This window comes from Desulfomicrobium escambiense DSM 10707 (assembly GCF_000428825.1).
GTDB classification, from domain to species: Bacteria; Desulfobacterota; Desulfovibrionia; order Desulfovibrionales; family Desulfomicrobiaceae; genus Desulfomicrobium; species Desulfomicrobium escambiense.
In genome coordinates, this window is the sequence record NZ_AUAR01000003.1 from 1 (window position 1) to 57671 (window position 57671).

The window sequence follows — 57671 nt, forward strand, 5'->3', positions numbered from 1 at the left end:
AGAAGTGGCCCCGGAAATTTGCACAAGCCTTTAGGTGGAAACTTTGCTAGCCCGGACACCTTCAAACGGAATTGATCAGGGAGCAGAGAATGACCAAGCGAACGAGACGGAAGCACTCAGCAGAATTCAAGGCCAAGGTAGCGTTAGCGGCGATGGCCGGGGACAAGACACTTGCCGAGTTGGCGCAACGTTTTGAGGTGCATCCGAATCAGATTACCGAATGGAAGCGGCAACTCAGCGAGCGGGCCGCCGCCGTCTTCGGCAAATCGGCTGAGAGTGAACCGGCGGTAGACTTGAAGATCCTGCATGCCAAGATCGGTCAACTGACACTGGAGAACGATTTTTTAGAAAGCGCACTCAGCAAGGTGGGATTGCTGAGCGCAAAGCGATGATCGACCGCGAGCACGAGGTTTCAATCAAGCGGCAGGCCGAACTGGTCGGGATAAGTCGCGGTACCGTGTATTATCAGCCTCGGCCGGTGAGCGCCGCCGACTTGGCGCTTATGCGCCGCATTGACGAGCTGCATCTTGAGCATCCGTTTATGGGTGCCCGGATGCTTCGGGATCAACTTAATCGCTCAGGCGCCGCTGTTGGGCGTAAGCATGTCGGCTCGTTGATGGCACGCATGGGGATTGCTGCGCTGTACCGGAAGCCCGGCACCAGCAAGAAGCATCCTGGGCACAAGATATATCCCTATTTGCTACGAGGGTTGCTCATTGAAAGAAGCAATCAGGTGTGGGCTCTGGATACGACCTACATCCCGATGGCCAAGGGTTTCGTGTATCTGACCTCGGTCGTGGATTGGGTCAGCCGAAAGGTCTTGGCGTCAAAGATAGCGATCACCCTGGAGGCTTGCCATGCGGTCGATGTGCTTCAGGAAGCCTTTCGCCGCTATGGCGCTCCGGAAATCGTGAACACGGATCAAGGCAGTCAGTTTACGGCGATCGAGTTTGTAACGGCTGTCAAGGACATGGGCTGCAAGCTGAGTATGGATGGCCGAGGAGCCTGGCGTGACAACGTTTTCGTTGAGCGCCTTTGGAAGTCGGTGAAGTACGAACGGGCATATCTGCACGCCTACGACACGGTGAGCGATGCCCGGAAGTCGATCATGGAATACATGGATTGGTACAATCAAAAGCGGCCGCATTCACGGTTGGGCAAGAAAACGCCTGACGAGACTTACGCCGAACGAATGTCGCCAGTGAGAATGGCAGTGTAAGAAGAGCGGAGATTCCACTTAAGAAACGGGCAAACGTGTTCAAACGAACTGAGCCACTTCTTCATGTTGTTTCTTATCGGGGCTCAGTTCGACGTGAGAATAGAGAAAAGCTTCTCGGGCAGACCAGCATGGTGCTGTGGTTCACAGGCCTATCTGGTTCGGGCAAATCCACCATAGCCCATGCTGTGGAAGAGAGATTGCACGCCATGAGCAAACTGACCTACGTTTTTGATGGAGACAACGTGCGACAAGGATTGTGCAGAGACTTAAACTTTTCTCCAAAGGACCGAACCGAAAATTTACGACGAATTTCTGAGATGATCAGACTTTTCCTGGATGCAGGCATTATCTGTCTGGCTGCATTCATTTCCCCCTTAAAAGCGGATCGGAAAAAGGCAAGAGACATGATAAACTGCGGGCGATTCTTTGAAATTTACGTCGATTGTCCGTTAGAAGTATGTGAACAACGTGATGTTAAAGGCCTATACAAGCTTGCTCGCTCTGGAAAAATCAAAAATTATACGGGTATATCATCGCCGTATGAAGTACCCGATCATCCAGACTTAATTCTTAACACGAATATCTATTCGCTTAATGAATGCGTGACCAAAGTTATGGATAGTTTTTTTACCCAGGAAATATTCGAAAAAAAATTGCGACAGATAATCGCATAATCACATAACACACTGTTTTTGCGATAGAATAGGAATAACTTGCAATGCGAATCTTGGTCACAGGCGGAGCCGGGTACATCGGGAGCCATACCTGCAAGGCACTGACTCATCAGGGGCATACCGTGATCGTCTATGACAACCTGTCCACTGGGCACAGGGAATTGGTCCGCTGGGGAGATTTTGTATTCGGCGACATCCTTGACACGCAACGTCTCCGCGCCTGCATCAGACAGTATCGAATCGAAGGCATCATCCACTTTGCTGCCAGCGCGTACGTTGGAGAGTCGGTGGTTGAGCCGGGCAAGTACTTTCGCAACAATGTTTGCGGAACACTCAGCATCCTTGATGCAATGCGGGACGAAGGCGTGCCATACATTGTGGTTTCGGGAACCTGTGCGGTCTACGGTTCACCGGACAATATGCCCATCATTGAAGACACTCCTGCCAATCCTATCAACCCTTACGGGGCAAGCAAACTGTTCATGGAAAGAATGCTTGCTGATTTCGAAAATGCACATGGCATCAGATGGATATCGCTGCGCTACTTCAACGCTGCAGGTTGTGATCCGGACGGGGAAACCGGGGAATGGCACGAACCGGAAACCCACCTGATTCCACGAGCGCTGATGGCGGCAATCGGTAAAATACCTGCACTGGAAATTTTTGGCGGTGACTATCCGACTCCTGATGGAACTTGTGTTCGGGACTATGTTCATGTGTCGGATTTGGCGGATGCACACTTACGGAGTATTGATTTCCTAAGCAAGGGTAAAAAGAGTCACATAATCAACCTCGGTGCCGAAAAAGGAACCTCTATCTACGAAGTAATATCTACCGTAAAAGAAGTGACTGGCGTATCAGTCCCTTACATCATATCTCCCAAAAGAACAGGAGATCCGCCTATACTTCAAGCAGACTCGACAAAAGCGAAAATAATTCTCGAGTGGAAACCGAAATACTCAAATTTAAACTTTAATATTAATTCATCTTTCTTGTGGATTAATAAATACAATAAATAATTACAAGAATTATTATGAATAATAATGAATTTGTACACACGATAATGGATAGATTTTATGAACATATACATAATTATGAGAAGAATAATTATGATGAATATCGCTATTCTTTTGACAAAATAGACAGATCTATTTTTTTTGATATGAATAAACATAGAAAATATTTTGACTACTTTATTAATAATCATTCTTTTTTTTACAAAACATACAATTTACTTTCTGACTTAGAATCGAAAAATCTATTTATACAATTAATTTTATTTCGATTACTTGGACATTTACATGTCCGAATAAAAAATGAGTACAATTCGATAGTTGAATCTGCCAACAGAAATGCACTCACTAAAATATCAAAACCATCGCAATTTACAAACATTGACAAATACGGCAATCTTTTTCATTTCCCAAACATTCAATACAACGGACACAATATTAGTCTAGACTGCAGACACGTAAATATTATATCTTCTTTTTTAAAAAAACAATATAGACTACATAGAAGCAGCATTACCGTGACACCTAATGCCGGAGACATAGTTTTAGATTGCGGCGGATGCTTCGGCGATACAGCAATAAGCTTCGCATGCGATGTCAAAAATAATGGAAAAATTTTAGTATTCGAACCATTGCCATCATATATAAATATTATAAAACATAATATATTACAAAATAATTTTTCGAATCGAATTAAAATATGTCCTTATGCAGTCGGCAGAAAAACACTCAATATCAACAGCACTTTTATTGAAGAAAACATTGAAATTTCACCAGGATTTTCAACTGTTGAAATGACGGATAAAGTGCCAATTATAAGCATTGATGATTTTGTAGAAAATGAACAAATCAAAAAAATCAATTTTATAAAAATGGATATTGAAGGATCTGAACTCGATGCACTTAAAGGAGCCCAGAAAACGATAACTCGGCACAAACCCAAACTTGCCATATCACTTTATCACAAAATCGAAGATTTTATAAAAATTCCAATTTATATATCACAGCAACACCCAAAATACAATTTCTACATCGATCACTATACAATACATGACGAAGAAACTGTACTTTATTGCATATAAACAATAATATTTTTCCATAAAGAAACACGAACTAATACACAAAAGAGCAGCACATGAGTGACGCCAAATTCATATCTGAAGAAAAAATTTATCTCACTAAGCCATTTTTACCTCCATTATCAGAATTCAACCAATATCTTAATGAAGTATGGCGCAGTAGATGCCTGACAAATCAGGGAAAATATCACAATGAATTCGAAGAAGCCCTGGCAAAATTTTTAAAAGTGCCCTATGTATGTTTATTCACAAATGGTACGCTAGCTTTAATTACAGCCCTACAGGTCTTACGCATTACAGGCGAAGTAATCACAACGCCATACAGTTTTGTCGCCACAACGCACTCATTATGGTGGAACAACATTAAACCAGTTTTTGTAGATATCGATCCTGTCTATTGCAACCTAAATCCTGACAAAGTTGAGTCTGCCATAACCCCTCAAACAACAGCTATTCTGCCAGTACACGTCTACGGAAACCCTTGCCAAGTAGACAAACTACAAGAAATTGCAGACACTTATGGATTACGCCTCATATATGACGCAGCACATGCTTTTGGCGTAACGATTAATGGGCATTCACTTCTGTCCTACGGGGACTTATCAATACTCAGTTTCCACGCAACCAAAGTGTTCAACACATTTGAAGGTGGAGCCATTATATGCCACGATGCACGGACGAAAAAACGCATTGACTACCTAAAAAATTTTGGTTTTGCGGGGGAAACGTCCGTTGTCGCCCCTGGCATTAACGCCAAGATGAATGAATTCCAAGCAGCACTCGGACTTTTGCAACTCAAATATTTCGAAAATAACAAGAATCTTCGTCTCATTATCGCCGAATCGTATCGTGAAAATCTCAAAGCAATTCCAGGAATTTCTTTTCTAGAGCCTGCAAAAAATGTAACCTGGAACAATGCTTACTTCCCGATATTTGTTGATGCAGAACAATTTGGCCACACCCGGGACGAGCTCTATAACCATCTCAAAATGTACAATTACATTTGTAGGCGATATTTTTATCCATTAATTTCAAACTTTAATTGCTACAAAGATCTTCAGAGCACGCAAAATTTACAAATTGCAAACATTAAATCGAGCCAAGTAATCTGCCTACCCATTTATCCAGATTTAAATCTTATACATGTAAATAATATTTGCAAAATTATAAAATCTTACAAAGAAGACTGATAAATGAATCTTAATTTTCAAAAAATTACTTTTTTTTTCCTCCTTGGCAATCCAAGATCTGGAACAAGCCTTTTGAGACTAATGCTTAACGCTAATAGCAACATCGTTGTACCTCCAGAATGCGGATTTTACCACTGGTTGAGCAAAAAATACCAAACTCTGGACTTTAGCAATAATTCATCATTTCTCAAAAGCTACCTAGAAGATTTGAAACAATCTAAAAAAATGGAAACATGGGATATCGACTTCAGTTATTTAATATACCTTATAAAAAAAACAAAACCCACCACATACGAACAAGTTAGCCTACTAGTATATTTAACATATGCAGCAAAATTTAATAAATTACCCAGAGTAATAGGAGATAAAAATAATTATTACACAAATCATATATGCGACCTAAATAAACTAAATAGCAATCCAAAATATATATACATAGTACGAGACTGTAGAGATGTTGTATGCTCATATAGAGCGCTTAATAAAATAGAAACAAAATCTATATATAAACCTGATTTACCTTATGACATTGAAACTGCTTGTATTTCATGGAATAAGAACAACACAAATATAATCAATTTTTTAAAAACAATACCAAAAAATCAATATCACGTTATTCGTTTCGAGGATCTTATACAACATACGGAAGAAATACTGAAAAAGGCATGCAATTTTCTTGAAACTGATTATGAAAACAAAATGATCGAATACTATATAGAAAATGCACAAAAAAACATAGAACCTGTCGAAACTCTAGACTGGAAAAAAGAAACACTGAGCAAACCAAATATTAACAAAATAGGCACATATAAGCATGAATTAACCGCGGAACAAATTAAAGCCATTGAGAAAGCGTCTGAAAAATTAATGCAAGAATTCGATTACTTGTAATCTCATTCCATTTGCCTGAAGCAATAACCCTTGATCGCCATTTACAGCGAATGAAAATGCCAGCAAAACAAACACCATTAGTTTCCGTAATAGTTCAAACGTTTCAGCATGAACTATATATCAAAGAATGCCTTGACAGCATATTAGCCCAAATCACGAATTTTACGTTCGAGATTATCATAGGAGAAGATGAATCATCTGATGGAACAAGAAAAATTTGTATAGAATATGCCACTCAATATCCGAGTATTATAAGACTATTTTTGCGATCACGAGAAAATGTCATATATATAGATGACGTACCTACAGGAAGACATAACTTAATTGAAAATATAAAAGCTACAAAAGGAAAATATATTGCCATATGCGAAGGAGATGACTACTGGACCGACAAAAATAAACTTCAAAAGCAAGTCAATTTTTTAGAAAAAAACTCTAACTTTAGCAGCTGTTGCCACGAAACAATAACTTTATTTGAAAACGGGAATACAGGAAAAATATACGGACAAGATATTCACAACATTATTACAGCCGAAAATACAATCAACACATCATCCCCATTTCACACATCATCTTTTATATTTAAAAAAGAATGTCTTCCTGATGCGATACCATCATGGATATACAAAGTATTTAGTGGAGACATGGCATTATTTTCTATCATTTCAAAACGCGGCCCTATTGGCAAAATTTCAGAAATAATGAGTGTTTATAGAAAACACAGCGCAGGACTAACAGAGTTAAAAAATCTAAAAGACAATTTTCATCAAAACAGAATTTTACTAATAAATTATTTAAACGAATATCACGATTTCAAGTATCAGCAAAAAGCATCTGATGTGATCGCATACCACAACAGACAAATAAATCATACCAACAACGATTTTTGTTTAGACAAAACTGATCAAAAAAAATCTATATTAAATATTTTTCATAACAATGCACATTTCGAGTTTAATAAAATTTCAACGCCACCAACAATGCTCAATCACTCTGAAATACAACTATTGTATTGGCTATCAAAAAATACGTATAGCTCCCGTGGCGCATTGGTTGAACTTGGGTCCTGGCTTGGAGGGTCAACAATAGCATTCGCCAAGGGACTTTGTGAAAATTCAAATGTAAATTTTAAAAAATTATATAGCTATGATAATTTTATTTGGACATCATGGTACGATAGATACAATCTTGATATAAAAAAATCTGTCGGAGAGAGTTTTCTCGATGTTTTTTTAGAGAATATTAAGCAATACCGCGAAATCATTGACGTCAAACATGGCGATGTATGCAAAATTGGCTGGAACGGCACTCCCATAGAATTAATTTTCATCGATATCATGAAAAGCCAAGACACAGCACGATGCGTAGCATACAATTTTTTCCCTAGCTTAATACCTGAAATTTCTATTATAGTTCATCAAGATTTCAAACATTTCCATGAATTCTGGATTCACCTTATGATGTACAGGCTACGAAGCCATTTCACACCAATTATAAATTTACAAAATGCACCCACTGTAGTTTTTAAATACATTAAATTACTAACAAATGCAGATATTGAGAATGCATGCGCGTTCAACACTTTTACTACCAAAGAAATTGATTTAGCATTTCAATATTCATTGAATATTTCCCATGGGAGCAATCAAATTTTTATTGATGAAATTAAGCAAGCTCATAATAATGCTTTAAAATTTTGCAAATGCATCACTAAAGAAAATTTACCTAAACATGCATCAAAACCAAATGAAATAATTCATATGAATGACAAATTTCTCGACATAAGTTTTTCAGCAGATTTTTGTGACCTTCATGTCATTCGCAAAGCGATTAAAGACAATCTTAACAAATCCATACCGTTATTTCACGGCACGCTACTCGACATCGGCTGCGGCCAAATGCCTTACAAAAACCATATCCTGAAGGCGAGCCCTAACATTAAGAGATACATCGGATTGGACTTTGCCCATGGCAAGTATGCAGACATCAAGCTACCCGACATAACCTGGGACGGCAAAACAATTCCTCTGGACAGCGCCAGTGTTGACTGCTGCCTTGCTACAGAAGTACTTGAGCACTGTCATCAACCAATGACTGTCCTCAAGGAAATCCGCCGCGTCCTTAAGCCAGACGGTGTATTCTTTTTCACCTCCCCTTTCATATGGCCACTACATGACACACCGCACGATCATTACCGATACACCCCATTCTCCTTGAAACTTCTTTTGAATGAAGCTGGTTTTGAAGATGTGCAAATCAATGCCATGGGAGGATGGGATGCTTCATTAGCGCAGATGATAGGACTGTGGCTAAAACGAGCCCCTATGACAGACGACATCCGGCAACAGATGAGCCAAAAACTTTTCCCTTTTTTTAAGCAACTTGTCGAACTCGACAACCACGCTTCGCAGCAACAACATGCTGACAATACCATTTCTCCAGGTTGGTCCGGAATAGCATACACCCCCCTCAAAACCGTCACTAATTCAACAGATATTATATCCGAACCGAGTCATCAAAAAATTTGCATCGTCAGGCATGAACATTTTGCATACTCCCAAACCTTCATCGAAGATCATATAGCATACATTTCTCAAAACACATCTGTGATTCATGGCGAATCATTTCCAATGTTCGACCAGAACAAAAAATGCATTCTCAGTCAAAAATACATTAAACCGACAACTGACTATCAATATAATGTCTCGAAGAAAATATACACAGATGCATTCCAATATTATTTAAATGACAATAAATTTGACGTTATTCTTTCCGAATTTGGCACAGTCGCAGCTAAAATTTACAAAGCCTGTGAAAAATCAGGAATTCCTTATGTTGTACATTTTCATGGGTATGACGCCACCGCTACACCAACGTTACAAGCTTATAAACATGAATATAGCGACATCTTTAAAAGTGCTGCCGCACTTATTGTCGTCTCCAAGGCTATGCGCGACAAACTAATATCGATAGGAGCGCCAATAAACAAAGTATTTCTCAATCCTTACGGGGTAGACGTTCAGAGAGATGATTTGGCGTCACCAGAAAGTTCAAAACCGATCTTTCTTGCCGTAGGAAGATTTGTAGAGAAAAAAGCCCCCCACATCACCATTCAAGCCTTTGAGAAAACAGCAAAATCAATCCCTAATTCCCGACTTGTCATGGTTGGCGACGGCCCACTTCTCAAGGCATGTCAAGAACTGGCCAAAAAACTAAACATACAAAATCAAGTTCAATTTGCTGGCGTCCAAACGCGGCGATCAGTCGCTAAATTACTACGTCTCAGCAGAGCTTTTTTACAGCACTCCGTAACTGCGGCCAACGGAGATACCGAAGGCCTGCCCTTGGCAATTCTCGAAGCCGGGGCGGCAGGATTACCTGTCATCAGTACGCGACACGCAGGCATACCCGATGCAGTCATTGAAGGCGAGAACGGCCTCCTCGTTGACGAGGGGGACGTGCAAAAAATGTCTGAAGCCATATTCCGACTGGCAATTAACCCCAATCTGGCCGGGTGGATGGGAAAAAACTACCACCGACGAGTTGTCGAGCACTTTTCAAGAGAAACATCCATTCAAGGCTTACGAACCATTCTGCGAAGCGCAGCAGACAGCAGGCACAACCCAACCTCAACACCGAACCACATCAGAAGCGACGTATCTGAACCTCCAACTACAAGACATTTTGCAGAATCATCGAACAATCTTCGTTACTGTCCAATATGCCAACAAACTTCTCAAGCATTTGTCGACTTCGGCAGACCTGTACGAAAAAACGCCATGTGCCCACAATGCGGATCACTGGAACGGCACCGTTTTATCTGGAAATACTTACAAGAAAAGACAAATTTATTTCAACAACCAGACACACAAACCCTTCATTTTGCACCAGAACCATGTCTTGAAATTAACTTTAGACGTCTGTTTGCAAATCAATATATAACTGCCGATCTTTATGACAAAAAAGCAGATATCCAAGCAGACATAACAGACATAAATTTTTCAAGTGAAAGTTTTTCTTTTATTTATTGCAGCCATGTACTTGAACATGTGCCAAATGACCGCAAAGCAATGCAGGAAATATATCGCATTTTAAAATTAAACGGACTAGCTGTTATTATGGTTCCAATTAAAGGAGAAATAACAGATGAAGATTTTTCAATTACCAATCCATCTGAGCGCCAAAAAAGATACGGACAAGAAGATCATGTCAGATATTACGGAATGGACATAGTCGACAGATTACGAGAAGCCGGTTTCAAGGTGGAGCATATTGAACCTCAGGACGTTTTCGCACACAAGGACATAGCGCATATGAGCCTCGGTGGAGAAAAACTTCTCTTATGTCGCAAATAATCAGCTCCGAATCCGGAACCACTTGCAAAACACTACAAATCAAACAAGCTTACTAAAATTTTCTTTGAAATTTACTTACAACAATTTTTTCCATTTGCATTTGTGCAAAAATGGCCAAATCATACTAAAAAACATATCAATAAATATTTTTATATAGGAAAAAAATAATGACTTCCTCAGACAACAAAGCTGACTCATATATTAATTTGGCCAAATATTATAAATCCATAGGCAATATAAAAAAATACGAACAGTATTCCGAACCAGCGCTCAAATCTGGCAAACAATTACCAGAAACTCATTCATTCACTCAAGACAGATCGGACCACAACTCAAACAACAACCTTCCTCATATTGAAGAAATTATTAAATTATATAACAATAAACAATATAAAATCCTCCTTAAACTCGCTTCAAGCAACCCAGCACACGAACTCCTCTCCTACATTGCGCCAAGCATCTATTTTGCCACCGAAAATCCCGAACAAGCAGAGCATTCCGCCACTCATATCAACGAAGAGGAAGAACGACTGATCAGGACAAAAACTGCACGCATCTGGCACAAGCTAAACAAACCATTGGATGGCGAACCACGGGTTCACCTCCTCATCCTTACTTACAACCGGGAAAAGTTTGTCAGCCAAGCTCTAACGCAACTCGCTCAAACAGAATACAAAAACTTCGCCGTATACATTGCTGACAATGGATCATCAGACGCAACGTGGGATGTGGCGACACAGGCAGTCGCTCACTTTCCTGACCATGTGCACGTCAGCATGGAACGCCTTCCCACAAACATCGGGAGACCCGCTGGACATAACTGGCTTCTTACAAAATATGACCACTCCTTAGCGGACTATATCGCAATTGGAGATGACGACTTGACCGAGGTGCCATCTGACTGGCTGACCAAGATGGTCCAAACCGCCAAAGCCTTCCCGAACTCTGCCGCAGTGGGAGGCAAGGCTCTTTATAGCCACAGACCAAACACTATACACGGATGCGCGCATAATATCATTGAGTTCTCATCTCGCCTCTCTGTAAGCAATGCATCAGATTTGATTGACTTTGGCCAATTCGATTACGTTGACAAGGTCGATCACGTAACCGGATGTTTACACATCTATGACCGCAAAATCTTATTTGATGAAGTTGGCTTATTCGACATTAGCCTTTCACCATGCCAATATGTAGATGTTGAACATCATTTGCGCGCCAGACTGAAAGGTTATGACATCATTTACAACGGGCTAATTTCATTTCGTCACATGAAAGCTATGGGTAAAGAATCTCAAATAAATAGAACTATGGCCGGAAATGCGATTGGCAACACAATCAAGGTACTATATAAACACGACAAATCACTCGTTCTCGACACGCTTACGCGTCTATCAGAACAACGGATTGCATGGCTCCACTCATAAAAACAGTCGAATTCACATATCAAACAACTCATGAACAGCAAAATTAGCATAGTAATTCCGACCTGGAACAACTCTAATCTTTTAAGACAATGCATTAAATCAATATTGAGCAATACCGTTAATAATAAATTCGAGATAATTGTTGTTGATAATGGATCAACAGACAACACCAAAAACAAAATCTCTGAATTTCAATCATTACATGAAATTCATTATATTTTCAGTAAAAAAAATCTTGGATTTGCCAAAGCATGCAATCTAGGTGCCTTACAAGCCAACAATAAATTCATATTTTTTTTGAATAACGACACTGAAGTTCTTCAAGGTTGGGATATTGAACTACTCAAGTGTTTGCGCGCAGACGATCGTATTGGAATAGCAGGAGGAAAGCTTATATACCCGGACAAAACAATACAACATGCTGGTATAGCTTTTGATCAGCAAACTGTATTCCATGTTTACAGACACTTTCACCCTATTCACCCAGGCGTAAACAAAAAAAGGGAATTTCAAGCTGTCACTGGAGCCTGCTTTCTGATCAGGAAAGAATTGTTTTTATCAGCGGGAATGTTTGATGAATCTTTTATCAACGGGTTTGAAGATCTTGATTTGTGCTTTCGGATAAGAAAGAATGGTTACAAAGTTTTTTATACCCCTGGATCCAACGTCATACATCACGAAAGCAAAACACCAGGAAGACACCTCCATCATCATGAAAATGCCGAATTGTTCAGCAAAAGGTGGAGACATGATGTCGTCAACGACATAAATCTCATTTACGCAAAAGACGGATTGTACCCCCTGGAGCCGGGAGAAAACATCCCGCAAGGGAATTGGCTCAAAGACACCAATCCAAACCCACTATGGAGCATGGCGCAATCCTTCCGCAAATCTGGCAAGACACGTGAATCCATTATAGCATTTAATGAAGCGTTACGGTTCAATCCATATGACTTACGCAAATTAAAGATTATTGAAGAAATTGGAGACTTACATCTTGATCAAAACAATTTACAAGCAGCAAAAAACTGCTTTTTAGCAATAACATCAGCCATACCTGTTCCAAGGCTTAGCAGTAAAATAAATAAAATAAACGAACTTCTCTCTAAAAATGTCGTTAATTAAATGCAATCCGCAGACCATTTTCTACATACACTGAGCAAAACTTCATCATAAGATTCCTGGGCCCATCGCTGAATGGCCATGAATTTCCTCAGCACTTCCTTGGAAGCCGCCTCCCGCCGCAATCCGTCGAGGGTATTGCGGCAATTGGCAAGCAGGGAGGCATCCCCCAACCTGCTGGCTACCCTGGCCAAATCCGTGACAACCTTTTCCGTCGAAAAGAAAGACTGCTGGAGCTGAAGCACATCCAGCGCGGCGCTCCACAATCTCTGTTTGAAAAAAAGCTCGACCAGACGCTCGTAACCTTCTTCCCATAACGGCTCAGCCTGTATTTCCCCCCACAGGCGCTCCATACCGAATCCTTTCGTTTCGGCTTCGGAGCGAACCCGAACAATGTTGGCCGTAAGTGTCGGGGTGAGTCTGAGTTCGTAGCCGTCCGCATGGGCGAAGCGGTGCATGTCCGGATGGAATGCACCTTGGCAGCGACGGGCCAGGACGTGCGCATTATGGCTTTCGGCATCGAAGCGACCCGGAGTCTGGCTGGTCAGATGGTAAATTCGGCTTTCGGACACGCAGCGGAGCTTCAGGCCCAACGCACGAATTTGCCAGCACAAATCCAAATCCTCATATCCGTTTCGGTACTCTTCCCAGAACCTTCCGGCTCTCCCGAAAACTTCCGCGGGGATCATGAGAGCCGCACCGGTGATGGCCTGCAGTTCCCGACGCACGGAGACCACCGGGTGCGTCGCGGGCAGGCAGTGATAGAGATGCGTGACGTGGTTGGTAGGGGTCAACGTCACGCCCAGATGCTGGATGCGGTCCCGGTCGGGATACAGAAGCAGCGGACCTGCCGCTCCGCAACTGGGCCAGGCATCGAAAGCGTCCAGAAGGGGCGCAAGCCAATCAGGAGTCACCAGGGTGTCGTTGTTGAGAAAAAACAGGAACTCGGCGTCGGCCCGATCCGCACCCAAATTGCAGCCGGGCCCGAAGTTGATGTTCTCCTCCAGGCGCACATGCTCGAACCGCGCACCGAACAATTCCCTTCCCAACGGCCCACACGCCTGCGCAGTCGCGTCCGTCGAACCGTTGTCGACCACAATGACCTGAACGTCCTCGCGCGGCGTGTGCTCGCACAGGCTGCGCAGGCATCCCGCCGTGAGGGCCCATTGATTGAAGACCGGTATGATGACCGCAACCGTGTAGCGTGGCATGCCTCCCCCTTCTATCCCAATTCCCGGAAATCCCGGGCCATCCGGTCCATGACCGATCGGTAATCGTTCCCAAGACGCTGCGTCAGGTACTCATTTTCCGCGGCCGCCGCCTTGCCCAGGAACCCGGCCACTTCGCGGGCCGTGGAATGGTACCTGTGCCGGATCACCACTTGGTGGTCCACCACGCAGGAAAAACCGAACTCTTCCGTCCGGCTCGAAAACCATACGTCCACGCCATAGCCGTAAGGGTTGCCTTCATGGTCGAGCCCCCCGGCCCTGCGCCAGAACTCAAGGCTGACCAGGGGCGCGATTCCGTCCACATAGCGCGTCTGGCGGAACTGGCCGCCGCGCAGTTCGACCATCTGCGGGTGGTAAGGGTTGCTCGTCACGGCCGGAGAATAGACTCCGACCGGACCGAGCAACCGCTCCGCCCTGGCCAGACGTTCGCGCACCCTCCCGATGACCGGAGGTCTGGTCATGAACTCCAGGTCATTGTTCAGAAACCAGACATGCGTCGCACCTCTCGCCGCGAGAGTTTCAACGGCTGACTCGAACGCCCCGGCCCAATAGAGGTTGCGATCGGAGCGAATCCAGGATTGATGGTACGGCTGCGCGGCACTGTTGTCGAAAACCAGAATCCTGTCCCGCTCCCCGGGATCGCTTGCGAGCAACTGGCGATGCAGGCGCATGGTCAGTTCCACCGCCCCGTAGTGCAATATGACGGTAAAGAGGTTCATGCGGGCGTCCCGAACATGACCTGCATGTGTTTGCAGATGCTCGCCACGCGATGGGCGTAGGAGTGTTCCCCCTCGATCCGCCTCCTGGCACTGGCGACAATACGCATCCTGGCGGCCGGATTACCGAGGTAATGCCGCACGAGATCGCCGATTTCCTCGGGCGAATCATAGCAGACGACCTCCGTCCCCTCCTCGAAGGCCGCCGACATCTGGTCACGCCTGTCGGTCAGCAGAAAGCCGCCGCTGGCCGGCACGTCAAACACGCGCTGATTGAAGGCGCCCTTCATCTGCATGCTGGTCGTGTTGAAATTGATTCGGGTCTGCCGATAGAAAACTGGCAGGTCGGCATAGTAGTTCAATGGTCCGCCATGCGTCCACGTCCCGGGTCCGAGCAGTTCCGGCCACCGGGCGTCCCCCGCCACAACGGGGGCAAAGGGGAGCAGTTCGCGCACGCAGCGGGTCCGGTAGTGCTGGGTGGAACGCCAGTACAGGTACGCATCCAGAGCCGTCGCCTCTTCGCCATCCAGGGCAAGCCGGCGCTCCCATGCTTCCGGCCATTCCTGCCGCAGATACTCCCCGACATCCCTCAGTTCGCTGGCGGCAAAGCCCACGGATAGCGAATCCCAGAAAACCCGCTCGTCCTCAGGGCTTCCGGACGCATTCCAACTCCTCTCCGCGGCGGCCTGCATGGAGTTGCCCACGAATGCCACGTCGCGCTCATGCCGCGCCTGCGGCAGGAATTCGATGCGGGACAGATCCGCGCCCAAAGGCAGGTGGAATACGCGTCCTCCGGCCATGGCCTCAAGCCCGGACACGGCGTCGGCATCCCATACCGCGTAGGCCAGATACGGGTTCTCCAGGTTATCGTACGCAGGCAGAAAAAGCTCGGGCCGATCCACGAACCAGCTGAGCAGCGGCATCTGAATGTGCCGGCAGATGCCGCTGACAAGCCCCTCCCGGTCCAGGCCCGAATGGTTGATGGTCAGCAGGAAATCCGGTCGCAGCGCGTTTATGGCCGTCAGGAAGCGCGTTTCCAGTTCGGCGGCCGACGAGACATCGCCCAGAAAAAGGCCGGCGTGTTCGATGCCGATGACGCGGCAGCCTGCAGCCAGTTCGGCCAGGAGGTGCTGCCGCGCGGACAGCAGCAAAATCCTGGGCAGCCTACGCAGTCCATGATTCATGGCCGATCAGCCCTCAGCGTACGTTGCGTTCCCAGCACCGTCAGGATTTCCGCCGCTTGCGCACTGGTATTGTACGCCGCGACGCTCACGTCGCCGTTCTGCGTCACGGAGAGCGCAGCATCGTCGAAAAGGATCGTCGCCAACGCCCTCTCCAGCCCCAAGGCCGCGCCCAGCACATCCCCGTCCGCCGCCCACCAGCCGTTGCCGCCCCAAGGCACATCCCTGAGCGCATAGCCCTGCGGCGCAAAGCTTACGCCTGCCACCTGCCGCATGTAGTCCCACCCACCGAAGCCGGTGAAACCTGCGCACAGGCAGCCGCAAGCCATAGCCTCCAGCGGGGGCAGGGCGAAGCCTTCGGGGAAACCCGTGGCGAGAAAAACGTGACAGAAACGCAAGGCCTCGGCCACGCCGCGACGGTCCAAGCCGTGAATGGGCATCCACTCCACGGCGGCGTCCGGGTTTCTCTCCTCGAAAATACGCCGGACCTGATCCGCCAGGGCCTTGTTCTTGCGCGGCATGAAACCGACACGCACCGGCCCTTCGGGCTTGGACGCCCCTGGATGGAACACCGCCGTATCGATGATCGGCCGAATGATGCCCGGCCGTCTGCCCAGCACCTGCTCCAGATGCCAGGCCACGGGGTCGGACACGGCCACGAACTCGACCGGCAGGTCGCGCCAGCGCACGCCGGCGTCCAGCCCATGGAAAAGATAGGCCCAGTTCTGGCAGTAGACCACGGTCCGGCAGCGTGCGCGGAATCCGAAAACCAGGGCGTTGGGCCAGCCTTCTGGCACCAGAAAGACATCCGCCGGGATCATGTGGGCCTGTCCTGCACGCATCCACGGGAGGTCAACGAAATCAGGCCCCTCGGGCGCAGCCTCCCAATACAGAACGCCGCCGAGGCGCCCCATGGCCAGCAACTGCCGGGCGATCTGCAGGAGCACCATGCACCCGCCGGACATGGTCTTGAGGGGTGGATAGAAGATCCACACCCTCATGGCACATACCTCGTAACGACGAGAGACCACGGCACACGGCGAAGGAAAAATGACGTCATACCCACGATTCAGCAAAAAAAAGGCCACGCAACAGCATGGCCTCAAAATCCCCCCTACACGGGTCAAGGGGCGAGCCCCTTGCGGGGCGCGGGGCAGAGCCCCGCTCTTCCCCCTCTCCCCTACGCCTTCCCGGTATCCTTGGCCCGAATCTCGGCGCGTTTGATCTTGCCGCTGATGGTCTTGGGCAGTTCCTTCACGTATTCGACGATGCGCGGGTACTTGTAGGGCGCGGTCACTTTCTTGACGTGGTTCTGGAGTTCCTTGGTCAGGGCGTCGGACGGCTCGTAGCCGGCGGCCAGGGTGACGGTGGCCTTGACGGCCTGGCCGCGGTCCTGGTCCGGCACGCCGGTGACGGCGGCTTCGACCACTGCCGGGTGGGTGATGAGGGCGCTTTCGACCTCGAAGGGCCCGATGCGGTAGCCCGAGCTCTTGATGAGATCGTCGATGCGTCCCAGGAACCAGAAGTAGCCGTCCTCGTCCATCCAGGCCTTGTCGCCGGTACGGTAGTAGCCGCCGTACATGACGCTTGCGGTCTTGGCCTCGTCCTGCAGGTAGCAGGAGAAGAGACCCACGGGACGCTTGGGGTCGATGCGGATGCAGATCTCGCCTTCCACACCGGGGGGGCAGGGCTCGTCGTTCTCGTCGAGCAGGCGGATGTCCCAACCCGGGCAGGGCTTGCCGATGGAGCCGGCCTTGGGCTTCATGAAGGGGAAGGTGGCGATCTGCAGGGTGGTCTCGGTCTGGCCGTAGCCTTCATAGATGGGCATGCCGAGCTTCTCGACCCAGGTGGTGAAGACGCTGTCGTTCAGGAGTTCGCCGGCCGTGGTGCAGTGGCGCAGGGCCGAGAGGTCGTAGGCCGTGAGGTCCTCGCGGACGAGGAAGCGGTAGACCGTCGGCGGCGCGCAGAAATTGGTGACCTTGTGGTCGGCGATGATTCTGAGGAGCCTGGCCGGTTCGAACTTGCCGCGGAAATCCCAGACGAAGACCACGCCGCCGGCCAGCCACTGACCGTAGAACTTCCCCCACACGGACTTGGCCCAGCCCGTGTCGGCCAGGGTCAGGTGCAGGTTGCCGGGCTCGATGTCGTGCCAGTAGGAGCCGGTCATGACGTGGCCGAAGGGGTAGTTGAAATTGTGCAGGACCATCTTGGGGTGTCCGGTGGTGCCGGAGGAGAAGAAGATGGTGGCCGGGTCCTCGCCGCAGGCCGCGTCGGCCGGGCGGGGGAAGCTCGGGGAGGCCTTGGCGACGATTTCGGAGAAGCTCTGCCAGTTCCCTTCGGCCTGCTCCAGGCCGGCCATGACCAGCGTGGTCAGGGACGGGCAGTCGGGGTGGGCGGCCTCCACGGTGGCGCGCACGGAGGTGTCGACGATGGCGCCCTTGATGGAGGCGAAATTGACGCGGTAGGTGATGTCCTTGGCCGTCAGCAGGGCCGGGGACGGAACGCCCAGGGCGCCGAGCTTGTGCAGGGCGAGCATGACGGTCCAGAACTCCACGCGGCGGTGCAGGATGATCATGACCTTGTCGCCGCGGCCGATGCCCAGGCTTTTCAGGGCGCCCGCCAGCCGGGAGGACTGCTCAGAAAAATAGCCGAAGGTGTATTCGCGGCGCACGTCGGCGTCGTCGACGTGGACCATGGCCAGACGGTCCGGGTCCTGGGCGGCCGCGGCATCGACCATGTCGAAGGCGAAATTGTATTTTGCGGGGATGTCCAGGGCGAAGGAAGCCTGGAACTCTTCATAGGACGTGGGGCGCAGTTTGGTGTGCATATGTGCTCCGGTGGTATTGGATTCAGGAGTTCGGGACGATGCGGCTCAGGGGACAGGCAAGGGCCTGCCCCCTAGATAATCACGTCCAGAAACTCGGCCGGCTGGCCGTCCAGACCACGCAGGGCATGCGGGGTGCGCGAGGTGAAGTAGAGGCTGTCGCCGGGTTCCATGACATGGACGGCGTCGGCCAGGGTGATTTCGAGCTTGCCCGCCAGCACGTAGATGAATTCCTGCCCGGGATGCTCGTTGAATTTGAGGTCGGACTTTTCCTTGGGCGGGACGGTGACGATGAAGGGCTCCATCTTACGGCCGACGAAGCGGTAGGCGAGGCTCTTGTAGTCGTAGTCCTTGCGGCGCTCCACGCTCATGCCCTTGCCCTTGCGGACCAGGGAGGCGGTGTGCAGGTGCGCCTCCTTGCCGGACATGAGCACGGTCAGATCGACCTGGAAGGCCTGGGCCACGTTGAAGAGGTAGCTGACCGGAATCTCGTGCTCGCCCGATTCGTAGTTGCGGACGTCGGCGGCCGAGGCGCCGACCTGGGCGGCCACCTCCTCCACGGTCATGTCCATGGCGTCACGGAGCCCCCTCAACCGGGGCGCGATATCCTTGTAGGCGGGTTGTTGCGCGTCCATAGCCTGCTCCTTGTGTACGAGTGTGAAAACAGGGCAGAACTACGGTTTTCAGGGCCAAAAAGCAATCGCCAAGCGATAATCGAGTAACGAGAGTTCGCGCGCGATCACACTTCGACCACGGAATTCTCGCAGTTGCCGAACTCGCTGTAGCAATACGTGTCGGCGTTCCAGTCGTTCTCCCAGCGATCGTCGTCGAGCAGGTAGCGAAACTGGTAGGCCGCGCCTATGGGCAGGTCCACCTCAGCCTTGAAGGAGCCGTCCTTAAGCCGCTTCATGGGCGTGGCGTGCATGGACCAGTCATTGAATTCCCCCACCAGGAAGGCGGTCTTGGCCTCGCCGGCCGCCTGCGGCGGGATGCGGAATGTCGTCCGGCATACGTTCTTGGTCTTCAGAAACTTCTTCTCGATGCTCATCGTATCCTCCACTGTGATGCGAGGTCCCCGTGCAGGGACGCGTAGACATCCATATACTTTCGTGCCGATTGTTCCCAGGAAAAATGCGTCTGCATGGCGTTGACCTGGATCCGCCGCCAGGCGGCCCGGTCCTCCCAGACGCGCACGGCCTCCCGCACCGCCGCGAGCAGGGCCGCGGGCGAAGGGCTGTCGAAAATGAAACCGTTGGCGCCATCGGCCGGATAGGGAACGATGGTGTCGCGCAGGCCGCCGACGGCCGTGGCCACGGGCGGGGTGCCGTAGCTCAGGCTGTACATCTGGGTCAGGCCGCAGGGCTCGTAGCGCGACGGCATGAGAAAGATGTCCGAGCCGGCCTGAATGACGTGGGACAGTTCCTCGGTATAGCCGATGATGGCCGAGACCCGCGTCGGGTAGTCCTCCATGATGCTCATGAGGCGCGCCTCGTACTCGGCCTTGCCCTCGCCCAAAACCACGAGCCCCACGTTGAGCTTCATGAGCTCCGGGACGATGTCGAGGACGATGTCGATGCCCTTCTGCCCGCGGAGCCGGCCGATGAAGCCGAGCACGGGGCGATGTTCGAGCCCCGGCGAAAGACCGAGCATATCGAGCAGATAGGCCTTGCAGTCCTGTTTGCCGTCCGGATTGAGGGCCGAATAGGTGCACTCCAGGACCGGGTCGTTCTCGGGGCTCCAGATCGAATAGTCCGCACCGTTCAGGATGCCGACGAGGTCTGCGCTGCGGCGCGAGAGGATGCCCTCCAGGCCGCACCCGAACTCCGGGGTCATGATCTCGCGGGCGTAGCTGGGGCTGACCGTGGTGATCTTGTCGGCGTAGGCGATGCCGGCCTTGAGCAGGTTGAAACTGTTGTAGAACTCCACCCCCTCCATGTTCCAGGCTTCCAGAGGCAGGCCCGACTGCTCGAACAGACGGTAGGAGAAGCGACCCTGAAAGGCCTGGTTGTGGATGGACATGACCGTGCGCACCCCAGCCCAGAAGGGGTCGCTGCGGCGCCAGAAAGCGATGTACGCCGCGGCCAGGGCGGCGTGCCAGTCCTGGGCGTGGACGATGCGCGCGTGCATGTCCAGGTGCCGGATGGCGCTCAGGGCGGCGCGGCAGAAAAAGATGAAGCGCTCGCAGTTGTCGAAGTAGTCGCCCTTTTCGGTGCAGTAGTAGTTGCGGCGGTCGAAATATTCGCCGCGTTCGACGAAATAGACGGGCAGGCCGTGGTAGTCGGCCTGATAGATGTCCGCCGTGGTGTCCGGCCACGGGTAGCCCACCGGGCAGTTCTCGTGGACCAGATGCACTGGGTAGTGACCCGTGGACAAGCGGCCGTAGAAAGGCGTGATGACGGCGACGCGCACGCCCAGACGCGAGAGGGTCAGGGGCAGGATGCCCATGACGTCGGCCAGTCCTCCGGATTTGGAGAAGGGATAGATTTCCGACGTCAGGAAGACGATATCATGTGGTGGCGTGATCATGAATTGGCTGCGAGCCTCCTGGCAAAGTCGTCGACGATCCGGCGGTGGTCGAAGGCCATGTCGGGCAGCCCGTCCAGGGGGAAGAATCGCGCGTTCCCGGCGTCGTCGCCGGCCTGCGGAGCCTGGTCCCCGTCGGCCACGGCGATGAAGGCCACGCTCAGCGTATGAAAGCGCGGATCGCGGTCGGGGTCGGAATAGACGCCCAGCAAGCCGGTGAGGCGCACCGTGAGGCCGGTTTCCTCCAAGGCCTCGCGGATCGCGGCCTGCTCAGCGCTCTCGCCGTAGTCGATGAACCCGCCGGGCAGGGCCCAGCCGTGGGGCGGGTTGCGGCGTTCGATGAGCAACACCCCCTGGCCTTCGCGGTAGAGCACGATGTCCACCGTGGGGAAGGGATTTCTCGGCACGGCAGGTGCGCCGCACTGCGCGCAGGGCACTGTGAAGAGCGGCGCTACGGCCCGCCCGGGCGATTTCCGGTTCTGATCCTGTTTCATGCTGACTCATGGTTAGCACCATTTTTTCAAGACTTGAAGCGGGAAAGTTGCGTGCGCGGAATCGTAACACAATGTCGCGGAAAGGGCGCCGTGCCCGGAGAATGCGCGTACGGGGTCGTGAGGTGCGCGGCCTGAGTACGGGAGGCCAATGCAGGGGGCTCAAACAAAACCGGCCCCCGGACCTTGCGGTGCGGGAGCCGGTTTTGGCAAAAAGAGGAAGTTATGAAGGTATTAGCAAAGGGCGGGCCAAAACGGCCACAACGTCTAAAATAAAAAAATTACATTCTAATCTACTGAAATATATAGATGCGTACCTTGCGTGCCCAAAGCCCTTTCCGACAAAACAAATTCAAATTTTTTAACCAACATTTCCTCAACCCCCGTGGGCCGCCAACGACAATTCAAGAATTTTTACTCTGCAAGCACATCGAATCCGGCTTTACCGATGCTTGAAGCCGACACAGCGCCCTCGCGCAGGATGCGGACCGCATGCCCGCCGACGACTTCGGCCAGCGTCGAGGGCAGGCCCCCGGCGGGCCAGGGCGTCGCGTCCATCACCAGGGCCCCGGATGCGCGCAGGAGCTCGGGATCGAGATCCCCGGGACGGCAGGTCGGGGGACGGCCGCTCATATTGGCGCTGGAAGAGATGAGCGGAGCTCCGGCTTCGAGACACAGGCGCGCGGCCACGGGATGCGGACTCATACGCACGGCGGACCGGCCATGCCGATCACGGGCCAGGGGACTGACCGCAGCGTCGACCGGAACGACGATGGACAGGGAACCGGGCCAGAACGCATGGGCCAGTTCGAGTAACGCCCCGTTCAAGCGCAGGTAGCGCGCGGCCATGTCCCAGCCCGAAATGATGATGGGCAGCGGCTTGCCGTCAGGCCGGCCCTTGGCGGCCGTGACGCGCTCGACGGATGCGTGCAGGGTGGCCAGGCAGCCCAGCGCGTAGAATGTCTCGGTCGGGTAGACCACCAGCCCCCCGCCGAGTAGCGTACGGACTTCGCGCTCCCACATCAGGGCCACGGGAACCCCGCCGCAGCGCGCATTGACCGCAGTCCCGCACGGCTGGTAGGGGACAGGAGACACAGCGGATGGCCGCCCCCGGCAAACCTTGCCCACACGGACAAATGAAAAACTTCCGATTCAATATGTTGCGACATAATCCGATCTTGGCAGGGACTTTGCTTCATTGGGTTGAAAAAGGAAGGAGATGGCCATGAAAATCACCTCGGATCAATTGGCTGCCCTGCAGCTCCAACAAAAAAACGCGGCCCGGAACACATCCGGCGAAGGGTTCGCGCAGGCCCTGGCCCAGGAACTCCAGTCGGGCTCCGTCACGGCCGGTACGGGCGCAACGCCGACCGGTCCGATGGTACGGCTCGACCAGGCCCTGCAGGCCGCCATGCTGACCCAACCCACAGAGCAGACGATCATGGACAAGATGAGTTCCCTGCTTTCCAAATGGGAAAATTATTCCCAGATCATCGGCGCGGCGGACGGCGACCTGCGCGAGGGCTACAACCTCCTCGCGGACATTCGTCAGGACATCCGGGATGTCAAATCGGACCTGGCCCACAAACCCGGGCTGGGCCAGAACCTCGAAAGCATGGTCGAAGAACTCGACATCCTGGCCACCACGGAAGAATTCAAATTCAACCGCGGCGACTACCTGAACTGACACCCGGTTCCGAGGCCACTTCTCCCGTTTTTTGCGGCGCTTCGCCAGAGGCGCCGTTTTTCATGCGTGAGCCAGGCCGGAAATGGCGGCATGAACGCTCTGCACCTTGATCTCCCGGCGCTGCCCCTGAAACAGGAAGACGCGGCTCCAGACCCGGTCGAAACACTTCCAGGCCATCCAGACCGTGCCGACAGGCTTCTCGAGACTGCCGCCGCCGGGTCCGGCGATGCCCGAGATGGCCACGCCCACGGGCACGCGCATGAGATCGCACACACCCAGGACCATGGCCTCGACACACTCCCGGCTGACGGCGCCGTGGCGGACAAGGACCTCCTCCGGCACGGCCAGCAGACGCATCTTGATGCGGTTGTCGTAGGCCACCACGCCGCCTTCGAACCAGTCCGAACTCCCGGCCACGTCCGTCAGGGTGCTGGCCGTCAGACCGCCCGTGCAGGATTCGGCCGTGGCCATGCGGCAGCCGCGGCTCCGCAGAAAATCACCCAGGGACATGACCAACCCTTGCGTATCGGAATCCATACATCTCCTTTCCGCCCGCGGCGTCACACATTCACCGTCCAAAGGAAAACCCCGCGAGAGTTCCACGCAGTCAAAAACCCATCCGGCCGGCGCATCCCTCACGTGTATCTGCGCTTTCCAGGGCAACGCAAGTCTTGAATTCGCCACCGACAGATGACAAGAATACCCATCGCAGCGCACCTTCGCCGAAGACGTTCGCAGCAGCAGTTCCCCCACCTTCAGACAAAGCGGACACCACGTGAACATATCTCCCGCCCTGCCTTGGTCCTCCCGACTCGGATTCTGCGCAATACTGATCCTTTTCGCTCCCGCCGCCGCCCTCGTGTTCGGGATGCAGCCACCGGAGCCCTTCCCGGCCACGCCGGCGGCCATGGCCATCCTGGCCGGAGCCATCGGATTGCTGTCCGCGGCCGGGCTCACGCTGATCACGACCCACCGCCTGCCGAGCCCGCCGGCGGCGCTGTGCGACTTCCTGATCCCGGCCGTACTGGTGCTTGCGATGACTCCCCACGTCACCATCTGGCAGGCTCCGGCGGCCTGGTCCGACCTGCTCAGGCTTGGCCCCCTGTGCGCCGCGTTCTTCGCCCTGGCTCAGATTCTTCTCGTGTCCATCACCCTGGCCCGCAAGGGACGACACCCTTCCATGCTGGCTCAGGCCAGCCTCCTGGCCGTGCCCTTCGTCTTCAACTGGCTCCTGCTCCTGCAATCGCCGCACCTGCTCCAGCAACTGGCAGGCTCGCTGCCAGCAGTCAACGCACTGCCCCCCCGGGCCATGGAACTCGGCGGGCGGGTCATCGTCCTGGCCGTGTTCAACACCTTCTCGGCCGTCATCCTCAACGCCCTGTGCATCGGCGGCCTGCTGCGCGAGCCGAAGACCTTCGTCCTGCTGGCCGGCAGCGCCGCCCTGGCCGGCCTGAGCCCCCTGGCCGCCGACCTGGGCTCGTCCCAGGCGGCCGCGTCCCTGCCGCTCGGTCTGTCGGTCCTGGCCGCCATCGCCGCCGTGGCCGTGGCCCAGGCCGGGCTGTGGAGCCAGACCTTTCTCATGACCGGCCTGCTCATGGACGCCTTGAAGGGCCGGCGACCCGCCGGGTACTGGGGGGCGCACCACTTCCGGGAGGGCCTGGGCAAGGGCGCGGTCTACAGCGCCCTGTTCCTGGGGCTCTTGTTCCTGGTCCAGGCCATGGCCGACTCGTCCCTGCTGGAGGCGGCCAGACTGACCATCCCCCTGGCCACGCATCTGGCCGTGGGCGCCGCGCTCATGCCCCTGGCCAAGACCATCCTCGAGACCTTCGACGGCAGCCCGGCCTTCTTCTCCCGCCTCCTGGGCAACGCCTGCCGCCCCCATCTCTACCTGCGCGGGGCGCTGCTGGGGCTCGGCCTGCATCTCGTCCCGGTTCAGACGCTCATGCGCGAGACACCGGGCACCCGCTTCCTGCTCGGGGCGGGCATGGGGGCCGTGGCCTTTGCCGGAGCCGGCATGCTCATGGACCTGCAGGAAAAGATCCGGGGCAGACGGCAGCACCTGCAGAGCTGGCGCGTCTACCTGAACGGGACGCTGCTGGGCGGCTTCGTGGGCGGGGCCATCGCCTGGTACGTGGACCCCAGCCAATCCGCTGTGGTGCTGAACAAATTCCGCATGTACGTCACCCTGCACGTCCAGAACCCGCAGGACTACGTCATCTACCCGCTGTTCAGCAAATGGGGCGCCATGAATCTCGGCCCCCAGACCGGCAGCGCACGGCTGCTCTTCAACGAGTCCGTGTCGGGCGTCATCAACTGGTCCCTGGCCGCCCCGCTCTTCAGCGTCAATTTCTTCTTCCTGACGGCCCTCTTCGCCCGCAGCTGGGCGCCGGTGCGCCTCATGGCCAGCCGCCAGGGCGTCGTCGCCATCGCCGAACAAACCGTGCGCGTGCTGCGCTGGGGCCTGTGGATGGCGCCGGTCATCTACTCCCTGCTGCGCATCTCGCCCGACCCCACCTGGTACAACCAGGACGGAGCCTTCCGCACCCTGGCCGCCATCTGGCAGAGCATCGTCCTCACGCCCGAGGCCTTCCGGGGCTGGAGCATCGAGACGTTCCTGCACCTCCTGGCCTACGACTGGGTACGCATCCTCATCTGGTTCGACCACATGGGCCTGCGCGTGGCCACGCTCGTCAACCTGTCCTTTGTCGGCGGCGACGCCCTGGACGAACTGCTGGCCCGTTTCCAGGGACACGCCGGCCGCACGCGCTGCATCCCCGAGGCCCTGCGCCGCTTCGCCACCTGGGCCCCGCTGCTCATCCCCTTCTTCCTGCCCATGGGCGCGGACTGGGCCCATGTCTGGGACGGCGCCGAAGCCATCCAGAAAACGGGCCAGGGCCAGGCCTCGCCCCTGGCCGCGCTCATCGCCGTCTTCGCCGTCACCGCTTTCGCGGTCAGCATCGTCAGGGTACGCCACCGCAAGCAGCCGACCGGCGACATGTGCGTTGCCTGCGGCCTGCAACGGCCAGGCTTCCGACCTGCGGACGAGATCACCCTGTGCAACGGCGTGTACACGGCGGTCTTCACCCAGGACGGCCGGGGGTACAGCCGCGTCTTCAGCTCCGTCAGGCACGGCGCGGAGTACGATCTGACCAACCGCCCCACGTCCCGCGCCCACAACGCCGGCAAATTCCTCTACCTGCAGGAGGAAGGCCGGGAGCCGTGGACCCTTGGCTTCCGCCCCATCACGCGCGACGACGCCCAGACCACCGTCGAGCGCACCTCGCCCCTCTCGGTCAGCCTGAGCTGCAGGTGCCAGGACATCGAGGCCGAAGCCGACGTGAACGTCCCGGCGGACCTGAACGCCGAGATCTGGAGCATCCGCCTGACGAACACGGGGACGGAGGTCCGGCGGATCGATCTGGTTTCCTACCGGGAAATCTGCCTCAACGACCCCAACCCACAGCTGCGCCACCCCTTCTACAACAGGCAGCACATCGCGACCTGGTTCGTGCCGGGGCTTGGGGCCGTCTTCGCCCGCAACCGGATGATCAAGACCTCCGGTTCCTCCTCCGGCGGCCCGCGGCCTTCGCCCGAAGTCTACTTCCATGCGGCGCAGGTCACCGATTCCCGGGTTTCGCTGCGCGGCTACCAGGACAGCCGCATGGCATTTGTCGGCGACAGGACCCTGCGCGACCCCGACGGATTGAACCGTCCGCCGCTGCAGGCCGACGACACGGGCCTGCACTACACCTTCGACCCCATCGCGAGCCTTTTCCTGCGCTTCGAACTCGAACCCGGCGAAACGGTCGAGGCGGTATTCGTGGACGGGTACGCCGCGTCGGCGGAGGAAGGGGAACAGATGCTGCGCCGAATCCTGAACCCGGCCGGCGAAGCCCGGCCCCATCCGCTCAAGCCCGACTGCAAACCCCGGGCAATCCGGGAGCCCTCGGTCGAGGAGATGCTCCACCCCGCGCCGGAGAGCGCCTACAGCTTCTCGGAGGACGGAGAGGAGCTTCATTTGGGATGGAAGACCCCGCGCCGCTGGGCCCACCTCATGGTCAACGAACTGGGGTACGGGACGCTGGTGACCAACGACGGAGCGTTCACCTCCTTCATGGGCAACTCGCAGCAGAACGCCCTGACCCCATTCGCCCCGGACTCCATGACCACCCAGGACCCCGGACAGGTCCTTTTCCTGCGCGACACGGCCACGGGCGACATCACCTCGCCGACATACATCCCCTTCCGGGAGAGGAGGGCTGAACTGAACGTGACCTTCGGCCTGGGATACTGCGTCTTCCGCAAGTCCATGGGCCCCGTCACAACGGAACTGACGTCCTTCGTGCTCCACGACCAGCCCATGGAGGCCCGACTCCTGCGCATCGTCAACTCCGGACAGAGCGCGGTGACCTACGACGTGACCTTCTTCGCGCAGATCATCCTGGCCGACGTGGCCATCGACTCCCTCGGCCAGATCGTCACAGAGGAGGACCGCGAGGGCGGCGTCATCTTCTTCAGCCGCCCGGAGAACAGATTCCAGCGCGGTTGGGCCTTCGTGTCGTCAAGCCTGCCGTGCACGGCCATGGAGACCAGTCTGAACCGGTTCATGGGCGCGGGACGGACCATTTTCGCGCCATGGATGGTCGAAACGGGCGAGCCCGACCTGGAGCAGGATGACGACGGGTACCGCGTGGCCGCGATTTCCGGCCGTCTGACCGTCCCGGCAGGCGGGGAAGCGCACATGCACGTGCTCATCGGCCAGGCCCCTGAACAGGGGGATTGCCGCCGGATGATGGCGTCCATGCGCCGCGGCGACGACGTGCTGGCCGCGCTGCGGCGGACGAAAGCCATGTGGCGGGAAACGCTCGGGACGATCAGGGTCGAAACGAGCAGCCCGGCCTTCGACCGGCTGGTCAACACCTGGCTCCCCTACCAGGCCCTCACGGCCCGCCTCTGGGGGCGACTGGGCCCGCATCAGCGCAGTGGCGCCTACGGCTTCCGGGACCAGTTGCAGGACGTCCTGCCCCTGACCATGCTGCGCCCCCGCCTGGCCCGGGCCCAGATTCTGCTGCACGCGCGCCAGCAGTTCCTGCGCGGCGACGTGCTGCAGTGGTGGCACCAGACCTGGGACGGCCGCACGGGCCTGGGCATCCGCAACCGGGCCTCGGACCCGCACTTGTGGTTGGCCTACATGACGTGCCGCTACGTGGAGGTCACGGGCGACCGCGCCATCCTGTCCGAACCGATCCCGTTCATCGAAGGCCCGTCCATCCCGCGCGGCCAGGAGGGCATCGCCTTTGTGCCGCGCCCGTCACGTGATCAGGGCACCCTGCTCGACCACTGCGTGCGCGGCATCGACCTGACCCTCTCGCACCTGGGCGCCAACGGCCTGCCCCTCATGGGCGCCCACGACTGGAACGACGGCCTCTCGGCCGTGGGCCCCCACGGCAAGGGCACGAGCGTCTGGCTCGGCTTTTTTCTGCACGACGTGCTGCGGACCATCACCCCGCTGGTGGAGGAGCGCTACGGCAAAGCCAAGTCCGAAGGGTATCGCTTCCAGGCCGCCAGATTGCGCGAGGCCCTGGACAGGATGTGGCAAGACGACCACTTCGTGCGGGCCGTTTCCGATTCCGGCGAGGTCCTGGACTACGCCGACGCCCTGTGCTCCTCCTGGCCCCTGCTGTCAGGGGCCACGGACCCGATCAAGGGCGAGGCGGCCCTGCGCTCGGGCCTGAAACATCTGGAGAAGGAGAACATGGTGCTACTTCTGACCCCGTTCTTCGATGAAGACTCCAAGCCCTACCCCGGCCGCATCGCCGACTACCCTCCGGGGGTGCGCGAAAACGGCGCCCAGTATTCCCACGGCGCATCCTGGCTGGTGGACGCTCTGACCATCCTGGCTCGGCGGGCGTCGGAGGCAGGGGACGCACAGGCGGCAGCCCGCTGGCGCCGCGACGCCCTGCGGGTCTGGCTGAAGATATCGCCCCTGGCCCATGCCCGTGCTGAGGAGCTGCAGACCTACGGCCTGCCGCCCCACCAGCAGCCGGCCGACATCTTCCACGGCCCGGGCTTCGAGGGCCGCGGCGGGTGGAGCTGGTACACGGGCGCAGCCGCGCGGATGCTGTGGGCCGCTTATGGGCTCCTGGGCATCGGTACGCAGGACGGCAAGCCGCATCTGGACGCCACGATGCTCGAAGCCGACGGCGTCTTGGACGTGCGCAGGGTGTGGATGAACGGCAAGGAAGTCTTTACCGGAGGAAAGAAGCATGGCTGAGACCGGCACCGTCCCGAACACAGTGCGCCCAGGCCGCTACCGCCACTTCAAGGGCGGCGAGTACGAGGTCCTGGGCGTGGCCCGGCACAGCGAGGGCCTCGAAGACATGGTCGTCTACCGCCCCCTCTACAACGACACGGGCCTGTGGGTCAGGCCCGTGTCCATGTTCCTGGAAAACGCAGAGCGCGAAGGGCGGCTGGTGCCGCGCTTCGCGCTCATCACTGAAGACTGACCTGATCACCGATCACCTTCCGGGCCGCCCATGACCCGAAATTCTCCCCCGCCCCCCTGAACGGGGTGCAGGGGACGAGTCCCCTGCACCCCGGAGGCATCTTCATCCTCTAATCCTTCTTCCGCACCAACCTCGGCTTGCTCCCGTCCTGGGGCCCGATGACGCCGTCCATTTCCATCTGTTCGATGAAGCGGGCGGCGCGGTTGAAGCCGATGCGCAGGCGGCGCTGGATCATGGAGATGGAGGCGCGGCCCTGTTCGGTGACGAACTCGATGGCCTCGGAGTACTTCGGGTCGTCGAGGACGTCGCTGGCCCCGCCGCTGCCTTCGCCGCCGTTCTCCCCGCCCGTGTTCCAGTCGGCGAAATCCAGCTCGAAGCGCTGGGGGCGCTGCTTTTCCCAGTACTTCACGACGCGGGCGATCTCGTCGTCGCCGACGAAGGCGCCGTGCACGCGCTGGATGTTGCCGCCGCTCTGCTTGAAGAGCATGTCGCCGTGGCCCAGGAGGTATTCGGCCCCGACCCCGTCGAGGATGGTGCGGGAGTCGTGCTTGGAGCTGACCTGGAAGGCGATGCGCGACGGGAAGTTGGCCTTGATGATACCCGTGACGACGTCGACGGAGGGGCGCTGGGTGGCCAGGATGAGATGGATGCCCGAGGCGCGGGCCAACTGGGCCAGGCGCACGATGCTGCCCTCGACTTCCTTGGCCGCGGTCATCATCATGTCGGCCAGTTCGTCGACGACGATGACGAGGTAGGGGAAGGGCTTGAGGTCCCGCATGTCTTCGGGGATGTCGTCGCCCATCTCGGAGAGCTTCTGGTTGTAGGTCGTGATGTGGCGCACGCCGGTGCGGGCCATGGCCTCGTAGCGCTGCTCCATCTCGTACACGGCCCACTCCAGGGCGTTCTTGGCCAGGTGCATGTCCGTGACCACGGGGTGCACGAGGTGCGGCAGGGAGCTGTACACGGCCAGCTCGATGCGCTTGGGGTCAACGAGCAGGAGTTTCACGTGTTCGGGGTCGTTGCGGTAGACGAGGCTCAGAAGCAGGCAGTTCAGGCACACGGACTTGCCCGCACCCGTGGCGCCGGCCACGAGCAGATGCGGCATCCTGGCCAGGTCGGCGATGCGGGGGACGCCCTGGATGTCCTTGCCCAGGGCCAGGGGCAGCTGGGCCTTGGCCTCGGAGAAGGACGGGTCCTCGATGATCTCACGCAGGTAGACGGTCAGGCGCTGCTCGTTCGGGATCTCGATGCCAACGGTGTCGCGGCCGGGCAGAGGCGCGACGATGCGCACGGCGCGGGCCTTGAGGGCCAGGGACAGGTCGTCGCCCATGCCGGCGATGCGGCTGACCTTGATGCCCGGCGCGGGCTTGTATTCGAACATGGTGATGACGGGCCCGGGCTGCACGCCCTGGACTTCGCCCTGGATGCCGAAGTCCGCGAAGCAGGCGGTCAGAGCCTGGGACTGCCGGTCGAGGACGGAAGCGGAGACGGTGATGCGCGAGGCGGGGACCTGGGCCAGAAGATCGATGGGCGGCAGGCTTGCGCCGGATACTGCGGTCCGCGGGGCGGGCGCCGGCTTCGGGGCCTTCTGCGGCGCGGGCGCAGGGGGGGCCATGGGCGCCGGCGAGTCCTTCTGCGGCTTGTCCTCGACCAGGCGGACCTTCGGGGCTCTCGGCTTCGGCCGCTCTTCCTGGCGCACCGCCGGGGCGGCGGTTCCCGACTCCGCGGGCTTGAGCCATGCCCCGACCCTGGACGCGAAGCCCCGGACCACCGCGATCCAGGCCGCAGCCTTGTCCACGGCGACGCGGTACGGCATGCCGACGAGCAGCCGCAGGCCGATCATGGTCAGGCAGGCCGCCACCAGGACAAAGCCGTAGTCGCCGAAGACCCGTTGCAGCAGGGCGTAGAGTGAGCGCCCGACGAAGCCTCCGCCGGCCATGCCCGTGCCGGGCAGTCCCATCCGCAGGACCGCGAAGTGTATCCAGACCGGCAGCAGCACACCAAGCAGGATGCCACCGGTCCAGCGCAGCCAGGACGGCCGGAAACGGGGGAAGAAGAGCATGCCGGCGGCCAGGGCAAAAAAGACCGGCCACAGCCAGGCGGCCGCGCCGCAGAGGTCCACCAGCCCGCCGGCGACGTACGCCCCCAGGGTGCCGACCAGGTTGCGCGTCGTGTGTCCGGCCATGGCCTGATGGTTGAAACTCGCGTCTTCGGGCGAGAAGGAGTACAGGGCCAGCGTGGCCAGCGCCAGGGAGCAGGCGAAGACCAGGGCGCAGATTTCCCGCAGGAGTTTGTTGCCGTCAGTTGTCATGCGAATTTTTCCATACAGGGGGGCGTCGAAAAACAAAAGGCCACAGAGCGCTCTCCATGGCCTTTGGTCCGTTGGTGCTCCGGGAGGTTATTCGCGGCCGAGGTATTCGCCCGTTTCCGTGTTGACCTTGATCTTGGTGCCGATCTCGACGAAGAGCGGCACGTTGACCACCAGGCCCGTTTCGAGCGTCGCCGGCTTGGACGCGCCGGTGACCGTGTCGCCCTTGATGCCGGGGTCGGTTATGGTCACTTCCAGGACGACCGAACCGGACAGTTCGATATCCAGGGGGCGCCCTTCGTACAGCATGACCTTGTAGGCCTGGGCTTCCTTGAGGAAGCCGCCCTTGCCGCCGATGATGCTGTTCGGGATGGAAATCTGCTCGTAGGTGGTCATGTCCATGAAGGCGTAGCCGTCGCCCTCGTTGTAGAGATACTGCATCTCGCGGACTTCCAGGTCGGGCCTGGGAAACTTGATGCCGGAGCGGAAATTCTGCTCGACCACGGCTCCGGTGATCAGGTTGCGGTACTTGGTGCGCATGAACGCCCCGCCCTTGCCCGGCTTGTAGTGATTGCACTCCAGAATCTCGCAGGGAGCACCGTCAATCTCTATCTTTCTGCCTTTCTTGAAATCGCTTGTCGCTAACATGCTTGCCTTGGTTCCTCCATTGATGTGTCCCTTGCCGGTCAGGCTTCAGGGCTGCCCAGACGCTGCCAGAGCGCCTGGACTGCGAGCGCATAGCTCATAATGCCGAAACCGGCAATAGCCCCGATGCAGTGCCTGGCGATGAGGCTCTGGTGGCGGATGGCCGAGGCGCGGGCGTGCACGTTGCTCAGATGCACCTCCACGCAAGGAATCCTGATCCAGGCCAGACAGTCGGCCAGGGCCAGGCTGGTGTGGGTGTACGCCCCGGCATTGAGGACCAAGCCGTGGACGTTGGCTTTCCAGGCCTCTTCGAGACGATCAATGAGGGTGCCCTCGCTGTTCGACTGGAACAGCGTCAGGGTGACATGACGCGCGTTCTCCCCGAGCAGGCGTTGCACCAGTTCGGGGAGAGCGTCCATGCCTTGTGATCCGTAGACCTCGGGCTGACGTTGCCCGAGATACCCGAGATTGGGGCCGTTAACGACGAGGATGTCCATGCCTATTTCGTTTCCGAAGGCTCCTGCACCTTGTCGGAACTCGGCGGCATGACGACCACGGTTTCGGGCTCACCCTCGGCCAGGGTCGAGCCGGGCTCCAGGGCCGCCACATCGACGTTCATGAGAAAAATGCGGTCGCCGGCCTCGATCTCGCGGTTGCTGACGAGGATTTCGAGGGTGCACAGTGTGCCGGTGGTGCCTCCCTGCTCCTTAGGCAGCGCCACGGTGCCCTGCTTGATCTGCTTGATCTCGGCCATGCCGATGACGCGCAGGAAGCTGCTTCCCAATTCCTTGGCCGGCTCGGCGATGACGACATGGCTCGGGACGCTTTCCGGCACGGCCTGGTAGAGCATGGCGTAGGCGATGTCGCTCGATCCGGCGATGAACCGGTCCTCCTCCAGGGTCAGGATCTGCCCCCCGGACGCGAGGTCACCGGCAAACGAGGCAGAGACCATGAACGTCTGCACGGTGTCTCCGGTCTCGGAGTCGCTCTCGGTTGTCAGCATGCCGCTCTCGGTGTACTCGCCGAAGCCCCCGCCCAGAGAAGCCCCGCCGGGGGTGGGGATAAGGAGCAGGTCCTTGTTCAGGATCTTGTTGCAGACCTTGATCAGGCCGGCGGTCCTGGCCTCTTTCCAGATGCCGTCTTCGACATCGGTGAACCTGAGCAGATCGGCCTTGCTGAGCCGCAGTTCGACGCTGGCCTGCTCCTCGACCACCGTGGAGTCGATGTCACTGGGGGTGGAAACCAGCTGCACTTCCTTGGCACACGCAGAGAGCAGGAAAACGGCGCTCAAGAGTACGAGCAACGCACGCATAGTAAGCCTCCAATTAAATATTGATCACCAAGACAATTCTTTCTATCACTGCCTGATCAAAACGCATTTCGTCAAGAACCCTCTTCCCCGGAAATGGTAGTTTCATGCCCAGCACCGTAATTTTGGAAAAGACCGTCTACACCATCGATCAACTCGGCGAGATGCCGCTTCCCCAACTCGCCCTTGCCGGTCGCTCCAATGTCGGCAAATCGTCGCTCCTGAACAAGCTGACCGGGAGAAAAAATCTGGCAAAGACCAGTTCCACACCGGGCAAGACGCGCAGCCTGAACTTCTTCAGGGTCGAGCCCGAAAACTTCTACCTCGTCGATCTCCCCGGCTACGGGTACGCCCGCTGCTCCAAGACAGAACGCGACAAATGGGCGGCGCTCATCACCAGATACCTGCAGAACAACTCGCGCCTTTTCGGCGTCGTCGCACTTCTGGACTCCCGCCTTCCCCCGCAGGCCCTGGACATCGACCTGATCAACTACATCAAATCCCTCGGCATAGAGGTTTTCCCCGTGCTGACCAAGGCCGACAAATGCAAACAGCCTGTCCGAAAATCTAGCCAAGCGGCATGGCAACGTCTTTTAGGTACGCAAAATCCGCCCATGTTGATTTCGAGTCATTCCGGCATGAACATCGACAAGCTCTGGCAGTTTTTTCTGGACCGATTCGCCGCAGTGCACAGCGGTTCATAGCACGGAAGTGCAGATTGAATACGCAATTATTTCCATTTTGAACAGTTTTTTATACCCCTTAATCCTAAAAAAACCTTACGATATCATGCCACTTTATCTTAATAAGCGTGCAGCATGACCGCAGCATGCCGTGTCTTTTCAGAATGAGCGGGCGCACTGTTTCCCCGTATCGCCGAAAAGCCCTGCAACTTCCGTCGCAGACAGCCTGCACGACTGCAGCACCGTGTCGATGACGGTGGCGCAGGCAATCGTCCCGACCCCGAAGGCTGTCCTGCAGTCGAATGCAATGGACATCGGGGGCGGATTGTTGCGGAACGGCCGCCTCGGGGTTTTCGCGGGACCCCGGCGGACGAACAGCTTGACCGATGCGAAGGCCGGAGCATAGGAAGGTCCTCGCATCGCGAAGACACGGCACACCACCCTACAGCCCAGGCAAGGAGAGACTCTCATGGCAGTTTACGTGGCGGAACACCCCCTGATCAGGCACAAACTCGGGCTTATGCGCAAACACGACATCAGCACCAAGAATTTTCGGGAGCTCGCCTCGGAAATCGCCAGACTGCTGACCTACGAAGCCACCAAGGACCTGGAAACGGAAAAGAAGATCACCCAGGGATGGGCCGGCCCGGTGGAGGTCGACGTCATCAAGGGCAAGAAGATCACCGTGGTGCCGATCCTGCGCGCAGGGCTCGGCATGCAGGACGGCGTGCTGGATCTGGTTCCCGGCGCCAAGGTCAGCGTGGTCGGATTTTACCGCAACGAGGAGACCCTGCAGCCCGTTGAGTACTACGTAAAGCTGGCCAAGAACATCAACAAGCGCATGGCCATCATCCTCGACCCCATGCTTGCCACGGGCGGGACCCTCGACGCCACCATCCGCTGTCTGAAGAACGCCGGCTGCACGAGCATCCGGGGCCTGTTCCTGGTGGCCGCACCCGAAGGGCTCAAACGCATCACCGAGGCTCACCCCGACGTGGACATCTACGTCGCGGCCGTGGACGAGCGGCTGAACGAGAACGGCTACATCCTGCCAGGCCTCGGCGACGCCGGGGACAAGATTTTCGGCACGAAATGATGCTCGGGCGAAACGCCCTGACGGATATCGACGCAACGAAAAACGCCCGGTCCAGCCGGGCGTTTCTCATTTTTTCCAAGGCGGAATGAAGCTAGGCCTGTGCGGCGAGCCAGTCCAGGGCGGCTTTCAGGTCGAGGCTGCCGGCGTAGATGGCCTTGCCGGTCACGATTCCGGCCAGCCCCTTCTCGCGCAGGGGGAAGACGGCCTGCACGTCCTGCAGGGTGGAAATGCCGCCGGCGATGAGCACCGGCATCCGCGTCATGCCGAGGAGGGCTTCGAGGGCAGGGATGTTCACCCCGGACTGCATGCCGTCGCGGCTGATGTCGGTGTAGATGAAAAACGACGCGCCCGCGGCCTCCAGTTCCGGGACCACGTCGGCCACGGTCTTGCCCGCGTCCTCGACCCAACCCTTGGTTTTGAGGCACCCGTCGCGGGCGTCGAGGGACACGCCGATCCGGCCGGGGAAGGCCTCACACAGCTCGCGGAACAGGGGCGGGTCCTCAAGGGCTACGGTGCCGATGATGAGGCGCTCCACGCCGGCTTCGAGATACTTCGCCGCGACGTCGACGCTGCGGATGCCGCCGCCGAGCTGCACCGGAACAGACACGCCGGAGCACAGCTCGCGGATCAGGTCCATGTTGCGCGGGACGCCGCTAAAGGCCCCGTCCAGATCGATGACGTGCAGCCACCTGGCCCCGACCGCCACCCACTGGCGGGCCATGGCCGCCGGGTCGTCGGAAAAAACCGTGACCTGATCCTCGACGCCCTGTCGCAGGCGGACGCACTTGCCGTCCTTGATGTCAACTGCCGGAAAGATGTTCATAATCCAAGCGCCTTCGTACCTTCTTCGATTGCTTCCGCCGCGATCTCCAGCGGTGTGACCCAACGTCCCTTGCGCTTCACGAAGCGCCTGCCCTGGAGCAGATTCTCGGCCAGACCCTTCTGCTCCTCCTCGAAATGATACCGTCTCAACTCGCCACTGGCCGTGGCGATCAGGTAGAGGTCCATGGTCAGGCTGGCCGGGCGCGTCACGCCCCACTCGCCGCCCTCACGCTCCTGCCAGCGCGTGACGAACGGCACGAGCAGATAGTCGGCCTTCATGCACGTGCCGACTTCCTTCCAGTACTGGACAGACTCGAACGTGCGACGTTCCTTGCTCGCCGTCACGATCTCCTCGCACTGCCGGACCATGGCCTGGCTCATCACCACGCGCCCGGGGGCCTTCGACAGGGCGGCAAACAGCTGTCCGTCCATGGCGTCCATGGACTCGGGCGCGATGACGGACGGCTCATCGGGCAGAACGCCGGCCATGAGTTCCCAGTCGTTTTCAGGATGGACGAAATGCGCCACCGCTAGGGTTGCGGAAGACGGTACGGCCTGAAACTGCGTCGGCTTAGCGCAGGCGGTGCAGAGTAGCACGAGTGCCACGAGATAGTATTTCATGCGTCAAGACCTCCCTTGGTGCTGAGCACATCCTCACGCTCCAGCCGGACCGCCTGCCGCAGGGCAAGCCCCAGGCCCTTGAAGACCGATTCGAGCAGATGGTGTCCGTTCTGGCCGTAGAACATGCGGACGTGCAGGTTCATGCCCGCCCTGGAGGAGAGTGATTTCAAAAACTCCCTCCACAAATCCTTTTCCTGTCCGGCGATGATGGCGGGCAACACGGCCTCTTCGTACACCAGATATGCGCGGCCGGAAAGGTCGAGACACACTTCAGTCAGCGCCTCGTCCATGGGCACCTTGGCGCACCCGACACGGGCGATGCCCTTGCGGTCCCCCAGGGCAGAGCTGATGGCGCTGCCCAAGCACAGCCCGATGTCCTCCAGGGAATGGTGTGCGTCGATATACATGTCGCCTTCGCAGGAAATGTCGAGATCGAACCCGGCCCAGTGGCCCATCAGATCGAACATGTGGTCCGCAAAGCCGAACCCGGTGGCGATGCGGCATGTACCAGTCCCATCGAGATTCACGGCCACGGAGATCTTCGTCTCGCGGGTTTCACGATCCATTCTTCCAGTACGAACGTTCATGGTGTCTCCTTGTCAAAGCAAACGGGCAGGTCCTGTGGCCTGCCCGTTCTTCCTGCGACCTACGATGTAGCGGCCTCTGCCTCTGGTTCCTTCGGCTTCTTGCCGAAAATGTAGGCCACCCAGATGCCTATCTCGTAGAGAATGCACAAGGGGCCGGCCATGAGACACTGCGAGACCACGTCGGGCGGGGTCAGGATGGCCGCCACGACAAAATTCCCGAGAATGGCGAACTTCCTGTATTTCCGCAGGGTCTTGTGCGTGACGATGCCCATGACGGACAGGAAGAACATGAACAGAGGCAGTTCGAAAATGAACCCGAAGGCAAAGAGCATGCTGGTTGAAAAGCTGAAATACTCTTTGACCGACGGCATGGGCTTGATGAAGTCCGAGGCGTAGCCCAGGAAAAACTGGAAGCCGAACGGAAAGACGACGAAATAGCCGAACATCGCGCCCGACACGAAGCACAAGGCCGAGAAGAAGGCGATAGGAATCATGTACTTGCGTTCACCTTCATACAGGCCGGGCGCAATGAACATCCAGAGCTGATAGAAGATGTAGGGACTGGCCACGAACAGCCCGGCAATGGCCGCGACCTTCAGGTGCGTGAAGAACGCCTCGGGCAGCCCCGTGTAGATGAGTGACCCGCCTGTGGGCTGGAGCAGATCCATCAGGGGCTTCATGAGCAGCGCGAAGAGCTGTTCGGCGAAGCCGTAGCAGGCGAGAAATCCCACGAAGGCACCGATGATGCACCGCACCAGACGAACTCGCAGTTCGTTCAGGTGCTCGGTGAAGGTCATCTCATGGACTTCCTCCGCGTCGGCATCGGCTGATGCGTCCGGGGGGTCGTCTGCGGAGTCCGTCACGGGTTCGGGGCTGCCTTCCGCCTGCTTAGCGGGAGCGCTCCCCCCGGCCGGAGACGGCTCCGGAGCGGAATCAGGGCCGGGCTCGTCAGGCCCGGCGCCTTCGGGCTGCCGGTCGACCGCAGGCACCGTTTCTTCCGAACCGGTACCGTCCGGGGATGTCAGCTCATCCCGTTCCGTGGTCCGCTCCTCGCTCATGCCTTGTCCTTATCGGGCCCCGCGGCCTGAGCTTCGGCCTTGTCCTTGTCGGTCCCCGCGACCTGCGCTTCCGCCTGGTCTTTTGCGGGGGCCTCGTCCTTCTGGGCCGCCGCTGATGCGGCCGCCTCAGGGAAGAACTCTTTCTTGGCCTGATCGGTGCGGGCCTTCTGGTCTGCCTGTTCGGCCTCCATCTCGATGGTCCGCTTCACGTCGGTGCTGACGCGGCGGAATTCGCCGAGGGCCTTGCCCAGCGACCTGGCCATTTCGGGAAGCTTGGCCGGGCCGATGACGATCAGCGCGACGATGAGAATGACGATGAGTTCCGTGGAACCGATTCCAAACATAAGCGCGTCTCCGGAAAAGGATTGTTACGGCCGGCTATTCCCACTCGATGGTGCTCGGCGGCTTGGACGAAATGTCGTAGACCACCCTGTTCACACCTTTGACCTCGTTGATGATCCGGCTGGAGATCCGTCCGAGAATCTCCGAAGGGACTCTGGACCAATCCGCGGTCATGGCGTCGATGGAGTCGACGATGCGCAGGGCGATGACGTGCTCGTAGGTCCGCTCGTCGCCCATGACGCCAACGGTCTTCAGCGGCAGGAGCACTGCGAAGCCCTGCCAGACCTTGTAGTACCAGTTAGAGGCCATGAGCTCGTGCTGCACGATCTTGTCGGCCTGGCGCAGGATTTCAAGGCGCTCGTCAGTGATCTCGCCGATGACGCGGATGGCCAGGCCGGGACCGGGGAAAGGATGCCGCCAGACGATGAAGTCCGGCAGGCCCAGCTCCTGGGCGACCTTGCGCACCTCGTCCTTGAAGAGTTCCCGCAGGGGCTCCACCAGGGCCAGGTCCATCTTTTCAGGCAGGCCGCCGACGTTGTGGTGACTCTTGATGACGGCCGAGGGGCCCTTGAAGCTGACGGACTCGATGACGTCCGGGTACAGGGTGCCCTGGGCCAAGTATTTGACGCCGGGAATCTTCTTGGCTTCCTCCTCGAAGACCTCGATGAAGGTGTAGCCGATGATCTTGCGCTTCTGCTCCGGGTCGTCGAGGCCTTCCAGGCGGGACAGGAAGCGTTCCTGGGCCTGGACGTAGTGGAGGTTCAGGTCGAAGTGCTCGCGCAGGTAGCCGACCACTTCGTCGCCTTCACCGGCGCGCAGGAGGCCGTTGTCGACGAAGATGCAGTGCAGGTTCTTGCCGATGGCCTTGTTCAGGAGCACTGCCACCACCGTGGAGTCGATGCCGCCCGACAGGCCGCAGACGACCTTGTCCTCGCCGATCTGGACGGGCAGGGCGTGGAGCATGGAGTCCACGAAGGAGGACATGGTCCAGGTCGACTTGAGGCCGGCAACGTGAAAGAGGAAATTGCGCAGGATTTCGTCGCCCTGCTCGGTGTGCGCCACCTCCGGGTGGAACTGCAGCGCATACATCCGGCGCTCGACGTCGGCCATGGCCGCAATCTCGATGCTCTGGGTCTTGGCCGTGACCGTGAAGCCGGGCGGGACCTCGAGGACATGGTCGCCGTGGGACATCCAGACGGTGAGCTTCTCGGCGTCGGCGATGCGGTCCCACAGGGGGCACTGCTGCTGGAAGCGCAGTTCGCTACGGCCGTATTCGCGGTCCAGGGAGGGGTTGACCTTGCCGCCCAAAACATGGGCCATGAGCTGCATGCCGTAGCAGATGCCCAAAACCGGCAGCCCCCAGCTGAAGATGACCGGGTCCACGCCGGGGGAGTCTGCACTCGTGACCGAGGCGGGGCCGCCGGACAGGATGATGGCGCTGGGCTGCATGGCCTTCAGTTCGGCCGCGCTGATGGTGCAGGGGTGAATCTCGGAATAGACGCCGGATTCGCGCGTGCGGCGGGCAATGAGCTGCGTGTACTGCGACCCGAAATCAAGGATGATGACTTTTTCTTGAATATCCATGTGGTTCCTCCATCCGTTATGCGGATGGTCATGTTCTCGAAAATTCTAGTACGCGTCCACCCTGTAATTGGGCGCTTCCTTGGTGATGATGACGTCATGGACGTGGCTTTCGCGCAGGCCCGCGGCCGAGATCTCCACAAACTGGGCCTTGTCCCGCAGGGCCGGGATGTCCCCGGTGCCGAGATAACCCATGCCGGAACGCACGCCGCCGACCAGCTGGTCGATGGTTTCCAGCACCGACCCCTTGTACGGCACCCGGCCGACGATGCCCTCGGGCACCAGCTTCTTGGAGCCTTCCTGGAAATAGCGGTCGCTGCTGCCGTCCTTCATGGCGTCGATGGAGCCCATGCCGCGGTAGATCTTGTAGGTGCGGCCCTGGTAGAGGATCTTCTCGCCCGGGCTCTCCTCGGTGCCGGCGAACATGGAGCCCATCATGACCGTGTCGGCCCCGGCCACCAGGGCCTTGACCACATCGCCCGAGAACTTGACCCCGCCGTCGGCGATGCAGCAGCGCTCGGCCTCGCGACAGGCCCGCACGCACTCCATGATGGCCGTGATCTGCGGTACGCCCACGCCGGCCACGATGCGCGTGGTGCAGATGGAGCCTGGGCCGATGCCGACCTTGACGGCGTCCACGCCGGCCGCGATCAGGGCCTTGGCGCCTTCGTAGGTCGCCACGTTGCCGCCGATGATCTGGGCGCTCGGCCATTCGGAGCGCGTGGCGCGCACGGCGTCGAGGATGTTTTTGGAGTGACCGTGGGCCGAGTCGAGGACGATGACGTCCGCGCCGGCCTTGATCAGGGCCTCGACGCGTTCGGCCCGGCCCTTGCCCACACCCACCGCGCCGCCGACGCGCAGACGGCCGAGGTCGTCCTTGCAGGCGTTGGGATACTTGCGGACCTTGTCGATGTCCTTGATGGTCAGCAGGCCTTTGAGCTTGTTGCTCTCATCGACGACCAGGAGCTTCTCGATGCGGTTCTCGTGCAGGTGGCGCTTGGCCTCCTCCAGGGAGATGCCCACGGGCACGGTGACCAGGTTGCGGCTGGTCATGACGTCCCGCACCAGCGTCGACATCTCGGTGACGAAGCGCACGTCGCGGTTGGTGACGATGCCGACCAGATGGTCCCCTGAAATGACTGGCAGGCCGGAAATGCGGTAGTCCCGCATGAGTTCCAGAGCGTGCCCGACGGTGTCGTCGGGGTCCACGGTGATGGGGTCGACGATCATGCCGGATTCCGACTTCTTGACCTTGACGATCTCCAGGGCCTGCTGCTCGATGGACATGTTCTTGTGCACGATGCCGATGCCGCCCGACCGGGCCAGGGAGATGGCCATGCGCGACTCGGTGACCGTGTCCATGGCCGCGCTCAGGAACGGGATGTTGAGCTCGATGGAGGCGGTGAGCCTGGTGTGCAGGTTGACCTGGTCCGGCAGGACTTCGGAGTACGCCGGTACAAGCAGGACATCGTCAAAAGTCAGAGCCTTGCCGAGAAATTTTTCCATATTCCACCTCTCCCGATACGCGGGAACAAGGGTTTTTTTGTTGATGAACCGGGGCGTCTAGAGCCCCAGATAGGCCTTCTTGACATCCTCGTTGGCCAGGAGCGCCGCGGCCGTGTCCTCGAGGGTGATGCGCCCGTTCTCCATGACGTAGGCACGGTGGGCGACCTTGAGGGCCTGGTTGGCGTTCTGCTCGACCAGGAAGACCGTGGTCCCGGACTCGTTGACCTTGCGGATGATGTCGAAAATCTGTGCGATGATGATGGGCGCCAGGCCCAGGGACGGCTCGTCCAGAAGCAGCAGTCGCGGCCGCGCCATGAGCGCGCGGGAAATGGCCAGCATCTGCTGCTCGCCGCCGGACAGGGTGCCGCCCATCTGCTTGCGGCGTTCGGCCAGGATGGGGAAGAGCTCGAAGACGTATTCCAGGTCCTGGGCGATGCCCTTCTGGTCGTTGCGCAGGAAGGCTCCCAGGTCCAGGTTCTCCATGACCGTCATGTCCGGGAAGATGAGCCGGCCTTCGGGCACCTGGGATATGCCCATGCGCACGATGCGGTCGGCCTTGAGGGCCTGGATGGGCTGGCCGTCGAAGATGATCTCGCCGCTGCGGGGCGGCACGCCGCCGCAGATGGACATGAGGGTCGTGCTCTTGCCTGCGCCGTTGGCGCCGATGAGGGTCACGATCTCGCCCTTGCCGATTTTCAGGGAAATCCCGTGCAGGGCCTGGATGTTTCCGTAGAAGGTGCTGACGTTCCTGAGCTCAAGCATGGGCTTCCTCCCCGAGGTAGGCTTTGATGACCCGCGGGTCCCTGCTGACCTCCGCCGGGGTGCCGTGGGCGATGAGACACCCGTATTCCATGACGTAGATGCGCTCGGAAAGGCTCATGACCATGCTCATGTCGTGCTCGATCAGCAGAATGGCCATGTCCATCTCGTCGCGGATCTTGAGCACGAGGTGCTTCAGGGACTCGGTTTCCTGCGGGTTCATGCCGGCGGCCGGCTCGTCGAGCAGCAGCAGCGTCGGGTCCGTGGCCAGGGCGCGAGCGATCTCCAGCCTGCGCTGGGCGCCGTACGGCAGGTTGCAGGCCTGCTCGTTGTAGAATTTGTGCAGCCCGATGTACTTGAGGAGTTCGTAGCTGCGGTCGACGATCTCCTTCTCCTCCCGGCGCACGGCGGGCGAGCGCATCAGCGCGCCGAGGATGCCGCTTTTGGTGCGGCAGTGCCTGGCGATCATGACGTTTTCCAGCACGCTCATGTTCTTGAAGAGGCGGATGTTCTGGAAGGTGCGGGCCATCCCCAGCGCCGTGACCAGGTTTGGCTTCATGCCGTTGACCCTGGTCCGGGTCCCCTGCTTGGGCGTGAACCAGACTTCGCCTTCGGTTGGAGTGTAGATGCTGGTTATGCAGTTGAAGAACGTGGTCTTGCCCGCGCCGTTGGGCCCGATGAGGGCAACGATCTCGCCGGAGTTGACCTTCAGCTCCACGTCGTTCAGGGCCCGCAGGCCGCCGAAGTTCATGGACACGGCGGTGACGTCGAGTACCGGTTGCATCTAGTTCTGCCCTCCTGTGGCCGCGTTCAGTTCGGGGTCCGACACCGTGTAGGTCTTGCGCTTCTCGGGAATGAGCCCCTGGGGCCGGAAGACCATCATCAGCACCATGGCCGTGGCGAAGAGGATCATGCGGTACTCGGAGAAGGCGCGCATGTATTCGGGCAGAAGCACCAGGAAGGCCGAACCGAGAATGACGCCCAGGTTGGAGCCCATGCCGCCCAGGACGACGATGGACAAAATGATGGCCGATTCGAAGAACGTGAAGCTGGCGGGGTTGATGAACGTTGTCTTGGCCGCGAAGACCACGCCGGCGAAACCGGCCCAGGCCGTGCCGAGGCCAAAGGCCATGAGCTTCACGCCGACCCGGTCGATGCCCATGGCCTCGCAGGCGATCTCGTCCTCGCGCAGGGCCTGCAGGGCGCGGCCGATGCGCGAATCCTTGAGCCGCGTGACGGCGACGATGGTCACGATGGCCAGGGCCAGCACGATGTAGTAGATGTAGATGTTGGCGCCGGCCACGGACAGCTGCATGTCAAACAGGCCGGGACGGGGGATGTTGGACACACCCGACGGGCCGCCCGTGATGTCGCTGAAGTTTTCAAGCAGCAGCCGCACGATCTCACCGAAACCGAGGGTGACGATGGCCAGGTAGTCGCCGCGCAGCCGCAGCACCGGGAAGGCCAGCGCCACGCCGGCCAAGGCGGCCACCACGCCGCCGATGGGCAGCGCCACCCAGAACCCGAGACCGAAATACTGATTCAGCAGGGCGTAGGAATACGCGCCAATGGCGTAAAACGCGGCATGACCGAGGAAGAGCAGGCCGGCCACGCCGACGATGACGTTCAAGCCCAGGCCCAGCACCACGTACAGCAGGAACGAGATAAGGATGTTGGTCTGGTATGTGGTCACGAACCAGGGAACGACGCAGAACGCGGCCAGCAGGCCGACTTGCAGCGGCAGTCTCAGCGCGGGGTTTTCCAGCATGGCGGAGAACCGTCCGGCCTCCTGCCCGCCGGCTGCGGCCACGGCCTCCCCGGCTTCCTTACGGCGCAGGGCCCAACGCCAGATGAAGGACAGCACGAAGCTGCCGACGCCGACCAGCGCCAGGTTCTCCCAGCGCCAGATCACGGACTTCTCGATGGCGTTCACCCGGATGACCATGATCGGGAAGGTCAGAAACATGAACCAGATGCTGACCTGAATTGATTTGATGAGTTCGTTCATTATCGTCTCCGTCCGTCGTGGGAATGCCGCCAGCCGATCATACCTTTTCCACCTTGGCCTTGCCCATGATGCCCGAGGGCCGGAAGATCAGGAAGACCACCAGCAGGGTGAAGGCGAAGACGTCCTCGTAGTCGCTCGAAATGTATCCCGTGGCGAAGCTCTCGGACAGCCCGAGGAAAAGGCCGCCGAGCATGGCGCCGGGGATGGAGCCGATGCCGCCCAGGACCGCCGCCGTGAAGGCCTTGATGCCGGCCAGGAAGCCGATGGCGAAGTTGACCATGCCGACATGGGAGGCGATGAGCACGCCGCCGAGGGCAGCCAAGGACGACCCGAGCAGAAATGTGATGGAAATGACCTTGTCCGAGTCGACCCCGAGGAGCATGGCCATCTTGCGGTTCTGGGCCGTGGCGCGCATGGCCTTGCCCATCTTGGTGTACTTGATGAAGACCGTCAGCCCGGCCATGAACAGCGCGCTGGTCACGACGATGACGAAATCCGAGGATCCGAAGACGTGGGCCACGGGCTCCAGGAACTCGAAGTCCGGGATGAGGCGCGGAAAGGGCAGGAAGTCCGAGGTCTGAGCCAGGATGATGTAATTCTGCAGGAAGAGGGACATGCCGATGGCGGAAATGAGCGGCGAGAGGCGCCCGGCCCCGCGCAGGGGCTTGTAGGCGATCTTCTCCATGGTGTAGCCGTAGCCAGCGCAGTAGATGATGGCCACGACCGCGGCGATGACCAGGATGGCCGGGGCCGGAAACCCCAGGATGCCCAGCACGCCGGCCACGATGAGCCCCATGAAGGCTCCGAGCATGTAGACCTCGCCGTGGGCGAAGTTGATGAGCTCGATGATGCCGTAGACCATGGTGTAGCCGATGGCGATGAGCGCGTAGATGCTGCCGCGCGTCAAACCGCCTAGAAAAAGTTCGGAAAAATACTGCCAGTCCATGTTTCCTCGTCCGATCCGGGCCGGATCGCTCCTTGCCGTCCTGTTGAAAGAACCGAGGGACAGGCTAGCCTGTCCCTCGGTTGAATCTCGATAACCCTGAAAACCTCTACTTCAGTTCCACGTACGCGCCGTTCTGGACCTGGTACATGGAGAAGCCCACACCCTCGGCGTCGCCGCGGGCGTCGAACTTGATGGTGCCGACGGTGGTGTCGACCTTGTCCGTGCGCAGCACGTTCATGATCTTGTCGGACTCGGTGGAGTCGGCCTTGTCGATGGCGTTGACCAGGGCCTGCATGGCAGCATAGGCGGCGTCGAAGAACGCGCCGGGCTCGGTGCCGAACTCGGTCATGTGGGCGGCGCGGGCGGCCTTGTTCATTTCCAGGCCGCTGACGTCCTGGGGACCGGAAGCGTACACGCCCTCGGCGTCGGCGCCGGCGACCTTGATGAAGGTGTCATCCTTGACGCCGTCATCGGAGATGAACTTCACGTCGACGCGCTTCTTCTTCAGCTGGGCTACGATCTTGGAGGCTTCCGGGTGGTAGCCGCCGAACATGACGGTGTCCGCGCCGGACTGGCGGATCTTCTGGACCACGGAGGAATAGTCCACGGCGCCGGGGGTCACGCCCTCGAACAGCACCACTTCGGCCTGGCCGCCTTCCTTGATGAACTTCTGGGCGTATTCGGCATAACCCTTGCCGTAGTCGCCCTTGTCGTGCAGCACGGCGATCTTCTTGGCGCCCAGCTTGGCGAGGGCGAAATCAACGCCGAGCTTGGCCTGGGAGTCGTCAGAGGCGATGGTGCGGAAGAAAGTCGGGTACTGGCCGCTCTGGGTCAGTTCGGGGTTGGTCGCCGACGGGGACATGGTCACGACCTTGGCCTCGGTGTAGATGGGCAGGGCGGCCTTGGTGGCGCCGGAACAGATGTGGCCGAGGACGACGACAGCGCCGTCGGAGACCAGCTTGGTCGCGGCGTTGGTGGCCTTCTCGGGCTTGCACTCCTCATCCTGAACCAGAAGCTCGATCTGCTTGCCGTCGATGCCGCCCTTGGCGTTGACGTCCTTGGCCACCAGCTTAGCGGCGTTGACCGTGGGCAGGCCGTAGGAGGCCAGGTCACCGGTGTGGGCGCCCGCAACGCCGATCTTGATGGTATCGGCACCGAAGGCCGAACTGGTCAGCAGGGACAGACACGCAGCGATCACGAGACCAGAAAAACGTTTCATCAGTTCCTCCACAATGTTCGGGTTAAGGGCAACAGATCACGGCTCGGTTCGAGCCTTTGTTCACGCGGCATCGAATCGAAACCCGTTAGCATCAGCCCCTTGCCGGTGTCAAACAGGATGGGTGACGCCCCCCATAACGCTCGCGCATGGGGGGCCGAAGAGCGGCCGGCACGACACGCCGGCCTGTGGGCATCACTTCCCGGACAGTTCGCGGCGGGCGTTCTCGACCAGCTCGGGGTCGTCGGGAGCGGCGTCGACAACGGCCTGGAAATGCGCCGCGGCCTTGTCCGGCTGCGCGAGGTAGTGCTTGTAGATGACGCCCAGGTTGTAATGGGCGTGAAAATTCCCGGTCTCAATGGTCAGCATGCGTTCGAAGAGTTCGGCCGCCTCGGCGTACTTCTTGAGCTCGAACAGGCAGAACCCTTTCTGGTTGAGCGCCATGACGTCATCCGGGTGCTTTTCGAGGACCATGTCCCAGAAGGACATGGACTTGTCCCAGGCCTGCATCTCCATGAAGGCCATGCCGAGACCGCGCATGGCCTCGACATCTTCGGGGTTGGCCTGCAGCTTCTGCATCATGGACGAGATGCCGGACATGTCCCCGCCCATCTGTCCCATGCCGCCGGGCATCTCCCGGCGCTCCTCGTGCTGCACGATGGACGGGTTTTCCACCCGGTAGACCACGGCGGCAAAGACCATGACGCCCAGGCAGGCCAGAAGGAAAAAGACGGTCCTGCGGCGGGCGGCCTGGGGAAAGGCGTTATTCGTCTGCATCGAGTATCTCCAGCTGCCGAACGCGGCGCTCCAGCACGCTGTGCTGTCGGGCCAGGAAAAGGACATATCCCCCGACGCCCAGCCAGATGCACACATTGGCGATAAAAAGGTAATTCATGACAGTCCTCTCATTGCAAGGTCTTTTCCTGAATCCTGACCAGGGCGGCCTCGACCCGGCGCGCGAACCCCGCGCCGTGGTAGCGGGCCAGGACAAGGGCCGCGAACAGCGCGCCCCAGGCCAGAAGGTTGATCCACACCGTTGTCCACATCTCGGGTTCCAGCCCCCCGCTGCGCGAAGCGAGGACCGCCGGATGGATGGAACGCCACAGCCGGGCCGACAGAAACACCAGCGGGACGTCCACGAAGGCGACGATGCCGAGCACCGCCCGCATCCTGGCGCCCTTGGCGCCGCCTGCGTCGGCGGCCCGCAGGACCAGATAGCCCGAATAGACGAACCACATGACCAGCGTCGTGGACAGCCTCGGGTCCCAGGTCCACCACGTGTTCCAGGCCGCCCGGCCCCAGATGGAGCCGGTGATCAGGGCCAGGCCGCTGAAAAGCACCCCGGCCTCGGCCAGCACCCCGGCCAGCACGTCCCACTTCTCCTTGCCGGTCCACAGGACCATGACGCTGGCCGCGAAGACGCCGAAAAAGGCGACAAAGCACCACCAGGCCAAAGGCAGGTGGAAGTAGAAAATCTTCTGCACCAGGCCCATGGTCATCTCTTCGGGCGCGTAGAACCAGATGGCATACTGCCCGACGGCCATGAGCACCATGGCGGCGACAGCTAAAAAAGTAAGCATTCTCGGATAGATGCGAAACATATCAGCCCCTTCATTCGCCCCGGAAAACATGGGGAAAGAGAAATAGCGCCGCGCCGGAAAAGACCGCGTCGAACGCCAGGACAAGCCCGAACCATTCCCCCAGGTCGGCCATGGGGACGCCCTGCATGAGGCCGACGCCGATGCGGATACCCCCCAGCAGCAGCGGGACCTGCAGCGGGAAGACGATGATGGTCAGGAGCGCGTCCTTGGCGCCCTGCCCGTGCCCCATGGCGCCGATGAGGCCGCCCAGGATGCACAGCCCGAGATCCACGCCCAGGGCCATGAGCGCGAGCCCGCCGAGGCTCCCGCCGGGGTCGAGGCCCAGAAAGACCAGGGCCGCCGGAAAAAAGAAGACCTGGCACAGGGCGAGCAGGGCGAGCCCGGCCAACGTCTTGCCCAGCCACAGGCCCTGCACCGGCAGCGGTGACAGGAGCAGGGCCGTGGCAGTGTCGTTCTCCTCCTCGAAGCGGAAGAGGAGCGAAAAGATCAGGACCACGGCAAAGGAGCTGCACAGCCAGAAGATGGCCATGGCCTGCTGCGGCGAAAAATGCTCACCCGGCGCCGCGGAAAGGCTGAAGATGAAGACCAGCAGAAGCCCCAGCAGCACGGCCTGCACGGGTCCCTGCCCCCCGGCGAAGGCCAGGCGCAGGTCCTTGGCCGCGATGGCCAGCCAGGGCGCGGTCACGCCGCCTCCCTGGGGAATTCCCCTGCCGGGCCGAAATAGGTCATGGCCCGACCGGAAAGCCGCAACACCGTGTCCGCCCTCCCCAGATCCCGCTCCAGGTCGTGGGAGATCCAGACGATGCCGGCCCCTCTGGCCCTGGCCGCTTCGAGTTCGGCGTGCAGCAGGGCCTGGGAGGCCGTGTCGAGGCCCGTGGACGGCTCGTCCAGAAACAGCAGCTGCGGCTCGACGAGGAGCACCCGAGCCAGGGACAGACGCTGGGCCATGCCCCGCGAGAACGTGCCCGCGGCCTCCAGGGCGAAGCCTTTGAGCCCCACCCGTTCAAGAAGCCCGAGCAGGCCCACGTCGTCCAGACCGCGCCCGTAGACGCGGTTCCAGAACTCCAGGTTGCCCAGGGCCGAAAGTGCCGGATAGACGAAGGTCTGATGCCCCATGAAGGCCATGGCCCGGTCCTCGACCCGACGCTGCACGGTGCCGGATCGCGGCGGCAGCAGGCCGGCCATGATCTTCAGGAGTGTCGACTTGCCCGCGCCGTTGGGGCCGGCCACGAGCATGATGCTCGCCGGCTCCAGGACGCAGGACACGCCCTTGAAGATCAGCCGCGAGCCGAAGAAGTGGCTGACGGCGCGCAGGTCGAGAAGCGTCCCGGAAGCCATCATCGGCGCTCGATCTTTCTCCAGCACAGGAAGGCGATCAGGCAGGACAGGGTGCCGCCGATCCAGATCCAGTTCACCAGCGGGTTGAGGCTGACCTTGAGGCTGACCTCGCCGGCCTCGTTGAAGCCCAGCAGGGTCGAGTAGATCTCCTCGCCCAGGGAAGGGATTACCGAGACCTCGGCGAAGGTAGACTGCTGGAAACTGGCGTAGAGGCGCTTCTCCGGGGCCAGCTTGCCCACCTCGCGGCCGTCGCGCAGCACGGTCAGTTCGGCCGAGTGCATATCCATGGCCGGGTTGTCGTGATGGTGCCGCAGCTCGTCGAAACGCACTTCGTAGGCGCCGACGGTCATGGACTGGCCCTTGGTCAGCACCGCCTCCTCCTCAACCTTGTACGGCCCTGAGAAGGCCACACCCACGACCATCATCGCCACGCCCAGATGCACCCCGTAGGCGCCCCAGGACGGCATGAAGGACCGCAGGCCTTTGGTGCGCACGAAGACCAGGCCCACGGAGACCGCGATCATGATGCCCGACACGGCGGCAAGGAGCGCCAGGGGCTGCCTGTAGCCCAGGGCGAAGATGACGGCGCCCGACGCGGCTCCGGCCCCGAGCACCAGGCCGAGGGCGAGCTTGTCGCTGACGCCGCTCTTCTGGGAGAACCAGGGGCACACGGACATGATGAAGGCCAGGACGCTGAAGAGGGGCAGGCAGACCCGGTTGTAGAACCCGGCGTCGAGGCCGACGGGGTTCTCGCTCCAGATGCTGCTGATGACCGGCCAGAGCACGCCCAGGAAGACGATGCCGGCCAGGCAGAGAAAGAGCCAGGAAGCCAGGAAGAGCATGCCGGGCCGGCTGGTGAAGTCATCGATGGCCGTCGTGTCGTCCTTGCGCGGCACCAGGCAGACGTACAGGGTCAGCGCGGAACCCGCCACGAGGAAGACGAGCAGCGGAATGCCCATCTTGCTGCCGCCGAAGGCGTGCAGGGATTCGATCATGCCGCTGCGCACGACGAAGGTCGCGAAGAAGCACAGCAGGAAGGTCAGGGCGACCATGAACACGTTGGTGCGCAGCAGGGTCTTGCGCGTGCGCCCGACGATGGCCGTGTGGACGAACCCGGTTCCGGCCAGCCAGGGGATGAGGGAGGCATTCTCGACCGGGTCCCAGGCCCAGTAGCCGCCCCAGCCCAGTTCCATATAGGACCACCAGGCCCCGAGGATGATGCCCGCGGTCAGGAAGATCCAGGCCACGATGTTCCAGTTGCGGCACAGGTCCAGCCACTCGCGGCCGTTGCCCGAGAGGCGCGAGGCCAGGGCCAGGCAGCACGGGATGGTGTACCCGGCATAGCCGAGGAAAAGCAGGGGCGGATGGAAGATCATGCCCGGGTTCTGCAGCAGGGGGTTCAGGCCGTGCCCGTCGGCCGGGACGGGGTCGAGCTTGGTGAACGGGTTGCTCGGCCCGGTCAGGGCAAAGAGGAAAAATATCTCGACGAGGAAGAAGAGAATCCAGAAATAGACCTTGGTCCGGTTGTCCAGGTGCGAATAGCCCGGCGTGTAGATCATGCACCAGCCCATGAGGGCCACGCACAGGTACCAGAACAGGAAGGACCCGTTCTGCCCGGCCCAGAAGGCCGTCACGGCGTAGAACATGGGCAGCAGGTTGTCGGTGTAGTCGCGGACGTAGACGTAGGAAAAGTCCCTGACGACCAGGGCCTGGAGAAGAATGACGGAGACGCCGAGAACGACCATGGTCAGAAGGATCTGGCCCTTCTCGAACAGGGCCACGGTGCCGTAGTCGTCTTTGAGGGCCTTCATTCCGGCCACGGCGGTCAGACCGACGGCGGCCAGCATGCTCAGAAGAAGTGCGGTGAAGCTGATGGCGTGCATGAAACGGGGTATCCTCGCGGGGTTCTGGTTGCGGAAGAGAGAGGCGGGCCTAGCCCTGGTATCCGGGAGGGCGCATCTGCCCCTTCTCGTTCTTTTCGTATTTGGAGGGGCACTTGGTCAGCAGGGTCGTGGCTTCGAACTGCTTTGCGCCGGCCTTGAAGCGGCCTTCGAGGATGACTTCCACGCCGGCCTTGAAGGTGTCGGGGACGGTGCCGCGATAGGTGACGCGGATGGTCTTGGTCGGGTCGTCCTTGTCCTGGACGGTGAAGTCCACGCCCATGGACGCGGGGTCGCGGACGATGTCCTCGGCCGCCACGTTCCCGAAGAGCCGGGCCTGGGTCAGTTTCTCGGCCGGCATGGCCAGCGCCTCGGAAACATTGAGGAAGTAGACGGAATTCTGGGACAGCCCGCTGAAGATCAGGTATCCCACTCCGGTCGCGACCAGCAGGACGGCGGCCAGATAGACCCATTTCTGATTCTTGGAAGTGCTCATGCAATCTCCGGTTTCAATGTGCCCCGGCTCCTAGCATGAACCGGCGCGACCTGTCACGACGCGAAGCGCGCTCGTCGCACGCGCTATCCACAACCAGACCCGTTTCGTCAACATTTTCGTCCAAGGCCCCCGGAAACCCGGTCCGGCCGGGGCCATTTCCTTTCTTGACCTGCATGGATGAACCGATCAAAAAAGCCCGACACGAGCTTTTTCAAGGATACGCATGACCCGCATCGAAACGATCATCCTCGACCGCGACGGAACGCTGATCGAAGAACGCCACTACCTGCGCGACCCGCAACTGGTCGCCCTCATCCCCGGTGCGGCCGCTCCCATGCGCCGTCTGGCGGAGCTGGGCTGCCGCTTTTTCCTGGCCAGCAACCAGAGTGGCATCGGCCGCGGGCTCCTGACGCCGGAAGACTATTTCGCCGTGCACGCCAGGCTGGAGGAACTGCTGCGGGCCGAAGGCATCGCCCTCGGCGGCGCGGCGTTCTGCCCCCACGGCCCCGGAGAGGATTGCTGCTGCCGCAAGCCCCGCACCGGCATGTGGGACGACCTCGCGGCCCGCTTCGGCCTGCGGCCCGAAACCACGGTCATGGTCGGCGACAAGATCGCGGACATCGCCTTTGGCCAGACGGCGGGCTGCGCCGAGACGGCACTGGTCCTGACCGGCCACGGCCTCTCGGAAGCGGCCAGGCTCGGGCTCGAGCCCGTGCCGACTGGCGTGCGGCCCTGTCTTCCCGGACCGGGCCGGCCGGACTGGATCGCCCGGGACCTGGGTAGCTATCTCGACCTGCTTGTGCAAAATAAGGGGCTTGTGCATGCACATCGGCTTTGACGGCAAACGCTTCTTCCAGAACGTCACGGGCCTGGGCAACTACGCCCGCAGCACGGTCCTCGGCCTGGCCGAAAACTTCCCGCAGCACCGTTACACCCTCTACGCGCCACGCCTGGGCGGGCCATTTTGCACAATGCCCCTGCCGAACGCCCTGCATGTGCAGGAAGCGTGCCCGGTAGGCCGCGCCTTCCCGGCCCTCTGGCGCAGCCTGGCCATTCCCGTCGCGGCCTCCCGCGACCACGTCGACATCTACCACGGCCTGTCCCACGAACTGCCGCTGACGAATTTTCCGCCGCAGGTCCGCACCGTGGTCACCATGCACGACCTCCTGTTCCTGACGCACCCCCACCTCTACCCCTGGGCCGACCGCAAGCTCTATGCCTGGAAGTACCGGCGCAGCTGCCGCCAGGCCGACCTCGTCGTGGCCATCAGCGCGCGGACCGCCGAGGACGTGCAGGAGCTCTTCGGCATCGGACCCGACCGCATCCGCGTGGCCTACCAGAGCTGCAACCCCGCCTTCTCGGCGCCCATGGACTCGGCAAACCTGGACGGCCTGCGCTGCCGCCTCGACCTGCCCAGGGATTTCGTTCTCTTCGTCGGCTCCCTCATCGAGCGCAAGGGCGTTCACACCCTGATCGAGGCGGTTTCCCACCTCCCGCAGGGCGACCGGCCGTACCTGGTCATCGCGGGCACGGGCCCCCTTGAAGCGGCCCTGCGCGAACAGGCCAGGTCCGCCGGGCTCGAAAGCCGGACCCGCTTCCTCGGCCGGGTGGCCGACGCGGACCTGCCCGGCCTCTACCGGCTGGCCCGCGTCTTCGCCTACCCCTCCGTTGGCGAAGGCTTCGGCATCCCCATTCTCGAAGCCCTGGCCAGCGGCACACCCGTCGTCACCTCCACCGGCTCCTGCTTCGCCGAGGCGGGTGGCGACGCGGCCCTCTACGCCGCGCCCGCGGATCCCGGGGGACTGGCCGCGGCCCTGGCGCACGCCCTGGGGGACGAAGACCTTCGCCGCGACATGATCGAACGCGGGCTGCGCCACGCGGAAAATTTCCGGATCGAGCGCACCTCGGCCCGGCTCATGGACATCTATGAGGAACTGGCCGCCGGGGGAAATGCCCGATGACCGCGCGCCTGTCCAACCGCGAATGCGTAGTGGTGCGCCTGAGCGCCCTTGGCGACGCCATCCTGACCACTGGCGTCCTCGAATACTGGCGGCAGCAGGCCGGGCTGACCTTTCACGTGCTGACCAGGCCCGCGCTGGCCCCGGTCTTCGACCGCCATCCCGCCGTGCGCCGGGTGCTGACCGTGGGCGAGGAGGACCTGCACGGCCTGCGCTGGGCGCACTTCTGCCTCGGCCTGGCCCGCACCCACGGGCACATGCCGCTCATCGACCTGCACTCGAACCTGCGTACCCTGGTCCTGCGCACCCTGTGGCCCGGCCCCACCCGGACCTACGCCAAGCGCTCCCTGACGCGGCGGCTTTTCCTGGCCACGCGCCACCCGTCCCTGGCCGCACGTCTCGGCCGCGAGAACGTGCCCCAACGCTACAGCCTGGCCCTGGAGACGTCGGCCCCCGACGCCGCGCTCCTTCGCCCGCGCATCTTCCTGGGCGAGGACGAGACAGCCCGCGCCGGGGAAACCCTCGAACGCCTGGGCTTTTCGAACCCCGTGGCCGTACACCCCTATGCAACGCACCCGGCCAAAAGCCCGTCGCCCGAGGTCTGGCGCGCGGTGATCCAGGAACTGGAACGCCGGGGCCGGGAGGTCATGGTCATCGGCCGCAACCCGGCACCGCTCCTGCCCGGCTCCCCGCACGATCTGACAAACGCCACGGACCTGCGGGCCACGGCCGCCCTCATCGCCCGGTGCCGCTGCCTGGTCACGGGCGACTCGGGCCCCATGCACCTGGCCACCGGCGTAGGCACGCCCGTCGTCGCCCTCTTCGGACCCACCACCCGGGAATGGGGCTTCTACCCTTCGGGCCCGCGCGACATCGCCCACCAGATCGCCTGCCCCAAGGCGCCCTGCTCCCTGCACGGGCAGGATGCGTGTGACCTCGGCAACGCCTGCATGAAAAGCGTGGAGCCTTCGCTTCTCATTGAACTCCTTGATTCTTTGGATTCCCTCAACTAATTTCCCGTTCTTCTTGACGCCGCACCGGGATTTTATTAGTAATAATTATTAAATTTTGACCGAGGTGCCCCATGAAGGAACTTTTGGGTAAAGACATGCGCCTGACCAACCAGCGCAAAATCATCATGGAACAGCTTCAGTCCGTGACATCCCATCCCACGGCCGATGAAATCTACGGCATGGTCCGCGAAAAGATGCCGCGCATCAGTCTCGGCACAGTCTACCGCAACCTCGAAGTGCTGAGCACCCTGGGTCTGGTGCGCAAGCTCGAGAACGCGGCCGGCCAGAAACGCTTCGACGGGGACATGTCTCCCCACCACCATATCCGCTGCCAGGTCTGCGGCAAGGTCGGCGACATCTTCGACGCTCCGGACATTTCCGGGATCGAGGACGGGCTGACCACGGATTTCGAAATCACCGGCGTCAGCCTGGAATTCTCCGGGATCTGCCCCGAGTGCCGAGCTTCCCGCGACCCCGAGCAATAGCCGCATTTTCGCGGCCAAAGCCACGCAAACGCAAGAATGACTGGAACAGTATGCCGTTCTCTGCTACAGGTCCGGTGTAATCCATCATTTCGAATTCAACGGAGGTACAAAATGGCTGAAAGACTTGAAGTTTACAAATGCGAGCTGTGCGGGAATATCATTGAAGTCATGCATGGCGGCGGCGGGACCCTGGTTTGCTGCGGCGAGGACATGAAGCTCATGGTCGAAGGCACCGTTGATGCGGCCCGCGAGAAGCACGTCCCGGTCATCGAGAAGACCGCCACCGGCTATAAGGTCAAGGTCGGCGCGGTGGCCCACCCCATGATCGACACCCACTGGATCGAGTGGATCGAACTCATCGCCGACGGCAAGGTCTACCGCGAGTACCTGAAGCCCGGACAGGCCCCCGAGGCCGAGTTCTGCGTGCAGGCCTCCAAGGTCACGGCCAGGGAATATTGCAATCTTCACGGACACTGGAAAACCGAAAACTAGGAGAAACCATGGACAAATACGTTTGCACCCTCTGCGGCTACGTCTACGACCCCGCCATCGGCGACCCTGACAGCGGCGTAGCGCCCGGAACCAAGTTCGAGGACATCCCCGACGACTGGACCTGCCCGGTCTGCGGGGCTGGCAAGTCCGATTTCGTCAAGGAAAGCTGATCGACGCTTCCTCTCAGCCCAGGCCTTCCTGGGCTGAACTTGTTTGCAGCGCAACCATTCCCCCGCCCGCGGCGGGTTAACATATCCATAAGGAACACCAACCATGCCTGTCACCGAGATCAAGAAAGACATCTACTGGGTCGGCGTCGTCGACTGGAACATCCACGACTTCCACGGCTATTCCCGGTCGCCGCAGGGCACGACCTACAACGCCTACCTGGTCGTGGACGAGAAGATCACCCTGTTCGACTCCGTTCCGGCCAAGTTCCAGATGGACCTGTACCATCAGATCCGCTCCATCATCCCCTTGGAGAAGATCGACTACATCGTCTGCAACCACATCGAGCCCGACCACTCCGGGGCCATGCCCTTCCTCATGGAGAAGATCCAGCCCGAGAAGGTCTTCTGCTCCAAGCTGGGCCACCGCATGCTGCTCGACCATTTTCACCAGCCCGACTGGCCGTACCATCCGGTCCAGACCGGCGACTCCATCAGCCTGGGCAAGCGCACGGTGCAGTTCATGGAAGCGCGGATGCTGCACTGGCCCGACTCCATGTTCTCCTACATCCCCGAGGACAAGCTCCTGATCTCCAACGACGCATTCGGCCAGAACATCGCCTCCAGCGA

The 57671-nt window shown here is 58.8% G+C and carries 55 protein-coding genes (1 of these 55 running past the window's edge); 21 read left to right on the forward strand and 34 right to left on the reverse strand.

Features of this window, described 5'->3' with window-relative positions; all coding sequences use genetic code 11:
- The first annotated feature begins 89 nt into the window (after positions 1–89).
- From G394_RS0103295 to G394_RS20585, 9 genes are all read left to right on the forward strand, one after another.
- Positions 90–1219, forward strand: a protein-coding gene (locus tag G394_RS0103295) for an IS3 family transposase (RefSeq protein WP_156902399.1) whose coding sequence is annotated in 2 segments (ribosomal slippage) — positions 90–336 and positions 336–1219 — 1131 coding nt in all. Because the reading frame shifts where the segments join, the coding sequence is not laid out codon by codon here.
- 35 nt (positions 1220–1254) lie between these two features.
- Positions 1255–1893 (forward strand): adenylyl-sulfate kinase, encoded by a 639-nt coding sequence (cysC, locus tag G394_RS19945; protein ID WP_051306911.1) that lies wholly within the window; start codon positions 1255–1257, stop codon positions 1891–1893.
- 44 nt (positions 1894–1937) lie between these two features.
- Positions 1938–2912, forward strand: a complete 975-nt coding sequence (gene galE / locus G394_RS19950) for a UDP-glucose 4-epimerase GalE (protein WP_051306912.1) — start codon at positions 1938–1940, stop codon at positions 2910–2912.
- Between the two features lie 14 nt (positions 2913–2926).
- Positions 2927–3988: an FkbM family methyltransferase gene (locus tag G394_RS20550; protein ID WP_084435270.1), complete on the forward strand. Its 1062-nt coding sequence runs from the start codon at positions 2927–2929 to the stop codon at positions 3986–3988.
- A gap of 53 nt (positions 3989–4041) precedes the next feature.
- The gene (locus tag G394_RS17760) at positions 4042–5175 is read left to right on the forward strand and encodes a DegT/DnrJ/EryC1/StrS family aminotransferase (RefSeq protein WP_169725521.1); all 1134 of its coding nucleotides are present in this window, start codon (positions 4042–4044) and stop codon (positions 5173–5175) included.
- A 3-nt stretch (positions 5176–5178) separates the two neighbouring features.
- Positions 5179–6066, forward strand: a complete 888-nt coding sequence (locus tag G394_RS20555) for a sulfotransferase family protein (protein ID WP_084435272.1) — start codon at positions 5179–5181, stop codon at positions 6064–6066.
- A 56-nt stretch (positions 6067–6122) separates the two neighbouring features.
- A complete protein-coding gene (locus G394_RS21045) occupies positions 6123–10421 on the forward strand; it encodes a glycosyltransferase (protein ID WP_169725522.1) in 4299 nt (1432 codons plus the stop codon).
- A 167-nt stretch (positions 10422–10588) separates the two neighbouring features.
- A complete protein-coding gene (locus tag G394_RS20580; protein ID WP_084435274.1) occupies positions 10589–11845 on the forward strand; it encodes a glycosyltransferase family 2 protein in 1257 nt (418 codons plus the stop codon).
- 30 nt (positions 11846–11875) lie between these two features.
- Positions 11876–12970, forward strand: coding sequence for a glycosyltransferase family 2 protein (locus tag G394_RS20585; protein WP_084435276.1), 1095 nt, complete (start codon positions 11876–11878; stop codon positions 12968–12970).
- Here the strand turns inward: G394_RS20585 and G394_RS17780 are convergent.
- From G394_RS17780 to G394_RS0103350, 10 genes are all read right to left on the reverse strand, one after another.
- Positions 12967–14178, reverse strand: a complete 1212-nt coding sequence (locus G394_RS17780) for a glycosyltransferase family 2 protein (protein WP_051306913.1) — start codon at positions 14176–14178, stop codon at positions 12967–12969. The genes G394_RS20585 and G394_RS17780 overlap by 4 nt on opposite strands.
- An 11-nt stretch (positions 14179–14189) precedes the next feature.
- A complete protein-coding gene (locus tag G394_RS0103310; protein WP_028576442.1) occupies positions 14190–14915 on the reverse strand; it encodes a glycosyltransferase family protein in 726 nt (241 codons plus the stop codon).
- On the reverse strand, positions 14912–16096 hold the full coding sequence (locus tag G394_RS17785; RefSeq protein ID WP_043774648.1) for a CgeB family protein: 1185 nt from the start codon (positions 16094–16096) through the stop codon (positions 14912–14914). The genes G394_RS0103310 and G394_RS17785 overlap by 4 nt, the downstream gene beginning before the upstream one ends.
- Positions 16093–17094, reverse strand: coding sequence for a glycosyltransferase family protein (locus G394_RS0103320; RefSeq protein ID WP_043774649.1), 1002 nt, complete (start codon positions 17092–17094; stop codon positions 16093–16095). Before G394_RS0103320 ends, G394_RS17785 begins: the two co-directional genes overlap by 4 nt.
- Before the next feature lie 179 nt (positions 17095–17273).
- The gene (locus G394_RS0103325; RefSeq protein WP_028576444.1) at positions 17274–18920 is read right to left on the reverse strand and encodes an AMP-binding protein; all 1647 of its coding nucleotides are present in this window, start codon (positions 18918–18920) and stop codon (positions 17274–17276) included.
- Positions 18921–18991: 71 nt separating this feature from the next.
- On the reverse strand, positions 18992–19552 hold the full coding sequence (locus tag G394_RS0103330) for a helix-turn-helix domain-containing protein (protein ID WP_028576445.1): 561 nt from the start codon (positions 19550–19552) through the stop codon (positions 18992–18994).
- A 104-nt stretch (positions 19553–19656) separates the two neighbouring features.
- The gene (locus G394_RS0103335; protein ID WP_028576446.1) at positions 19657–19965 is read right to left on the reverse strand and encodes an isoamylase early set domain-containing protein; all 309 of its coding nucleotides are present in this window, start codon (positions 19963–19965) and stop codon (positions 19657–19659) included.
- The gene (gene glgA / locus G394_RS0103340) at positions 19962–21443 is read right to left on the reverse strand and encodes a glycogen synthase GlgA (RefSeq protein ID WP_028576447.1); all 1482 of its coding nucleotides are present in this window, start codon (positions 21441–21443) and stop codon (positions 19962–19964) included. Before glgA ends, G394_RS0103335 begins: the two co-directional genes overlap by 4 nt.
- Positions 21440–21934 carry an NUDIX domain-containing protein gene (locus tag G394_RS0103345; protein WP_051306915.1) on the reverse strand — a complete coding sequence of 165 codons (495 nt, stop codon included), beginning with the start codon at positions 21932–21934 and terminating at the stop codon, positions 21440–21442. The genes glgA and G394_RS0103345 overlap by 4 nt, the downstream gene beginning before the upstream one ends.
- A 411-nt stretch (positions 21935–22345) precedes the next feature.
- Positions 22346–22954 carry an L-threonylcarbamoyladenylate synthase gene (locus tag G394_RS0103350; RefSeq protein ID WP_028576449.1) on the reverse strand — a complete coding sequence of 203 codons (609 nt, stop codon included), beginning with the start codon at positions 22952–22954 and terminating at the stop codon, positions 22346–22348.
- Positions 22955–23156: 202 nt separating this feature from the next.
- Here G394_RS0103350 and G394_RS19955 point away from each other — a divergent pair, with 202 nt between their 5' ends.
- Positions 23157–23618 carry a hypothetical protein gene (locus G394_RS19955; RefSeq protein ID WP_156902403.1) on the forward strand — a complete coding sequence of 154 codons (462 nt, stop codon included), beginning with the start codon at positions 23157–23159 and terminating at the stop codon, positions 23616–23618.
- A 60-nt stretch (positions 23619–23678) separates the two neighbouring features.
- On the opposite strand, the gene G394_RS0103360 is transcribed toward G394_RS19955, so the two are convergent.
- Positions 23679–24155, reverse strand: coding sequence for a CinA family protein (locus G394_RS0103360; RefSeq protein WP_028576450.1), 477 nt, complete (start codon positions 24153–24155; stop codon positions 23679–23681).
- Between the two features lie 238 nt (positions 24156–24393).
- Between G394_RS0103360 and G394_RS17795 the strand changes: the two genes are divergently transcribed.
- Together G394_RS17795 and G394_RS0103370 are read left to right on the forward strand one after the other, a co-directional pair.
- On the forward strand, positions 24394–29892 hold the full coding sequence (locus G394_RS17795) for a GH36-type glycosyl hydrolase domain-containing protein (protein ID WP_156902405.1): 5499 nt from the start codon (positions 24394–24396) through the stop codon (positions 29890–29892).
- Complete coding sequence (locus tag G394_RS0103370; protein ID WP_028576451.1) at positions 29885–30124, forward strand: DUF1653 domain-containing protein; 240 nt, start codon at positions 29885–29887, stop codon at positions 30122–30124. Before G394_RS17795 ends, G394_RS0103370 begins: the two co-directional genes overlap by 8 nt.
- Positions 30125–30233: 109 nt before the next feature.
- Here G394_RS0103370 and G394_RS0103375 read toward each other — a convergent pair whose 3' ends face one another.
- The 4 genes from G394_RS0103375 to G394_RS0103390 form a co-directional block, all read right to left on the reverse strand.
- On the reverse strand, positions 30234–32435 hold the full coding sequence (locus tag G394_RS0103375) for a DNA translocase FtsK (protein WP_028576452.1): 2202 nt from the start codon (positions 32433–32435) through the stop codon (positions 30234–30236).
- A gap of 87 nt (positions 32436–32522) precedes the next feature.
- The gene (gene efp / locus G394_RS0103380) at positions 32523–33080 is read right to left on the reverse strand and encodes an elongation factor P (RefSeq protein WP_028576453.1); all 558 of its coding nucleotides are present in this window, start codon (positions 33078–33080) and stop codon (positions 32523–32525) included.
- A gap of 38 nt (positions 33081–33118) precedes the next feature.
- Positions 33119–33574, reverse strand: a complete 456-nt coding sequence (locus tag G394_RS0103385; protein ID WP_028576454.1) for a type II 3-dehydroquinate dehydratase — start codon at positions 33572–33574, stop codon at positions 33119–33121.
- Between the two features lie 2 nt (positions 33575–33576).
- Complete coding sequence (locus G394_RS0103390) at positions 33577–34389, reverse strand: hypothetical protein (protein WP_156902407.1); 813 nt, start codon at positions 34387–34389, stop codon at positions 33577–33579.
- A 104-nt stretch (positions 34390–34493) separates the two neighbouring features.
- Here G394_RS0103390 and yihA point away from each other — a divergent pair, with 104 nt between their 5' ends.
- The gene (gene yihA, locus G394_RS0103395; RefSeq protein WP_028576456.1) at positions 34494–35090 is read left to right on the forward strand and encodes a ribosome biogenesis GTP-binding protein YihA/YsxC; all 597 of its coding nucleotides are present in this window, start codon (positions 34494–34496) and stop codon (positions 35088–35090) included.
- 448 nt (positions 35091–35538) lie between these two features.
- On the forward strand, positions 35539–36165 hold the full coding sequence (gene upp, locus G394_RS0103400; protein ID WP_028576457.1) for a uracil phosphoribosyltransferase: 627 nt from the start codon (positions 35539–35541) through the stop codon (positions 36163–36165).
- Positions 36166–36256: 91 nt separating this feature from the next.
- Here the strand turns inward: upp and hisA are convergent, their stop codons facing one another.
- The 19 genes from hisA to G394_RS0103500 all read right to left on the reverse strand — a co-directional run bounded on the left by hisA (position 36257) and on the right by G394_RS0103500 (position 52926).
- The gene (gene hisA / locus G394_RS0103410) at positions 36257–36988 is read right to left on the reverse strand and encodes a 1-(5-phosphoribosyl)-5-[(5-phosphoribosylamino)methylideneamino]imidazole-4-carboxamide isomerase (RefSeq protein ID WP_028576458.1); all 732 of its coding nucleotides are present in this window, start codon (positions 36986–36988) and stop codon (positions 36257–36259) included.
- Positions 36985–37608 carry a hypothetical protein gene (locus G394_RS0103415; RefSeq protein WP_028576459.1) on the reverse strand — a complete coding sequence of 208 codons (624 nt, stop codon included), beginning with the start codon at positions 37606–37608 and terminating at the stop codon, positions 36985–36987. The genes hisA and G394_RS0103415 overlap by 4 nt, the downstream gene beginning before the upstream one ends.
- Positions 37605–38195 (reverse strand): imidazoleglycerol-phosphate dehydratase HisB, encoded by a 591-nt coding sequence (hisB, locus tag G394_RS0103420; RefSeq protein WP_028576460.1) that lies wholly within the window; start codon positions 38193–38195, stop codon positions 37605–37607. Before hisB ends, G394_RS0103415 begins: the two co-directional genes overlap by 4 nt.
- A 59-nt stretch (positions 38196–38254) precedes the next feature.
- Positions 38255–38992, reverse strand: a complete 738-nt coding sequence (gene tatC / locus G394_RS17800) for a twin-arginine translocase subunit TatC (protein ID WP_043774706.1) — start codon at positions 38990–38992, stop codon at positions 38255–38257.
- A gap of 257 nt (positions 38993–39249) precedes the next feature.
- A complete protein-coding gene (tatB, locus tag G394_RS0103430) occupies positions 39250–39597 on the reverse strand; it encodes a Sec-independent protein translocase protein TatB (RefSeq protein WP_028576461.1) in 348 nt (115 codons plus the stop codon).
- A 34-nt stretch (positions 39598–39631) separates the two neighbouring features.
- Positions 39632–41179 carry a glutamine-hydrolyzing GMP synthase gene (guaA, locus tag G394_RS0103435; protein ID WP_028576462.1) on the reverse strand — a complete coding sequence of 516 codons (1548 nt, stop codon included), beginning with the start codon at positions 41177–41179 and terminating at the stop codon, positions 39632–39634.
- Positions 41180–41224: 45 nt separating this feature from the next.
- Positions 41225–42682 (reverse strand): IMP dehydrogenase, encoded by a 1458-nt coding sequence (guaB, locus tag G394_RS0103440; RefSeq protein ID WP_028576463.1) that lies wholly within the window; start codon positions 42680–42682, stop codon positions 41225–41227.
- A 57-nt stretch (positions 42683–42739) separates the two neighbouring features.
- Positions 42740–43444, reverse strand: coding sequence for an ABC transporter ATP-binding protein (locus G394_RS0103445; protein ID WP_028576464.1), 705 nt, complete (start codon positions 43442–43444; stop codon positions 42740–42742).
- Positions 43437–44225, reverse strand: a complete 789-nt coding sequence (locus G394_RS0103450) for an ABC transporter ATP-binding protein (protein WP_028576465.1) — start codon at positions 44223–44225, stop codon at positions 43437–43439. The genes G394_RS0103445 and G394_RS0103450 overlap by 8 nt, the downstream gene beginning before the upstream one ends.
- Entirely contained in the window at positions 44226–45449 is a 1224-nt protein-coding gene (gene livM, locus G394_RS0103455; RefSeq protein ID WP_028576466.1) for a high-affinity branched-chain amino acid ABC transporter permease LivM, read from the reverse strand.
- Positions 45450–45486: 37 nt separating this feature from the next.
- Positions 45487–46395, reverse strand: coding sequence for a branched-chain amino acid ABC transporter permease (locus G394_RS0103460; RefSeq protein ID WP_028576467.1), 909 nt, complete (start codon positions 46393–46395; stop codon positions 45487–45489).
- Between the two features lie 106 nt (positions 46396–46501).
- Positions 46502–47614, reverse strand: a complete 1113-nt coding sequence (locus tag G394_RS0103465; RefSeq protein WP_028576468.1) for a branched-chain amino acid ABC transporter substrate-binding protein — start codon at positions 47612–47614, stop codon at positions 46502–46504.
- A gap of 192 nt (positions 47615–47806) precedes the next feature.
- The gene (locus G394_RS21370) at positions 47807–48388 is read right to left on the reverse strand and encodes a tetratricopeptide repeat protein (protein ID WP_028576469.1); all 582 of its coding nucleotides are present in this window, start codon (positions 48386–48388) and stop codon (positions 47807–47809) included.
- A complete protein-coding gene (locus tag G394_RS20590) occupies positions 48375–48506 on the reverse strand; it encodes a CcmD family protein (RefSeq protein WP_084435280.1) in 132 nt (43 codons plus the stop codon). The genes G394_RS21370 and G394_RS20590 overlap by 14 nt, the downstream gene beginning before the upstream one ends.
- A 10-nt stretch (positions 48507–48516) precedes the next feature.
- A complete protein-coding gene (locus G394_RS0103480; RefSeq protein WP_028576470.1) occupies positions 48517–49212 on the reverse strand; it encodes a cytochrome c biogenesis protein in 696 nt (231 codons plus the stop codon).
- Positions 49213–49222: 10 nt separating this feature from the next.
- Positions 49223–49897, reverse strand: coding sequence for a heme exporter protein CcmB (locus G394_RS0103485; protein ID WP_028576471.1), 675 nt, complete (start codon positions 49895–49897; stop codon positions 49223–49225).
- Positions 49894–50553: an ABC transporter ATP-binding protein gene (locus G394_RS0103490; protein WP_028576472.1), complete on the reverse strand. Its 660-nt coding sequence runs from the start codon at positions 50551–50553 to the stop codon at positions 49894–49896. The genes G394_RS0103485 and G394_RS0103490 overlap by 4 nt, the downstream gene beginning before the upstream one ends.
- The gene (locus G394_RS0103495; RefSeq protein WP_028576473.1) at positions 50550–52433 is read right to left on the reverse strand and encodes a heme lyase CcmF/NrfE family subunit; all 1884 of its coding nucleotides are present in this window, start codon (positions 52431–52433) and stop codon (positions 50550–50552) included. The genes G394_RS0103490 and G394_RS0103495 overlap by 4 nt, the downstream gene beginning before the upstream one ends.
- Before the next feature lie 49 nt (positions 52434–52482).
- The gene (locus G394_RS0103500; protein WP_028576474.1) at positions 52483–52926 is read right to left on the reverse strand and encodes a cytochrome c maturation protein CcmE; all 444 of its coding nucleotides are present in this window, start codon (positions 52924–52926) and stop codon (positions 52483–52485) included.
- Between the two features lie 223 nt (positions 52927–53149).
- Between G394_RS0103500 and G394_RS17805 the strand changes: the two genes are divergently transcribed.
- The 7 genes from G394_RS17805 to G394_RS0103535 all read left to right on the forward strand — a co-directional run.
- A complete protein-coding gene (locus G394_RS17805; protein WP_043774653.1) occupies positions 53150–53764 on the forward strand; it encodes a D-glycero-alpha-D-manno-heptose-1,7-bisphosphate 7-phosphatase in 615 nt (204 codons plus the stop codon).
- Entirely contained in the window at positions 53748–54887 is a 1140-nt protein-coding gene (locus G394_RS0103510; protein WP_028576475.1) for a glycosyltransferase family 4 protein, read from the forward strand. Before G394_RS17805 ends, G394_RS0103510 begins: the two co-directional genes overlap by 17 nt.
- Positions 54884–55897 (forward strand): glycosyltransferase family 9 protein, encoded by a 1014-nt coding sequence (locus G394_RS0103515; RefSeq protein WP_028576476.1) that lies wholly within the window; start codon positions 54884–54886, stop codon positions 55895–55897. The genes G394_RS0103510 and G394_RS0103515 overlap by 4 nt, the downstream gene beginning before the upstream one ends.
- 71 nt (positions 55898–55968) lie before the next feature.
- Entirely contained in the window at positions 55969–56382 is a 414-nt protein-coding gene (locus G394_RS0103520) for a Fur family transcriptional regulator (RefSeq protein WP_028576477.1), read from the forward strand.
- Between the two features lie 111 nt (positions 56383–56493).
- On the forward strand, positions 56494–56874 hold the full coding sequence (locus G394_RS0103525) for a desulfoferrodoxin (protein WP_028576478.1): 381 nt from the start codon (positions 56494–56496) through the stop codon (positions 56872–56874).
- A gap of 8 nt (positions 56875–56882) precedes the next feature.
- Positions 56883–57044 carry a rubredoxin gene (rd, locus tag G394_RS20595; protein WP_084435282.1) on the forward strand — a complete coding sequence of 54 codons (162 nt, stop codon included), beginning with the start codon at positions 56883–56885 and terminating at the stop codon, positions 57042–57044.
- 103 nt (positions 57045–57147) lie between these two features.
- A protein-coding gene (locus tag G394_RS0103535) for an FprA family A-type flavoprotein (protein WP_028576479.1) crosses the window boundary here: on the forward strand, positions 57148–57671 show its 5' end (the start). It continues 688 nt past the right edge of the window; the window shows 524 of its 1212 coding nt (coding positions 1–524); its start codon is at positions 57148–57150; the stop codon falls past the right edge of the window.

Coding starts and splice junctions, on each gene's coding strand:
- galE (WP_051306912.1), top strand. CDS start 1,938: ATGCGAATCTTGGTCACAGGCGGAGCCGGGTACATCGGGAGCCATACC.
- G394_RS20550 (WP_084435270.1), top strand. CDS start 2,927: ATGAATAATAATGAATTTGTACACACGATAATGGATAGATTTTATGAA.
- G394_RS17760 (WP_169725521.1), top strand. CDS start 4,042: ATGAGTGACGCCAAATTCATATCTGAAGAAAAAATTTATCTCACTAAG.
- G394_RS20555 (WP_084435272.1), top strand. CDS start 5,179: ATGAATCTTAATTTTCAAAAAATTACTTTTTTTTTCCTCCTTGGCAAT.
- G394_RS21045 (WP_169725522.1), top strand. CDS start 6,123: ATGCCAGCAAAACAAACACCATTAGTTTCCGTAATAGTTCAAACGTTT.
- G394_RS20580 (WP_084435274.1), top strand. CDS start 10,589: ATGACTTCCTCAGACAACAAAGCTGACTCATATATTAATTTGGCCAAA.
- G394_RS20585 (WP_084435276.1), top strand. CDS start 11,876: ATGAACAGCAAAATTAGCATAGTAATTCCGACCTGGAACAACTCTAAT.
- G394_RS17780 (WP_051306913.1), bottom strand. CDS start 14,178: ATGCCACGCTACACGGTTGCGGTCATCATACCGGTCTTCAATCAATGG.
- G394_RS0103310 (WP_028576442.1), bottom strand. CDS start 14,915: ATGAACCTCTTTACCGTCATATTGCACTACGGGGCGGTGGAACTGACC.
- G394_RS17785 (WP_043774648.1), bottom strand. CDS start 16,096: ATGAATCATGGACTGCGTAGGCTGCCCAGGATTTTGCTGCTGTCCGCG.
- G394_RS0103320 (WP_043774649.1), bottom strand. CDS start 17,094: ATGAGGGTGTGGATCTTCTATCCACCCCTCAAGACCATGTCCGGCGGG.
- G394_RS0103325 (WP_028576444.1), bottom strand. CDS start 18,920: ATGCACACCAAACTGCGCCCCACGTCCTATGAAGAGTTCCAGGCTTCC.
- G394_RS0103330 (WP_028576445.1), bottom strand. CDS start 19,552: ATGGACGCGCAACAACCCGCCTACAAGGATATCGCGCCCCGGTTGAGG.
- G394_RS0103335 (WP_028576446.1), bottom strand. CDS start 19,965: ATGAGCATCGAGAAGAAGTTTCTGAAGACCAAGAACGTATGCCGGACG.
- glgA (WP_028576447.1), bottom strand. CDS start 21,443: ATGATCACGCCACCACATGATATCGTCTTCCTGACGTCGGAAATCTAT.
- G394_RS0103345 (WP_051306915.1), bottom strand. CDS start 21,934: ATGAAACAGGATCAGAACCGGAAATCGCCCGGGCGGGCCGTAGCGCCG.
- G394_RS0103350 (WP_028576449.1), bottom strand. CDS start 22,954: ATGTGGGAGCGCGAAGTCCGTACGCTACTCGGCGGGGGGCTGGTGGTC.
- G394_RS19955 (WP_156902403.1), top strand. CDS start 23,157: ATGAAAATCACCTCGGATCAATTGGCTGCCCTGCAGCTCCAACAAAAA.
- G394_RS0103360 (WP_028576450.1), bottom strand. CDS start 24,155: ATGGATTCCGATACGCAAGGGTTGGTCATGTCCCTGGGTGATTTTCTG.
- G394_RS0103370 (WP_028576451.1), top strand. CDS start 29,885: ATGGCTGAGACCGGCACCGTCCCGAACACAGTGCGCCCAGGCCGCTAC.
- G394_RS0103375 (WP_028576452.1), bottom strand. CDS start 32,435: ATGACAACTGACGGCAACAAACTCCTGCGGGAAATCTGCGCCCTGGTC.
- efp (WP_028576453.1), bottom strand. CDS start 33,080: ATGTTAGCGACAAGCGATTTCAAGAAAGGCAGAAAGATAGAGATTGAC.
- G394_RS0103385 (WP_028576454.1), bottom strand. CDS start 33,574: ATGGACATCCTCGTCGTTAACGGCCCCAATCTCGGGTATCTCGGGCAA.
- G394_RS0103390 (WP_156902407.1), bottom strand. CDS start 34,389: ATGCGTGCGTTGCTCGTACTCTTGAGCGCCGTTTTCCTGCTCTCTGCG.
- yihA (WP_028576456.1), top strand. CDS start 34,494: ATGCCCAGCACCGTAATTTTGGAAAAGACCGTCTACACCATCGATCAA.
- upp (WP_028576457.1), top strand. CDS start 35,539: ATGGCAGTTTACGTGGCGGAACACCCCCTGATCAGGCACAAACTCGGG.
- hisA (WP_028576458.1), bottom strand. CDS start 36,988: ATGAACATCTTTCCGGCAGTTGACATCAAGGACGGCAAGTGCGTCCGC.
- G394_RS0103415 (WP_028576459.1), bottom strand. CDS start 37,608: ATGAAATACTATCTCGTGGCACTCGTGCTACTCTGCACCGCCTGCGCT.
- hisB (WP_028576460.1), bottom strand. CDS start 38,195: ATGAACGTTCGTACTGGAAGAATGGATCGTGAAACCCGCGAGACGAAG.
- tatC (WP_043774706.1), bottom strand. CDS start 38,992: ATGACCTTCACCGAGCACCTGAACGAACTGCGAGTTCGTCTGGTGCGG.
- tatB (WP_028576461.1), bottom strand. CDS start 39,597: ATGTTTGGAATCGGTTCCACGGAACTCATCGTCATTCTCATCGTCGCG.
- guaA (WP_028576462.1), bottom strand. CDS start 41,179: ATGGATATTCAAGAAAAAGTCATCATCCTTGATTTCGGGTCGCAGTAC.
- guaB (WP_028576463.1), bottom strand. CDS start 42,682: ATGGAAAAATTTCTCGGCAAGGCTCTGACTTTTGACGATGTCCTGCTT.
- G394_RS0103445 (WP_028576464.1), bottom strand. CDS start 43,444: ATGCTTGAGCTCAGGAACGTCAGCACCTTCTACGGAAACATCCAGGCC.
- G394_RS0103450 (WP_028576465.1), bottom strand. CDS start 44,225: ATGCAACCGGTACTCGACGTCACCGCCGTGTCCATGAACTTCGGCGGC.
- livM (WP_028576466.1), bottom strand. CDS start 45,449: ATGAACGAACTCATCAAATCAATTCAGGTCAGCATCTGGTTCATGTTT.
- G394_RS0103460 (WP_028576467.1), bottom strand. CDS start 46,395: ATGGACTGGCAGTATTTTTCCGAACTTTTTCTAGGCGGTTTGACGCGC.
- G394_RS0103465 (WP_028576468.1), bottom strand. CDS start 47,614: ATGAAACGTTTTTCTGGTCTCGTGATCGCTGCGTGTCTGTCCCTGCTG.
- G394_RS21370 (WP_028576469.1), bottom strand. CDS start 48,388: ATGCAGACGAATAACGCCTTTCCCCAGGCCGCCCGCCGCAGGACCGTC.
- G394_RS20590 (WP_084435280.1), bottom strand. CDS start 48,506: ATGAATTACCTTTTTATCGCCAATGTGTGCATCTGGCTGGGCGTCGGG.
- G394_RS0103480 (WP_028576470.1), bottom strand. CDS start 49,212: ATGTTTCGCATCTATCCGAGAATGCTTACTTTTTTAGCTGTCGCCGCC.
- G394_RS0103490 (WP_028576472.1), bottom strand. CDS start 50,553: ATGATGGCTTCCGGGACGCTTCTCGACCTGCGCGCCGTCAGCCACTTC.
- G394_RS0103495 (WP_028576473.1), bottom strand. CDS start 52,433: ATGCACGCCATCAGCTTCACCGCACTTCTTCTGAGCATGCTGGCCGCC.
- G394_RS0103500 (WP_028576474.1), bottom strand. CDS start 52,926: ATGAGCACTTCCAAGAATCAGAAATGGGTCTATCTGGCCGCCGTCCTG.
- G394_RS17805 (WP_043774653.1), top strand. CDS start 53,150: ATGACCCGCATCGAAACGATCATCCTCGACCGCGACGGAACGCTGATC.
- G394_RS0103510 (WP_028576475.1), top strand. CDS start 53,748: ATGCACATCGGCTTTGACGGCAAACGCTTCTTCCAGAACGTCACGGGC.
- G394_RS0103515 (WP_028576476.1), top strand. CDS start 54,884: ATGACCGCGCGCCTGTCCAACCGCGAATGCGTAGTGGTGCGCCTGAGC.
- G394_RS0103520 (WP_028576477.1), top strand. CDS start 55,969: ATGAAGGAACTTTTGGGTAAAGACATGCGCCTGACCAACCAGCGCAAA.
- G394_RS0103525 (WP_028576478.1), top strand. CDS start 56,494: ATGGCTGAAAGACTTGAAGTTTACAAATGCGAGCTGTGCGGGAATATC.
- rd (WP_084435282.1), top strand. CDS start 56,883: ATGGACAAATACGTTTGCACCCTCTGCGGCTACGTCTACGACCCCGCC.